Source organism: Bacillus sp. FSL W7-1085, from assembly GCF_038595035.1.
Classification (GTDB): Bacteria; Bacillota; Bacilli; order Bacillales; family Bacillaceae; genus Bacillus; species Bacillus altitudinis.
This window is the reverse complement of record NZ_CP152000.1, coordinates 3,118,711-3,176,381: the sequence shown is the minus strand read 5'-3', so window position 1 is coordinate 3,176,381 and position 57,671 is coordinate 3,118,711. Positions and strand designations below refer to the sequence as shown.

General features: G+C 42.8%; 60 protein-coding genes (1 of these 60 running past the window's edge). 50 read left to right on the top strand and 10 right to left on the bottom strand.

Going from position 1 to position 57,671, the window contains the following annotated elements; genetic code table 11:
• Positions 1-1,125 carry the 3' portion of an ABC-F type ribosomal protection protein gene (gene abc-f / locus MKY11_RS16585; protein ID WP_342501619.1) on the top strand. Its footprint begins 435 nt before the window's first position, so 1,125 of the gene's 1,560 nt are visible here — the last part of the coding sequence; its start codon lies beyond the left edge, outside the window; it ends in the stop codon at positions 1,123-1,125.
• A gap of 17 nt (positions 1,126-1,142) precedes the next feature.
• Here abc-f and MKY11_RS16580 read toward each other — a convergent pair whose 3' ends face one another.
• Entirely contained in the window at positions 1,143-2,552 is a 1,410-nt protein-coding gene (locus tag MKY11_RS16580) for a polysaccharide deacetylase family protein (RefSeq protein WP_327854960.1), read from the bottom strand.
• A 334-nt stretch (positions 2,553-2,886) separates the two neighbouring features.
• On the opposite strand from MKY11_RS16580, the gene MKY11_RS16575 reads away from it, so the two are divergent.
• The 4 genes from MKY11_RS16575 (at position 2,887) to MKY11_RS16560 (ending at position 6,196) form a co-directional block, all read left to right on the top strand.
• Positions 2,887-3,915 (top strand): iron ABC transporter permease, encoded by a 1,029-nt coding sequence (locus tag MKY11_RS16575; RefSeq protein ID WP_025208011.1) that lies wholly within the window; start codon positions 2,887-2,889, stop codon positions 3,913-3,915.
• Positions 3,912-4,913, top strand: coding sequence for an iron ABC transporter permease (locus MKY11_RS16570; RefSeq protein ID WP_025208010.1), 1,002 nt, complete (start codon positions 3,912-3,914; stop codon positions 4,911-4,913). Before MKY11_RS16575 ends, MKY11_RS16570 begins: the two co-directional genes overlap by 4 nt.
• A 16-nt stretch (positions 4,914-4,929) precedes the next feature.
• Entirely contained in the window at positions 4,930-5,826 is an 897-nt protein-coding gene (locus MKY11_RS16565; RefSeq protein ID WP_007500130.1) for an iron-hydroxamate ABC transporter substrate-binding protein, read from the top strand.
• 145 nt (positions 5,827-5,971) lie between these two features.
• Complete coding sequence (locus MKY11_RS16560) at positions 5,972-6,196, top strand: phage holin (protein WP_008347764.1); 225 nt, start codon at positions 5,972-5,974, stop codon at positions 6,194-6,196.
• A gap of 259 nt (positions 6,197-6,455) precedes the next feature.
• On the opposite strand, the gene MKY11_RS16555 is transcribed toward MKY11_RS16560, so the two are convergent.
• Positions 6,456-6,926, bottom strand: coding sequence for a helix-turn-helix domain-containing protein (locus MKY11_RS16555; protein ID WP_007500131.1), 471 nt, complete (start codon positions 6,924-6,926; stop codon positions 6,456-6,458).
• 257 nt (positions 6,927-7,183) lie between these two features.
• Between MKY11_RS16555 and MKY11_RS16550 the strand changes: the two genes are divergently transcribed.
• The 19 genes from MKY11_RS16550 to MKY11_RS16460 all read left to right on the top strand — a co-directional run bounded on the left by MKY11_RS16550 (position 7,184) and on the right by MKY11_RS16460 (position 27,499).
• Positions 7,184-7,915, top strand: coding sequence for a Wzz/FepE/Etk N-terminal domain-containing protein (locus tag MKY11_RS16550; RefSeq protein ID WP_024719858.1), 732 nt, complete (start codon positions 7,184-7,186; stop codon positions 7,913-7,915).
• Positions 7,905-8,588 (top strand): CpsD/CapB family tyrosine-protein kinase, encoded by a 684-nt coding sequence (locus MKY11_RS16545; RefSeq protein WP_008347761.1) that lies wholly within the window; start codon positions 7,905-7,907, stop codon positions 8,586-8,588. Before MKY11_RS16550 ends, MKY11_RS16545 begins: the two co-directional genes overlap by 11 nt.
• 165 nt (positions 8,589-8,753) lie before the next feature.
• Positions 8,754-10,628, top strand: coding sequence for a nucleoside-diphosphate sugar epimerase/dehydratase (locus tag MKY11_RS16540; protein ID WP_342501618.1), 1,875 nt, complete (start codon positions 8,754-8,756; stop codon positions 10,626-10,628).
• On the top strand, positions 10,594-11,733 hold the full coding sequence (locus tag MKY11_RS16535; RefSeq protein WP_342501617.1) for a glycosyltransferase family 4 protein: 1,140 nt from the start codon (positions 10,594-10,596) through the stop codon (positions 11,731-11,733). Before MKY11_RS16540 ends, MKY11_RS16535 begins: the two co-directional genes overlap by 35 nt.
• A 2-nt stretch (positions 11,734-11,735) precedes the next feature.
• A complete protein-coding gene (locus MKY11_RS16530) occupies positions 11,736-12,575 on the top strand; it encodes a glycosyltransferase (RefSeq protein WP_178897340.1) in 840 nt (279 codons plus the stop codon).
• Positions 12,568-13,698 carry a glycosyltransferase family 1 protein gene (locus tag MKY11_RS16525; protein ID WP_116306245.1) on the top strand — a complete coding sequence of 377 codons (1,131 nt, stop codon included), beginning with the start codon at positions 12,568-12,570 and terminating at the stop codon, positions 13,696-13,698. Before MKY11_RS16530 ends, MKY11_RS16525 begins: the two co-directional genes overlap by 8 nt.
• A 14-nt stretch (positions 13,699-13,712) precedes the next feature.
• Positions 13,713-14,816: an EpsG family protein gene (locus MKY11_RS16520; RefSeq protein WP_024719852.1), complete on the top strand. Its 1,104-nt coding sequence runs from the start codon at positions 13,713-13,715 to the stop codon at positions 14,814-14,816.
• A gap of 27 nt (positions 14,817-14,843) precedes the next feature.
• Positions 14,844-15,872 (top strand): glycosyltransferase, encoded by a 1,029-nt coding sequence (locus MKY11_RS16515; RefSeq protein WP_025208004.1) that lies wholly within the window; start codon positions 14,844-14,846, stop codon positions 15,870-15,872.
• Positions 15,872-16,900, top strand: coding sequence for a polysaccharide pyruvyl transferase family protein (locus MKY11_RS16510; protein ID WP_342501616.1), 1,029 nt, complete (start codon positions 15,872-15,874; stop codon positions 16,898-16,900). The genes MKY11_RS16515 and MKY11_RS16510 overlap by 1 nt, the downstream gene beginning before the upstream one ends.
• A gap of 28 nt (positions 16,901-16,928) precedes the next feature.
• Positions 16,929-18,458 carry an MATE family efflux transporter gene (locus MKY11_RS16505; protein ID WP_342501615.1) on the top strand — a complete coding sequence of 510 codons (1,530 nt, stop codon included), beginning with the start codon at positions 16,929-16,931 and terminating at the stop codon, positions 18,456-18,458.
• A gap of 20 nt (positions 18,459-18,478) precedes the next feature.
• Positions 18,479-19,072, top strand: coding sequence for a sugar transferase (locus MKY11_RS16500; RefSeq protein ID WP_017359198.1), 594 nt, complete (start codon positions 18,479-18,481; stop codon positions 19,070-19,072).
• Entirely contained in the window at positions 19,035-19,724 is a 690-nt protein-coding gene (locus tag MKY11_RS16495) for an acetyltransferase (RefSeq protein ID WP_096881875.1), read from the top strand. The genes MKY11_RS16500 and MKY11_RS16495 overlap by 38 nt, the downstream gene beginning before the upstream one ends.
• Entirely contained in the window at positions 19,721-20,884 is a 1,164-nt protein-coding gene (locus tag MKY11_RS16490; RefSeq protein WP_342501614.1) for a DegT/DnrJ/EryC1/StrS family aminotransferase, read from the top strand. The genes MKY11_RS16495 and MKY11_RS16490 overlap by 4 nt, the downstream gene beginning before the upstream one ends.
• A 164-nt stretch (positions 20,885-21,048) precedes the next feature.
• A complete protein-coding gene (gene nikA, locus MKY11_RS16485; RefSeq protein ID WP_144666089.1) occupies positions 21,049-22,668 on the top strand; it encodes a nickel ABC transporter substrate-binding protein in 1,620 nt (539 codons plus the stop codon).
• A gap of 18 nt (positions 22,669-22,686) precedes the next feature.
• On the top strand, positions 22,687-23,631 hold the full coding sequence (gene nikB, locus MKY11_RS16480; protein ID WP_045034029.1) for a nickel ABC transporter permease subunit NikB: 945 nt from the start codon (positions 22,687-22,689) through the stop codon (positions 23,629-23,631).
• A complete protein-coding gene (gene nikC / locus MKY11_RS16475; RefSeq protein WP_039169186.1) occupies positions 23,628-24,461 on the top strand; it encodes a nickel ABC transporter permease subunit NikC in 834 nt (277 codons plus the stop codon). The genes nikB and nikC overlap by 4 nt, the downstream gene beginning before the upstream one ends.
• Positions 24,462-24,465: 4 nt before the next feature.
• Positions 24,466-25,281 carry a nickel import ATP-binding protein NikD gene (nikD, locus tag MKY11_RS16470; RefSeq protein WP_178929878.1) on the top strand — a complete coding sequence of 272 codons (816 nt, stop codon included), beginning with the start codon at positions 24,466-24,468 and terminating at the stop codon, positions 25,279-25,281.
• Positions 25,282-25,294: 13 nt separating this feature from the next.
• Positions 25,295-26,110, top strand: a complete 816-nt coding sequence (locus tag MKY11_RS16465) for a dipeptide/oligopeptide/nickel ABC transporter ATP-binding protein (RefSeq protein WP_178897333.1) — start codon at positions 25,295-25,297, stop codon at positions 26,108-26,110.
• Positions 26,111-26,173: 63 nt separating this feature from the next.
• Positions 26,174-27,499: an MATE family efflux transporter gene (locus MKY11_RS16460; RefSeq protein WP_342501613.1), complete on the top strand. Its 1,326-nt coding sequence runs from the start codon at positions 26,174-26,176 to the stop codon at positions 27,497-27,499.
• A gap of 24 nt (positions 27,500-27,523) precedes the next feature.
• Here MKY11_RS16460 and yvfG read toward each other — a convergent pair whose 3' ends face one another.
• Complete coding sequence (gene yvfG / locus MKY11_RS16455) at positions 27,524-27,739, bottom strand: protein YvfG (protein ID WP_017359206.1); 216 nt, start codon at positions 27,737-27,739, stop codon at positions 27,524-27,526.
• Between the two features lie 70 nt (positions 27,740-27,809).
• On the opposite strand from yvfG, the gene rpoN reads away from it, so the two are divergent.
• Positions 27,810-29,108, top strand: a complete 1,299-nt coding sequence (rpoN, locus tag MKY11_RS16450) for an RNA polymerase factor sigma-54 (protein ID WP_024719845.1) — start codon at positions 27,810-27,812, stop codon at positions 29,106-29,108.
• A 173-nt stretch (positions 29,109-29,281) separates the two neighbouring features.
• On the top strand, positions 29,282-30,019 hold the full coding sequence (locus MKY11_RS16445; RefSeq protein ID WP_274660561.1) for a FadR/GntR family transcriptional regulator: 738 nt from the start codon (positions 29,282-29,284) through the stop codon (positions 30,017-30,019).
• Between the two features lie 27 nt (positions 30,020-30,046).
• Here MKY11_RS16445 and MKY11_RS16440 read toward each other — a convergent pair whose 3' ends face one another.
• Entirely contained in the window at positions 30,047-31,489 is a 1,443-nt protein-coding gene (locus MKY11_RS16440; RefSeq protein WP_082136021.1) for a sigma 54-interacting transcriptional regulator, read from the bottom strand.
• A gap of 209 nt (positions 31,490-31,698) precedes the next feature.
• On the opposite strand from MKY11_RS16440, the gene MKY11_RS16435 reads away from it, so the two are divergent.
• From MKY11_RS16435 to MKY11_RS16375, 13 genes are all read left to right on the top strand, one after another.
• Positions 31,699-32,892, top strand: a complete 1,194-nt coding sequence (locus tag MKY11_RS16435; RefSeq protein ID WP_342501612.1) for an ornithine--oxo-acid transaminase — start codon at positions 31,699-31,701, stop codon at positions 32,890-32,892.
• 101 nt (positions 32,893-32,993) lie between these two features.
• Positions 32,994-34,415: an amino acid permease gene (locus MKY11_RS16430; RefSeq protein ID WP_024719841.1), complete on the top strand. Its 1,422-nt coding sequence runs from the start codon at positions 32,994-32,996 to the stop codon at positions 34,413-34,415.
• Between the two features lie 289 nt (positions 34,416-34,704).
• Complete coding sequence (locus tag MKY11_RS16425; protein WP_008347711.1) at positions 34,705-35,742, top strand: sugar-binding transcriptional regulator; 1,038 nt, start codon at positions 34,705-34,707, stop codon at positions 35,740-35,742.
• A gap of 31 nt (positions 35,743-35,773) precedes the next feature.
• Positions 35,774-36,781 (top strand): type I glyceraldehyde-3-phosphate dehydrogenase, encoded by a 1,008-nt coding sequence (gap, locus tag MKY11_RS16420; protein ID WP_007500174.1) that lies wholly within the window; start codon positions 35,774-35,776, stop codon positions 36,779-36,781.
• Between the two features lie 213 nt (positions 36,782-36,994).
• Positions 36,995-38,179, top strand: a complete 1,185-nt coding sequence (locus MKY11_RS16415) for a phosphoglycerate kinase (protein ID WP_024719840.1) — start codon at positions 36,995-36,997, stop codon at positions 38,177-38,179.
• 30 nt (positions 38,180-38,209) lie between these two features.
• Positions 38,210-38,971: a triose-phosphate isomerase gene (gene tpiA / locus MKY11_RS16410; protein ID WP_017359213.1), complete on the top strand. Its 762-nt coding sequence runs from the start codon at positions 38,210-38,212 to the stop codon at positions 38,969-38,971.
• Positions 38,964-40,499, top strand: coding sequence for a 2,3-bisphosphoglycerate-independent phosphoglycerate mutase (gene gpmI / locus MKY11_RS16405; protein WP_017359214.1), 1,536 nt, complete (start codon positions 38,964-38,966; stop codon positions 40,497-40,499). The genes tpiA and gpmI overlap by 8 nt, the downstream gene beginning before the upstream one ends.
• Positions 40,500-40,529: 30 nt before the next feature.
• Positions 40,530-41,822, top strand: coding sequence for a phosphopyruvate hydratase (gene eno, locus MKY11_RS16400; RefSeq protein ID WP_003212752.1), 1,293 nt, complete (start codon positions 40,530-40,532; stop codon positions 41,820-41,822).
• A gap of 280 nt (positions 41,823-42,102) precedes the next feature.
• Positions 42,103-42,372 (top strand): hypothetical protein, encoded by a 270-nt coding sequence (locus MKY11_RS16395; protein ID WP_039169204.1) that lies wholly within the window; start codon positions 42,103-42,105, stop codon positions 42,370-42,372.
• A 59-nt stretch (positions 42,373-42,431) separates the two neighbouring features.
• Positions 42,432-43,199 carry an ABC transporter ATP-binding protein gene (locus tag MKY11_RS16390; RefSeq protein ID WP_024719839.1) on the top strand — a complete coding sequence of 256 codons (768 nt, stop codon included), beginning with the start codon at positions 42,432-42,434 and terminating at the stop codon, positions 43,197-43,199.
• Positions 43,171-44,568 carry a hypothetical protein gene (locus MKY11_RS16385; RefSeq protein ID WP_342501611.1) on the top strand — a complete coding sequence of 466 codons (1,398 nt, stop codon included), beginning with the start codon at positions 43,171-43,173 and terminating at the stop codon, positions 44,566-44,568. Before MKY11_RS16390 ends, MKY11_RS16385 begins: the two co-directional genes overlap by 29 nt.
• Positions 44,565-44,930 (top strand): hypothetical protein, encoded by a 366-nt coding sequence (locus tag MKY11_RS16380; protein WP_039169208.1) that lies wholly within the window; start codon positions 44,565-44,567, stop codon positions 44,928-44,930. Before MKY11_RS16385 ends, MKY11_RS16380 begins: the two co-directional genes overlap by 4 nt.
• Positions 44,931-45,212, top strand: coding sequence for a hypothetical protein (locus MKY11_RS16375; RefSeq protein WP_008347692.1), 282 nt, complete (start codon positions 44,931-44,933; stop codon positions 45,210-45,212). It abuts the gene before it with no gap.
• A gap of 20 nt (positions 45,213-45,232) precedes the next feature.
• Here MKY11_RS16375 and MKY11_RS16370 read toward each other — a convergent pair whose 3' ends face one another.
• Both MKY11_RS16370 and MKY11_RS16365 read right to left on the bottom strand, forming a co-directional pair.
• A complete protein-coding gene (locus tag MKY11_RS16370; protein WP_017359218.1) occupies positions 45,233-45,697 on the bottom strand; it encodes a GNAT family N-acetyltransferase in 465 nt (154 codons plus the stop codon).
• 15 nt (positions 45,698-45,712) lie between these two features.
• Positions 45,713-46,177 (bottom strand): hypothetical protein, encoded by a 465-nt coding sequence (locus tag MKY11_RS16365; protein WP_096881867.1) that lies wholly within the window; start codon positions 46,175-46,177, stop codon positions 45,713-45,715.
• Between the two features lie 118 nt (positions 46,178-46,295).
• Here MKY11_RS16365 and MKY11_RS16360 point away from each other — a divergent pair, with 118 nt between their 5' ends.
• Positions 46,296-46,931, top strand: coding sequence for an NAAT family transporter (locus tag MKY11_RS16360; RefSeq protein ID WP_135009679.1), 636 nt, complete (start codon positions 46,296-46,298; stop codon positions 46,929-46,931).
• 55 nt (positions 46,932-46,986) lie between these two features.
• Here the strand turns inward: MKY11_RS16360 and MKY11_RS16355 are convergent, their stop codons facing one another.
• Positions 46,987-47,523 carry a GbsR/MarR family transcriptional regulator gene (locus MKY11_RS16355; RefSeq protein WP_017359221.1) on the bottom strand — a complete coding sequence of 179 codons (537 nt, stop codon included), beginning with the start codon at positions 47,521-47,523 and terminating at the stop codon, positions 46,987-46,989.
• Positions 47,524-47,792: 269 nt separating this feature from the next.
• Here MKY11_RS16355 and MKY11_RS16350 point away from each other — a divergent pair, with 269 nt between their 5' ends.
• Genes MKY11_RS16350 through MKY11_RS16335 form a run of 4 tightly spaced genes read left to right on the top strand, consistent with a single transcriptional unit; the run spans position 47,793 to position 51,250 of the window.
• The gene (locus tag MKY11_RS16350; RefSeq protein WP_025207985.1) at positions 47,793-48,941 is read left to right on the top strand and encodes a betaine/proline/choline family ABC transporter ATP-binding protein; all 1,149 of its coding nucleotides are present in this window, start codon (positions 47,793-47,795) and stop codon (positions 48,939-48,941) included.
• Positions 48,942-48,954: 13 nt separating this feature from the next.
• Positions 48,955-49,608, top strand: coding sequence for an ABC transporter permease (locus MKY11_RS16345; protein WP_024719832.1), 654 nt, complete (start codon positions 48,955-48,957; stop codon positions 49,606-49,608).
• A 13-nt stretch (positions 49,609-49,621) separates the two neighbouring features.
• On the top strand, positions 49,622-50,539 hold the full coding sequence (locus tag MKY11_RS16340) for an osmoprotectant ABC transporter substrate-binding protein (protein ID WP_008347678.1): 918 nt from the start codon (positions 49,622-49,624) through the stop codon (positions 50,537-50,539).
• Positions 50,540-50,560: 21 nt separating this feature from the next.
• Positions 50,561-51,250 carry an ABC transporter permease gene (locus MKY11_RS16335; RefSeq protein ID WP_008347676.1) on the top strand — a complete coding sequence of 230 codons (690 nt, stop codon included), beginning with the start codon at positions 50,561-50,563 and terminating at the stop codon, positions 51,248-51,250.
• Positions 51,251-51,331: 81 nt separating this feature from the next.
• On the opposite strand, the gene MKY11_RS16330 is transcribed toward MKY11_RS16335, so the two are convergent.
• The 3 genes from MKY11_RS16330 to MKY11_RS16320 all read right to left on the bottom strand — a co-directional run bounded on the left by MKY11_RS16330 (position 51,332) and on the right by MKY11_RS16320 (position 52,671).
• Positions 51,332-51,652 carry a helix-turn-helix domain-containing protein gene (locus tag MKY11_RS16330; RefSeq protein WP_007500199.1) on the bottom strand — a complete coding sequence of 107 codons (321 nt, stop codon included), beginning with the start codon at positions 51,650-51,652 and terminating at the stop codon, positions 51,332-51,334.
• Positions 51,653-51,734: 82 nt separating this feature from the next.
• A complete protein-coding gene (locus MKY11_RS16325) occupies positions 51,735-52,136 on the bottom strand; it encodes a transcriptional regulator (RefSeq protein WP_024719831.1) in 402 nt (133 codons plus the stop codon).
• Between the two features lie 130 nt (positions 52,137-52,266).
• Complete coding sequence (locus MKY11_RS16320) at positions 52,267-52,671, bottom strand: helix-turn-helix transcriptional regulator (protein ID WP_007500204.1); 405 nt, start codon at positions 52,669-52,671, stop codon at positions 52,267-52,269.
• A gap of 154 nt (positions 52,672-52,825) precedes the next feature.
• Between MKY11_RS16320 and MKY11_RS16315 the strand changes: the two genes are divergently transcribed.
• The 6 genes from MKY11_RS16315 (at position 52,826) to smpB (ending at position 57,646) form a co-directional block, all read left to right on the top strand.
• Entirely contained in the window at positions 52,826-53,059 is a 234-nt protein-coding gene (locus MKY11_RS16315) for a helix-turn-helix transcriptional regulator (protein WP_008347669.1), read from the top strand.
• A gap of 37 nt (positions 53,060-53,096) precedes the next feature.
• Positions 53,097-53,387 carry an AbrB/MazE/SpoVT family DNA-binding domain-containing protein gene (locus MKY11_RS16310; protein ID WP_008347666.1) on the top strand — a complete coding sequence of 97 codons (291 nt, stop codon included), beginning with the start codon at positions 53,097-53,099 and terminating at the stop codon, positions 53,385-53,387.
• Positions 53,388-53,573: 186 nt separating this feature from the next.
• A complete protein-coding gene (gene secG, locus MKY11_RS16305) occupies positions 53,574-53,807 on the top strand; it encodes a preprotein translocase subunit SecG (RefSeq protein WP_003212746.1) in 234 nt (77 codons plus the stop codon).
• A 123-nt stretch (positions 53,808-53,930) separates the two neighbouring features.
• Positions 53,931-54,677, top strand: coding sequence for a carboxylesterase (locus tag MKY11_RS16300; protein WP_008347663.1), 747 nt, complete (start codon positions 53,931-53,933; stop codon positions 54,675-54,677).
• Positions 54,678-54,696: 19 nt separating this feature from the next.
• Entirely contained in the window at positions 54,697-57,036 is a 2,340-nt protein-coding gene (gene rnr / locus MKY11_RS16295; RefSeq protein ID WP_017359227.1) for a ribonuclease R, read from the top strand.
• A gap of 139 nt (positions 57,037-57,175) precedes the next feature.
• Complete coding sequence (gene smpB / locus MKY11_RS16290) at positions 57,176-57,646, top strand: SsrA-binding protein SmpB (RefSeq protein WP_008347658.1); 471 nt, start codon at positions 57,176-57,178, stop codon at positions 57,644-57,646.
• Positions 57,647-57,671: the final 25 nt, after the last annotated feature.

The window sequence follows — 57,671 nt, the reverse complement described above, 5'->3', positions numbered from 1 at the left end:
GAATTGGAAGATGGGAAGCTCAAACTATACAAAGGCAACTACAGCGATTTTGCCCGGCAAAAAGAACTCGAACATCGCCAGCACGTGGAGGCGTACGAGGTGTATACCCAAAAGAAAAAACAGTTAGAACATGCACTGCAAAAGAAAATGAAAAAAGCCGACAAAGCGACAAAGCCATCTCCAAAGCTGAAATCCTCGGGGCCTAAAATTGCGAAGCCTTATTATGCAAACAAGCAAAAAAAGCTTCAAAAAACAGCCAAATCTATTGAAACAAGAATGGAGAAATTAGAAAAGGTGGAGAAGGTAAAGGAAGTCCAGCCTCTTCAAATGACGCAGCACACCATGAAGGAAGTGGCAAGCCGCTCCATTTTTCGTGTCGAACATGTAGATGGCATGGCAGGAGATAAAGTCCTTTGGAAAAAGGCGAATGTTGAAGTGAGAGGCGGAGACAAAGTCGCGATCATTGGGAAGAATGGGAGCGGTAAAACGACATTTCTCCGAATGCTTGTAAACGGACATCCTGGGATTTTTCGTTCAGAAGCCGTGAAGATTGGTTATTTCAGCCAAGATCTTTCAGGACTGAATCTAGATGAATCGATCTTACAAAATGCACTGGAACAGGCGATTCAAGATGAGACGATCGTTCGCACCGTTTTAGCGAGACTTGGGTTTCGGGGAGACGATGTGTATAAGCTGACGAACGTATTAAGCGGCGGGGAACGGGTGAAGACGATGCTTGCAAAGTTGCTCGTCAGTGATGCCAATGTTCTGATGCTTGATGAACCGACGAACTTTTTAGACCTTGCGGCAGTAGAAGCGCTTGAAGGACTTTTAAAAGATTACCCGGGCACGATTGTGTTTGTCTCCCACGACAGGAGGCTCATTGAGCAGGTGGCTACTCGTATTCTTCATGTGCACGAGGGTACCATTGAACGCTTTGATGGCACCTATGAAGAATATAAACAAAAGGAAGAAAAGCCAGCTGCTACAAAGAAAGAAGAAGAGCTCTTGCTGATTGATATGCAGCTGTCTGAAGTGCTCAGTCGTTTAAGCATCGAGCCTTCTCATGAGCTTGAAGAGACGTTTCAAGCATTGTTAAAAAGAAAGAAGTTGTTAGAGTCATAAAAAAAAAGCCCCTGTGTTTACTGCACAGGGGTCTGTTCGTTTCGTTCTTTTTTCAATTGTTCAAGTTCGCTGACTGTGACAAGCTGGTAGCCTTGTTTGGTGAGTTCATGTATGATCTTCACTGCTGCTCGAGCAGAGCTGTCATAAATATCGTGCATGAGTACGGTTTTGCCATCTGCTGCATGTGAGAGAACATGGTTTGTGATCTGCTGGCTGTTGCGAATTTTCCAGTCTTCAGGATCGACATCCCACAATGAAACGTTCATGCCAACCGCTTGATTGATGTCAGGATTTGTTCCTCCATATGGCGGTCTAAAGTGCGTAGGAGTATAACCGCTGGCCTTTTCAATCAGCTTCTGCGTGTCTTTTACTTGTTTGACCGCTTCTTTTAGAGGGAGTCTCGTTAATAAAGGATGGTTATATGAATGGTTTCCGATCTCATTTCCGCCCTTTAAAATGTCGGCAAGCATTCCAGGATAATACTGAACCCTGCTTCCTAATACGAAAAAGGTGGCGTGTCCTTTATTTTCCTTCAGCGCTGCTAAAATGGTTGACGTTGTGGCTGGGTTTGGACCATCATCAAATGTGAGTGCGATGGCTTTTTTATTCGGATCAAGCTTTGGCTTTTGCGGCAGCTTGACCGCTTTTCTTTTTGGATTCGGTTCTTTGATTTCATTCTGATTTTTGGTCTTATTCATATATTCCGGCTTCAAGATATCTTTTAGCAACGTCTTTTTGATCGCCAGCGTTTGCGGACCTAAGTCCTTTGCGGCTACTTGAGAAGCTGGGAAATAGAACTCTATATATTTCTCTTTTAAGGCGAATTGACTGAAGTTTTGATCAGTAGGGGCTGTTCCTTTTTGAAGGAGTGATAGATCCTTAGATAAGGTTTTATCTTTTTTAAGCTCCGTGTATGTAATATAGGATAATTTTTTCAAATAGTCCTTTTTTGGTTGAAATAAATCTTTTGTGTCAAGAAAGTCTTTTTTCTGAAAATCGAAATTGATTGTGACGTGATGAGTGGTCCCATTTTGCTGACCTGTATACGTGTAGGTCGTAAAATAAATGGCCGCAGATTGTTTTGCATAGTGCACCATGTCATAGTCAATATTCAGTTCAAACCGTTTGTTTTCATCAATGTCCTTTGCTTCACTAAATGTCTTTTTGAAATGCTCTAATGCTGAATTCGCAAAGCTTTGAATCTTGTCATCTAGCTTTTTTTGATGAAAAAGTGGATAGTTCACCGCATATCTCATAAACTTCCCGTCATTTACAAGAGTGACAATTTCAACATTTTTATAATTCGTATCCTGCTTCACATTTTTCTTCTCTGTACCGCTTGCTTGCTGATTTTGAAAGAATGCAACTGCTCCAATGACGATGGCAAGCGCAAATAGGATGATACTCCATTTTCCCTTTACTGACACAACTTTCAATTCTCCTCTCATGACGGGTCATTCTTTATTCCTTTGACATCTGTTTGTAATATTTTTATAACATTTGACTTACTTTTGTAATTTTAGGGGATTTTCATGCGGAATGTCAACTATTTTCCTATTAAAATACTGTAAAAATTGATAGGTCTTTCAGAACGAGAAAAAGCAGAAGAAAAGAATTCTCTTATTTGCCGTCTACACATACCTTCAATAATTAAAAAAATGAGCCGTACATTGATTTTTCAGAGGCTGACGGCTATAATTTTGATGATTATGATTCTCATTTTCAAACTGACTTTTAATGAAGAAAAGGATGACACCGATTTTGCCGGATAAGCGAACATCTCAACAAAAACGATCATCACCTATTTTGTTCTTTTTATTGTTTTTTCTCGCTGTCATTGGTTTATTGGCAGCTATGTTTTTGGCTGTTTCATACGGTGCAAAGTCATTGTCTTTGCAAACGGTCTGGACAGCTGTGTTTGACTATCAGTCGCATGTGACAGAGCAGCAGATCATTCATGAATTAAGGCTTCCTCGTGTGCTAGGAGCTGCGCTTGTTGGAGCGGCGTTTGCTGTGGCAGGTGCGCTCATGCAAGGCATTACAAGAAATCCGCTGGCAGATGCGGGGATATTAGGCATTAACGGCGGTGCGATGTTTGTAGTCGCTCTCTGTTTTGCTTTTTTTCCAGGAATGCCTTATTCGGCATTGATGTTATTTTCTTTTTTTGGTGCCGTTCTCAGTACACTGCTGATCTTTGCCATTGGGGCGGCTGGCGGCGTGCTGACTCCACTTCGGCTCACTGTAGCTGGAGCTGTTGTTGCCGCATTGCTGCATGCGCTAAGCTCAGGTATCGCCATTTACTTTGATCTCAGTCAGGATCTGGCTTTTTGGTATGCAGGGGGTGTGGCAGGTGTCAAATGGCCGCAGCTGATGATCCTTGCTCCAGTCATTCTCATTGTCATCGTTTGGGCGATGTTATTAGGACGATCCCTCTCGTTATTATCACTTGGTGAAGATGTAGCTGCGAATTTAGGGGTGAAAACCCGGCAAGTGCGAATACTAGGTATGGCAGCTGCGGTTCTGTTGGCAGGCGTTTCTGTATCGGCGGTTGGGTCTATTGGGTTTGTCGGGCTTGTCATTCCGCATATTGCACGAAAGCTGGTTGGGGTCAATTATCGTTTCGTCATTCCGATGTCAGCGATTTTAGGCGCAATGCTTCTCGTCTTCGCTGATCTTGCCAGCCGGACAGTAAATCCGCCAAGAGAGCTTGCCATTGGCGTCATGGTGGCACTTGTTGGTGTTCCTTTCTTCTTATATATTGCCAGAAAAGAAGGGAGGAACCTGTCATGAAAGAGAAACGGCGTGCTCTTGTCGTGACAGCCGTTTTGCTTTGTCTGAGTGCGGCTGTCGTGCTGTATAGTTTAAATACCGGCACGCTGAAACTCAGTCCTCTCGTTGTCGTCAAAACGTTATTTGGCTTTGGAGATTTCCAAAGTGAGACGGTGCTGTTTGATTATCGTCTGCCTCGAATCGTCGTGACGATACTAGCTGGAATAGGTCTAGGTATCGCAGGTGGCATTTTGCAGAGTTTATCCCGCAATCCACTGGCTGACCCTGGGATTATTGGTCTGAATGCAGGAGCCGCATTCGGCTTAATCATCTTTGTGACGTATTTTCACGTACTAGAAGGAAATCCATCTTTACTCATTCCGCTCTTTACGTTTGGTGGAGGTCTACTTGCGGCGGCAGTCATCGTTCTTCTTGCGTACGACAGGCATGAAGGGCTTGTGCCTATCCGGCTGATCCTTGTTGGAATTGCCGTAGCTGCGGGGTTTAGTGCATTGACGTTATATTTGTCATTGAAACTGGATGAAGATACATACACCTTCGCTTCAAGGTGGCTTGTGGGAAATGTATGGGGAAGAGACTGGATTCATGTGCTTGCGCTCCTACCTTGGATCGTATGTCTTGTCCCGCTTACGCTCATGCAGTCCAGCACACTCAATGCGTTAACGTTAGGTGATGCCGTCGCCTCAAGTGTAGGAGTACGTGTAGAGCGCAAACGACTTTTTCTTCTCACCTTAGCTGTTGGTCTAGCGAGTGCAAGTGTATCGATGACAGGCGGAATTGGTTTTATTGGCCTTGTTGCACCTCATTTGGCGAGGCGTCTTGTCGGCTCACTGCACCAATATTTTTTACCAGTGAGCGCTTTGCTTGGATTGTTGATTTTGGTCAGTGCTGATACACTCGGACGTTCCATATTTGCCCCAAATGCCATCCCAGCAGGTGTGGTTGTGGCTTTTATCGGAGCACCTTATTTTCTCTATTTACTAACAAAAACAAAATAAGAAAGAGGAACTCATCATGAAAAAAGTACTTGTGTTTGGTTTAACGCTCTGTTTCTTGATTCTGGCCGCTTGTGGTCAACAGGAAACAAAGAAGACAACAAATCAAGATGAAAACGGAACACCTAAGATTGCGTCCTTGTCGATTCATTTAACAAATGACTTATTAGCACTCGGGATAAAACCTGCTGGCTCTGTTGTAGGGGGAGACTTAAAAGATTTCCTTCCACATGCGAAAAAGCAGCTTAGCCAAACGAAAAAGCTGGGCATCGCAGCAGATCCTGATATGGAGTCATTGCTTGCTTTAAAACCAGATGTCATTTACGTCGATGAAGAACTGGCTGGACAAGACTTATCAAAATACAAGAAAATCGCCAAAACCGAAGTGTTTAATTTAAATGATGGCACATGGCGTGATCATTTGAAAAAAATCGGCAAGCTCGTCAATAAAGAAAAAGAAGCCGATCAATATATTAAGGACTACAATCAAGAAGCAAAAGAAGTCAAATCACTCATCCAGAAAAAGATTGGAAATGGAAAAGTGATGGCGATTCGTGTAACAGCAAAAGAGCTTCGAGTATTTAGTATGAAACGTCCGATGGGGCCAATTTTATACGATGATTTAGGACTGACACCTGTAGATGGTGTGAAAAAACTGGACAGCAAACGTCCATTTGAAGTCATTTCTCAAGAAGTGCTTCCTGACTTTGATGCAGATGCTATTTTTGTCGTCGTGAACCGTGATGATAAGGCGCAGCAGGCATTCAAACAGTTAGAGCAGACGCCGATTTGGAAAGGCCTAAAAGCCGTGAAGAAAAACCAAGTGTATCCGATTGCCGATCAGCCATGGTTAGATTATTCAGCTCTAGGCAACAAAATGGCAATGGATGAAGCAAAAAAGATGTTCTCTAAATAAACAGCACATAAATCAAGGCATCATTCCGCATCTAGGAATGATGTCTCTTTTTTTGATTCGTTCTTCTATTCATTCGCTTTTTGCATACATATGAGAGGGAACGAGCAGTATCGCCCGTATGAAAGGATAAGGGGAGGGGTTACAGTTGAAGGTTCAAAAAATTAGTGCAGGCACTATTGCGAGGCTTGTGCTGCTTTTATTGGCACTTGTGAACAGCGCTCTCACTGCTGCAGGAAAAAGCCCAATTCCAATTGATGAAGAAGGTGTGCAGCAATTCATTACGTTAGCCTTTCTTGGCATCACATCACTATGGGCCTATTGGAAGAACAATGATATTACGAAAAAAGCACGAACCAAAAAAGAAGAATAACAGAAAACAGAGCCTTTTCATGCAAAAAGGCTCTCAGCATGTAGACAAACCCTCGCATTCGGTGTCAGTCCTGCGCGCTGGTGCTCGTCCTTCCTAGACTGCAAAGGTTTTCTATCACGCTGAAAAGAAGACAAAGGGCTAAAATAAGTTCATTTTAGCCCTTTGTCCATAAACTGAAAAGAGCCTTTTCATATAAAAAGGCTCTATTTCATCGAAGCGACAAGCGCCTCTCCCCGCAAATTGGTTTGATCTCAGTGGCTTACGCCCGGTGTTCTCCCATATTGGTAAGAAACGCTTTCACTTCCTCGATGGTTAAGCCAATGGCCTTTGCTTCACTCATGAGACGCTTCCATTCTGACATATTTGAGTCGGTCAGCTTTCTATGATGGACATGTAACGTCTTTCCTTCCTGCTCCTTTCTGTAGGTTTGGAGCAGCTGATACAGTTCTTCTTTAGGCATGCCGGATTGGACGGCATGAACGATATGATCCCGCCACTCCTGTTCACCGCCCTCAGCGTAATGAAACATCATCGTTTCTGCATCAAACAGCTCTTGTAAATCAATGTCTAGTGATGAGGATACCTTTTTTAAAAACTGGACAGATGGATTACGATGGACACCACGCTCAATTTTACTCAAATACGATTTAGAGACATGGGCATCTTCAGCCAGCTGCTGGATTGAGTATCCTTTCCTCTTTCGGTAAATGCGTATCACCTTTCCTATCATTCGATATATGATCTCCCTTCTCCCCGGCGAATCGTTCTGCGACCTTTTCGTTCATTATAAGAAATAAATTGTTCTTTATAAAATTCAAAAACGTAAGAAACAGGAAGTAAACAAAAGAAAACGAACGATTTCGTTCTTTAAAAAGAACTATAAGACCTATTATGACATTTTTCTTTGCGGGTATTATCTTTTATAATCCAATCATTAACAAAAAGAAACCATATATAACCTTTTTATGATGAAATCGGGAGGTATCTATGAATGAGAATATAGGTTTTAAGCAGCTGTTTTCTGTCATAAAAGAGAAAATGGCCCTTCTGATCCTGATTGTCCTGATCGTAACGGGCATTTCAGCCTACTATCAGTTCTATGTCTCGACTCCTGTATATCAGGCAACCACTCAAATTCTTGTTCATAAACGAAGCAGTGATGCACAAGCGAATTTAAACGATATTCAGATGAACCTTCAATATACACGTACCTTTCAAGTCCTATTAAAAAGTCCAATCGTTATTGAAAAAGTAAAAGAAACACTCAATCTTACAGAATCGGCGGAAGGATTAAAACACAAAATTGCCACAAGTACAGAAAATGAGTCAGAGGTCATAAATATTTCTGTACAAGATGAGGACCGAGCGAAGGCAGTAGCCATTGCGAATACAGCCACAGAGGTGCTACAAGAAGAAATCAAAAAAACCATGAATATGGATCGCATTAATGTTTTGTCTGAAGCCAAGCTGTCCAACACGATACTGATGAACTCACGTAAATTCGTTCACATCGTTCTGGCACTAGGCGCCTCTGTATTAGGGGGAATGACACTCATTTTCTTAATGAATTTACTCGATGATACGGTGAAACGAACACATCAAATAAGAGAAGAGATCGGATTGCCATCGCTCGGCAGTGTCTATCAGATGCAGGCAGACAGGAGGGCAAAAAAAGACAAGCAGTCCGTCATAACGGGAGGACAGAACATTGATTTTTAAGAGGAAAAAACGAGAAAAAAGAGATTTATCCTGTATTTCTGTATTAAATCCTCACTCTGTCATTGCGGAACAATTCCGAACGATCCGAACGAACATCGAATTCACATCGATTCAAACGAGGTTGAAGTCGATATTGGTCACATCCTCCTTGCCGAAGGAAGGAAAATCATTTACGGCTGCAAACTTGGCAGCTGTTTTTGCACAGCAGAAAAAACGGGTTTTGCTCATGGATGCTGATTTACGTAAACCAGCCATTCATGAATATTTTGATCTGAGTCCGCACACCGGATTGACCAATGTGCTATTAAATAATTGCAGTTTGGAAGAAGCCATTTTGCCTACACCGATTGAGCATTTAGAGCTGCTTCCGAGTGGGACCATTCCGCCAAATCCCGCTGAGCTGCTTTCCTCCTCTGTGATGAAGCAGCTATTTTACGAGATTGAGCAGCAGTATGACATGGTGATTGTTGATTCCACACCGCTTCTGCCTGTAGCCGATGCCAAAATATTAGCGAACCGGACGGATGGAAGCATTCTTGTGGTTTTAAGCGGTAAAACGAAGATTGCCGCTGTGAAGAAATCAAAAGAAGTATTAGAGGGTACGACAGGGAAACTGCTTGGGGCGATGCTAAATGGCAAGAAAGTGAAAAAGGGAAGGCACTATATGTATTAAAGAGATTGATAGGTGATGTCTCCTAATCTTTAACAACGGAGGCACTCGATCCTGCTGTGGGCATGACATATGCCTTAGATGCTCGTCATCGGTAGTGGGATGTGAGGACGGGTTTGATGCCCATTTTACGTAAGAATAGTGATGTTTTAAAAAGGGGGAGGAGCGTTGACTTACGCCCAAAGATTATCAATCATCGTGGCATTAGATTCATATCTCATCTTAGTTGCCGTCTTTTTTGGCTTTCAATTTGTCCAAGAGGCGGCGTTAACCGTATATACATTTGAAATGCTCGTCATTTCTTCGCTCAGTCTGCTTATCGGGCACCATTTGTTTTCGTATGTTTTTCACGTGTACAAGCAAGTATGGGCCTATACAGGGGTTAGAGAGCTATTTTCTTTAATGAAGACCTTTGCGTGTTCATTTTTATTTTCCATGACGATACTGTACATTTTTGTGCAGACATGGCCATTTCGCTTTTTATTTATTGTCTGGCTTTTCCATGTGTTATTCATCGGTGCATCACGTATGGCATCCAGGCTGTTTCATGATGGTGCCAAGCGGTTTCAAGTTGAAAAGGAGCGGGCACTAATCATTGGCGCTGGATCAGCCGGGACCATTATCGTTCGTCAGCTTCAGCAGTCGAGTGATGTACATATTGAGCCGGTCGCTTTCATTGATGATGACAAAACAAAGCATAAGCTTGAAATTATGGGGCTGCCTGTTCTTGGGGGAAAAGAACATATTCAAACGGCTGTTGCGATGATGGATATTCAAAAAATCATTATCGCTATTCCATCCAAAAGCAGTCACACATTAAAAGGACTATATAAGGAATGTGTAGCGACTGGAATCAAAACACAGATTATGCCGGAAATGGAACAGATTTTAAAAGGAACCCATGCGCTGAATCAATTGCGGGATGTACAGCCAGAGGATTTGCTTGGAAGAGAGCCGATCCAATTAGATACAAGCCGTCTATCCGTTCACCTAAAAGGAAAAACGATTATGGTGACAGGAGCTGGCGGGTCTATCGGGTCAGAAATCTGTCGTCAAATTTGTGTATTTTCCCCTCGGGCGATTGTGCTTGTGGGACATGGAGAATTTAGCATTCATTCTATTTTACTAGAGCTGAAAGAATTGTATGGAGACAGCATTAGCCTATATCCACAAATTGCGGATATTCAAGATAAACAAAAAATGAGTGAAATCGTTGGTCATTTTCAGCCGGATATGATTTATCATGCCGCCGCGCATAAACATGTCCCGCTCATGGAAATCAGCCCGAAAGAAGCGGTGAAAAACAATATTATCGGGACAAAAAATGTGGCAGAAGCTGCACATGAGCACGGAGTTGAAACATTTGTCCTCATCTCATCTGACAAAGCGGTCAACCCTGCCAATGTGATGGGAGCGACAAAGCGGTTTGCTGAAATGGTGATTATGCAAATGGGGGCAAGCAGTGAAACGAAATTTGTCGCCGTCCGGTTTGGGAATGTACTCGGAAGCAGGGGGAGCGTCATTCCGATCTTTAAAAAACAAATTGAAAAAGGCGGGCCAGTGACCGTCACGCACCCAGCCATGACAAGGTATTTTATGACGATACCAGAAGCATCAAGGCTTGTCATTCAAGCAGGTGCACTAGCAGAAGGAAGACAGATTTTTGTTTTAGATATGGGGGAGCCAGTCAAAATTGTCGACCTCGCAGAAAACCTCATTCACCTCTCAGGCTACACCACAGATCAGATTCCAATCACATTTACGGGGATTCGTCCCGGAGAGAAAATGTACGAGGAGCTACTCAACCAGCATGAAAAAGCACAGGAGCAAATTTTCCCGAAAATCCATATTGGGCATGCCTTGGATGGAGATCCGTATGTGCTGAACCGCTTTATTCACGAATTTAATATGATGAGTGACGATCAATTAAGACAGGCCTTGTTTGCCGCCATTGAGTCGCATGATGTATTGCCTGAACCGATGCAACGAGAGGAGGAGCCACTTGCTAATGAAGAAAAAAGTCTTGTTTTGCGCAACGGTTGATTATCATTTTAAGGCGTTCCATCTCCCGTATTTCAGATGGTTTCAGGAACAAGGATGGGAAGTGCATACAGCGGCAAATGGCCAGCTGGAGCTACCGTATGTGGATCAAGCGCATTCCATTCCGATTCAGCGTTCCCCTTTTCATTTGCACAACCGGCTCGCTTATGTGGAGCTGAAAAAGCTGTTAGAAAAAGAGCATTATCAGTTCATCCATTGTCACACACCGATGGGGAGTGTCATTGGCAGGCTAGCGGCCAAAGGGACGCGCAAAAAAGGGACGAAAGTTCTTTACACAGCGCATGGGTTTCACTTTTGGAAGGGGGCACCGCTTCAAAATTGGCTGCTTTATTATCCAGTTGAGAGATGGCTCGTTCAATATACGGATGCACTCATCACCATTAATGGAGAAGACTATGAAAGAGCCGATCGTCTGTCAAAAGAGAAGGCGGCTGTGCATTATGTTCCAGGTATGGGTGTCGATATGAAGCGATTTGCACCAGTTGATGACAAAGAAAAAGACCGCCTTCGTAAAGCATATGGTTTTACCACGCAAGATTTTATCGTGCTGTGTGCTGGTGAATTAAATGACAATAAAAATCAAGGAATGCTCATCAAAGCTTGCGCGCAGGTGTATCGGAATATACCACATGTAAAAATTGTATTTGCTGGAGAAGGGACAAGTCGGTCGTCCTATGAAAAGCTGGTCTGTCAGCTGAATCTTGAGGAACATGTACAGTTTGCGGGATTTTGCAAACACATCGAAGATTGGATGCATATGAGCGATGTATGTGTATCAACCAGCTTGAGAGAAGGACTTGGGATGAATCTTCTTGAAGCGATGTCTGCTGAAAAGCCGGTGATTGCAACAGAAAATAGAGGACATTGTGAGCTTGTCAAACATGGAGTGAACGGCTTTTTAATCAAACCGAATGATGTGAATGATTTAGCCGTTTATTTACAACAGCTCTACCATAAAAAGGACCAGCTTCACCTAATGGGGAAAGCGGGACGTTCTATGGCTCACGCATTTGCACAGGAGCAGACGGTAAGTGCAATGGAGGAAATTTACACAACGTATATGGACCAAAAAGAGAAGGTGATGTGAGCATGCGTCAGCCGAAAGTATCGATTATCATGGGTGTTTACAATTGCCAAGAGACAGTAGAAGAAAGCATTGAATCGATTCTCCGTCAAACCTATGAAAACTGGGAGCTCATCATATGTGATGATGCATCAACAGATGGCACCTATGAAAAAGTGCTGAACTATACCATGCGTGATCCCGATAGAATTCGCCTCATTCAAAACGAACACAATCAAAGACTTGCCGCCAGTTTAAATCGTTGTCTCACTGAAGCGAATGGAGAACTGATTGCAAGACAGGATGGCGACGATATATCAGTGTCTACACGATTAGAAAAACAGGTTCATTTCCTTGAAGCACATCCAGAATATGATGTGGTTGGTACGGCGATGACGGTGTTTGATGAGTCAGGGGCGAAGGGCGTTCGAGCCCTTGTCTCAGAGCCTGATCGAAGGGTGCTAGCAAGAGGAACGCCTTTTTGTCATGGGACGATTATGATGAGAGCGTCTGCCTACAAGGCTTTAAATGGCTATCGTTCTGTAAAAACAACTAGACGGATGGAAGATATCGATCTTTGGATTCGTTTTTTTGCTGCGGGGAGAAAAGGCTTTAACCTGCAAGAGCCCTTATACCTTGTAAGGGAGGATGAAGCGGCCTTTCAGCGCCGGAAATTCCGATATTCAATGGACAATGCCTGGCTTGTGTTACAAGCATGCAAGCAATTAAAATTGTCGCCGTTTGATTATCTCTTTGCGCTTAAACCGGTCATCCGTGCCTGTATGTCACCAAAGATCATGAGGTTTTATCATCAGCGGAAACTTGGAGGATCTATGGTGAAAAGGAGGACGATTCGGGATGAGTGAGCCAAAGCGTGTACTTCATGTTGTGGGCGGAATGAACAGAGGCGGAGCAGAAACGATGATCATGAATATCTATCGTGCAATCGACCGGAATGTTCTTCAATTTGATTTCATTACCCACCGGGAGGATGTCTGTGATTACGATGAGGAAATTCGTCAGCTTGGCGGGCGGATTTTTTATGTCCCAAGTATTGGAGCGTCCTCTCCATGGACGTTTGTCAAAACGTTGACGAAGACGATCAAGCAAACGGGACCTTATCAGGCGGTGCATGCACATACAGATTTTCAAACGGGCTTTTCTGCCCTTGCTGCGAAACTGGCAGGTGTGAAGATACGCATTTGCCATTCACATAATACGGCTTGGAAACAGTCTCCTAGCCGGGTTGATCATTTGTTGCTCAAAGGATTTCGTCAGCTGATCTTTGCCTTTTCTACGCAGCTCGTTGCATGCGGTGAAGATGCCGGTGTCTTTTTATTTGGACAAAAAAGAATGCACGATGGACGAGTGAACATTTTACCAAATGGGATTGATTTGGACCTTTTTTTTCAGTTGGAGCCAGAAGCGAAGGTGAAGATGAAAAAAGACCTCCATCTTCACGAGAGAAAACTGATCATTGGACATATTGGCCGATTTCATGAGCAGAAAAACCATGTTTTTTTCATCGAATTAGCGCAGACACTGAAAAAACAAGGGGTCTCCTTTCAGCTAGTTCTCATCGGAGATGGGCCGCTCCGGCCAGTGGTTGAATCGTATGCAGTGAAAGCGGGATTAATGGAAGACATTGTGTTTACGGGCGTTGTCTCAGAGGTTCCGCAGTATATGAAAGCATTTGATGTGTTTGTGATGCCTTCTTTGTTTGAAGGTCTTCCTCTCGTATTAGTGGAAGCGCAGGCATCTGGACTCCCATGTGTGATTTCAGATCATATCACAAAGGAAGTCGATTTAGGTTGTGGGCTTGTGAAACGGAAATCCTTGCAAGATTCAGCACATGAGTGGATGAAAGCCATACTAGAAGCCTACCATGCAGACCCTCCTCTTCAGGAGACGATTATTTCTCAGCTTGGCCTAAGAGGATTTGATGTAAAACAGAACATCACCCGTGTGATGAATGTGTATGGATTGTAAGGAAGGATTGGCAGATGGCGGTTTATTTGGTGAACATGATCATGGTCTATTTATGGTCGAGCTTTGCTGCATTTTATGGCAGACGTGATGATACCATACAAAGCGGCTGGCGGCCGAACAAGCTTCTGGTGTTTTTTCCATTTTTATTTCTTTGTATTGTGGCGGGCATACGCTACAAAGTAGGAACTGATTTTGTAACCTATGGACAAATGTATGAGTTCTCCGTCAACTATGACAAGCCTTGGCATATTTTCGGATTCGGTGTAGACAAGGCCGCCACTGATCCGGGCTTTACATTGATCTTATGGATGCTCAATCAACTGTCACATGAGCCGCAAATCATGTATATCACAGTTGGGATCATCACCTATTTTTTTATTATCAAAACACTTGTGCGATATGGACGGCCATTTGAGCTTAGTATGCTACTATTTCTCGGCACATTTCATTATTACGCTTCGTTTAATGGCATGCGGCAGTATATGGTGGCAGCGATTCTTTTTTATGCCATCCAGTTTGTCATCAAAGGTCAGTGGAAATGGTATTTTCCGCTCGTGCTTGTATGCGCGCTATTTCATTCCTCGGCACTCATTATGATTCCAGTCTATTTCATTGTCAGAACAAAGGCATGGTCTTGGATGATGCTTGTGTTATGTATGATTTTTCTAGGCTTAACCGCTCTGTATGACCGCTTTGTCTCCGTGTTTGTGGTGATGCTGCAAGGGAGTTCTTATGGTCATTACGAGGAGTGGCTGACAACGAATACGAATGGAATGAATGTGACGAAAATTGGTGTCTTGATTTTACCGTTATTGCTTGCGTTCTTTTGTCGAAAACGACTTCGTGAGCTGACGCCAGAGAGTGATTATATTGTGAATTTTTGCTTGCTTGGATTTTTGTTTGGCATCCTTGCAACGAAGGATGTCATTTATGCAAGATTTCATATTTACTTTGGTCTGTATCAGCTCATTTTACTGCCTTATTTCACACGGATTTTTGATCAGCGAACCAATTTCTTTATGTATATCGGAATTGCGGTTTGCTATATTTTGTACAGCATCATGCTGATGCCGTTTGATTCTTCTGTTTTACCGTACCGAACGATTTTTACAAAGTAGATTTGAAGAAAGGTGGGGCTTGCTGTCATGCCAGCTATCAGTCTATTGGTCGCAGTCTATAACACTAGTCAATATGTGGAGCAGTGTCTTCAATCGATTGCAGACCAAAGCTTTTCAGATATAGAGGTCATCCTCATTAACGATGGATCTACCGATCACAGTGGAGACATCCTTGAAGCGTTTGCTGCGCGTGATGAGCGATTTCGGGTGATTCACCAAACCAATCAAGGGCTGGGAGCGGTGAGGAACAGGGGCATAGAAGAAGCAACAGGAACGTATCTTGCCTTTGTTGATTCAGACGATGTTCTCGCTCCTCAATACTGTGAGGCTTTATATCAAGAAGCCGAAAACACCGGTGCCGATCTTGTTGTCAGTGAATATTGGATTCAGTTTGAACAGTCAAAACGGATCATACCGACGACGCTGTTAGCTCAGCAGGAAGCCGATAAGACAAGTTTAATAGAATCGTTATTACATGGTGAGATCACGGGATTCTCATGGAATAAGCTGTATCGGCGGGCGTTTATCGAAAAGCATCATATTCGTTTTCCGTTGAGAGGTGAGCTTGAGAATATTGAAGATCAATATGTCACGCTGCGCTGTTTTTCTTTATCACGTGTCATTGCCTTTGTTCATGAGCCGCTTTATTATTACCGGGTTCATTTGTCATCCATTGTCCAGCGATATCAAAAGCAGTATTTTCAGCATGGACTGGCGTTTTATGACGCGCAGCGTTTGTTTTTAAAAGAGCATGATGAGCTGACACCATATGAGAAGGCTTTTTATTTTTTTATCGTGAATCATACGCTGCATTGTATGCTCAATGAATGGAAGAGTCAAAATTCCCTTTCCTTTCAAAAAAAGCTTGGTCATATGCGTGAAATGGTGACACATGAAGCTTTTCAGAAGGCTGTGAAACAAGTGGAACCATCGAAGCTGACTGTGCGAAAGCGAATGATCTTATTCCTTGCTAGGATGCAGTGGGTGTATCCGCTCTCTGCCGCAGCTTCAAGCTATCAAAAATGGATTGAATATCAAACGAGAAAATCGGGGTGATGAGTGTGACATTGCAGCAATTAAAAGCACATGCCGCAGAGTGGCTGCTCTTAAAGGTCAAGTATCCACTTCAATATAGGTTGAGCCGCCAAAGATTTCCAGAGCTGCGTCATCAGAAGAAAATCATTCTCACGCTGCTGCCGGCACATGACAACTTAGGTGATCATGCGATTGCCTATGCTAGCTTCTGTTTTTTACAAAAGCACTTTCCAGACTATCAAATCATAGAAGTAGACATGCAGGAGATGTATCGTCTAGCACGTCCGCTGAAGCACGCACGGCACCCAGAGGACATTGTCTTTATTATCGGCGGGGGCAACATGGGCGATTTATATCGATATGAAGAATGGACAAGACAATTTATCATGAACGCCTTTAAGTCCTATCCCGTTATTCAGCTGCCCGCTACTGCTCATTTTACAGAAACAAAGAGAGGGAAAAGAGAAGAACGCCGCGCTATTCAAGCATATCAGCAACACCCGAGGCTTCTCTTGATGGCAAGAGATCAAACCACCTATCAATGGATGAAGAAGCATTTTCCTAATAAAGAGGTGTGGAAACAGCCTGATATGGTCCTGACATTAGACGAAACATCAAAGAATCAAACCCGTAAAGGAGTGCTGCTTTGTCTGCGTGAGGATAAGGAGGCATATCTCACGAAAGAGAAACGAGAACAACTGCAGGAGCATATCAAAGAAACGTATGATCAAGTTGGTTTTATCACAACGACCATTGGTAAGCGAGTGAATCGAACGACTCGTTTAGAGGAATTATCCACGTTATGGACGCAGTTGAGTCAGGCACAAGTCGTCGTGACAGATCGACTGCATGGCATGATCTTTTGTGCGATCACACATACACCGTGTGTTGTCATCAGGTCGTTTGATCATAAAGTCATGGAAGGATATGAATGGGTAGCGCACTTGCCGTTTATGACCCTTTTGAAGGAACCAACGGAGGAAGCGGTGAAAAAGGCCATTCATCAGCATATGAAAACAAGCGGACAAAAGGGAGAGGAAGTTGGATGAAGGCCCTTAAACACTGCGTGAAATCACCATGAACCGTGCGTTTCTTTACAATGTCAGTGCAAATGTGATGACGTTTTTCTTGATGATGCTGATGTCTGTTTGTTTAACGCCTTACATTGTTCATACACTTGGAGTGGAAGCGTTTGGTCTGATTCATCTGACGCAAAATATGATCAATTATTTATCGGTCATTACGGCTTCATTAAGTGCTGTGGTGGTGCGTTTTTTTTCTGTTGCGGCTCATAAAGGAGAGATGGAACAAGCGCAGCGCTATCTCGCTTCCTATTTTGTCAGTTCTCTTTTTTTATCCATCTGTCTTTTTTTACTTTGTCTATTCATGTCTCAGCAGTTGGTTGACTGGCTCCATGTGCCTGCTCGTCTTGCAAAAGATACACAGATCGCCTTTGTGTTAGGGGGTCTTTTATTTATGCTCAATTTCGTCATGTCTGGTATTGGGGCGGCACCGTTTTATGCGAACAAATTATATGTGTCGAGTGTTGGACAGGCCATTCAGATGTTTGGCAGGGCGCTTGTGATTGTGCTGTTATTTACTGTGACGACACCAGCCATTTGGCATATTCCGCTTGCAGCCGTTATGGGGAGTTTCGCCGCTTTGGGAATGGGTCTCTATTATTTTAAGAAACTCATTCCTTGGTTTTCGTTTAAGTGGCGGTACGTTTCTTTATCTTCAAGTCTCACGCTGGTTCGATCAGGGGTGTGGCATTCATTTGAGCAAATGGGCATTTTGTTGTTTTTACAAATCGATTTATTGATGACCAACTTACTGATTGGGGCAGAAGCGACTGGACAGTATGCCGCCATTTTACAATTTCCATTATTATTGCGCACCCTTGCAGGGACACTTGCGGTTGTGTTTGCGCCAACGATCACAAAATTATATTCAAATCAAGACGAGCAGGGGCTCATTCAATACGCCGCCAATGCCATGAAATGGAGTGGTTTATTTGTGGCATTCCCCGCGGCTCTGTTAGGAGGTCTTGCCGGTCCGCTCATGCTGTTATGGCTTGGACCAGCCTTTGAGGAGCTAAAATGGCTGCTGATGATTCATGCGGCTTATTTGTGTTTCACGTTGATGTTTTTACCGCTGACCTATGTACCGACTGCCTTTAACCGATTTAAAGTGCCGGCGGTTGTGACACTCATATTAGGCGGTTCCAATGTCCTGTTAGCCTATGGACTGACTCACCTACTTCAGCTTGGGTTATATGGCATTGCATCAGCAGGGGCCGTTGTTTTATTGATGAAAAATATCGTCTTTCTCCCATTGTATACAGCCAAGATCACGAAACAGAAAAGTACCATCTTTTACAAACATACAGCCGTTCCGCTGTTTGGGGCTCTATTTATATGGGGGATCTGTGCCGGCATTCAGGCTGTGTATGATGTGACGAGATGGTGGGAGCTATTTTGTATTGGCGGAATATGTTTCGTTCTCTACTTAGGCTATTTGTATCAATTTGCAGGAACAAAACAAGAGCGGATACAGCTCATGCGTAAGGTGAAACAAGCTGCTATTGAACGCTCTGTCTCTCGCTAGTGTGGAAAGGAGAAGCAATGATGAAAAGAATAATAGATGTGGTCGTGGCTTTGACCCTGCTCATCGCAGGCAGCCCCCTTTTCCTTCTCATCTATGGACTCATTCGGTGGAAAATCGGAGCGCCTGTGGTGTTTCGACAAGAACGGCCTGGTCTGTACGGACAGCCGTTTATGCTTTATAAATTTCGGACGATGACCGAGGAACGCGATGAACATGGCGTACTGCTTCCAGACCATCTTCGATTAACAAAAACCGGCGCCTTTATTCGTAAGCTCAGTCTTGATGAATTGCCGCAGCTTGTCAATGTACTCAAAGGGGAAATCAGTCTCGTTGGACCAAGACCGCTTTTAATGGAGTATTTACAAATGTACACAGAGGAGCAAGCGAAGCGTCATCTTGTGAAGCCTGGTATCACTGGATGGGCCCAGGTGAATGGGAGGAATACTCTCTCTTGGGAGGAGAAATTCACCTATGACCTCTGGTATGTAGAGCACCAATCGTTTTGGCTCGATATGAAAATCTTATGGATGACCTTGCTGAAAGTCATCAAAACAGAAGGGGTGCAGCAGCCAAATCATGCAACAGCTGAAAAATTCAAAGGAACCGATACGTAAAGAGCAGCCCATTGGCTTAATAGGGGCTGGCGGACACAGCAAGGTCATTCAGGAGTTGATTTTTTTGCATCCTGATTACTCATTGTGTGCTGTATTAGACGATCGATTTGAGGAGGCTGACACTCAAACCGGTACTCTTTATGGTCCAATTTCTATGAGTCAAAAGGTAAGAGAGGAAAAACCTGATATGCAATGGCTGATTGCCATTGGGCAAAACGAAATCAGACAGAGGATCAAAGAACGTCTCGCATTTGAAGAGAGGGCATTTGCCACACTGATTCATCCAGAGGCAGTTGTGAGCTCGTCAACGAAGATTGGCCGAGGAACGGTTGTGATGGCAAGGGCTGTTGTGCAAGCAGATGCAGTGATTGGTGAGCATGCCATTATCAACACCGGTTCTATCGTGGAGCATGACTGCTTTCTCGAATCCTTTACGCACCTATCCCCGGGAGCCGTGCTCACCGGCTGTGTCTCTGTGCGAGAGGGTGCTCATATTGGAGCTGGGGCTGCTGTCATACCTGGCAGAACCATTGGAAGCTGGGCAGTGATCGGCGCAGGAGCGGCAGTGACCCGAGATATACATGATCAGAAAGTCGCCGTAGGCGTTCCTGCAATTGAGATCAAAGATCGAAGAGAAGGTGGGAAATCATGAGAGACAGGAAACGAATCTACTTATCTCCTCCTCATATGAGTGGAAAAGAACAGATGAAAATAGAGGAGGCATTTAAGAGCAATTGGATTGCACCATTAGGACCGCTTGTAAATGAATTTGAGCAAGTGGTCGCGGATTATGCAGGCGTGAAGAGTGGAGCGGCATTGTCTTCAGGTACAGCAGCCATTCACCTTGCCTTAAAACTCATTGGCGTTCAAAAGGGAGATATGGTCTTTTGTTCCACTCTCACATTTGTTGCCAGTGCAAATCCTATTTTATATGAACAAGCGACGCCTGTTTTTATTGATTCAGAAAAAGAGACATGGAATATGTGTCCGCTGGCGTTAGAGAAAGCCTTCGCTGAAACAAAACGACTTGGGAAAAGACCCCGTGCGGTTATTGTCGTTCATTTATACGGACAAAGTGCGAAAATGGATGAAATCATAGCGGTGTGTGAGGCATATGATGTGCCAATCATTGAAGATGCGGCTGAATCGTTAGGCAGTATATATAAAGGAAGAAAAAGCGGTTCAATGGGCAAGTTCGGTGTGTACTCTTTTAACGGAAATAAAATCATTACAACATCAGGAGGCGGAATGCTTGTCAGTAATGATGAAGCAGCCATCGACCGCTGCCGATTTCTCGCGTCACAGGCAAGAGAACATGCCCTACACTATGAACATCAAGAGGAGGGATATAACTATCGGATGAGCAACCTACTCGCAGGTGTAGGAATTGCACAAATGGAAGTGTTAGAGGAGCGTGTTCAGCAAAAACGCCGCATTTTCGAGCGTTATCAAGATGCTTTAGCCGATATTGAGGGCCTTCAATTTATGCCAGAATATCAAGAAACCACATCAAACCGCTGGCTGACCACATTCACCATTGATCATCATGTACAGATGTCTCCAGTAGAGATGATAGATGCTTTAGAACAAAAGCAGATCGAAGCAAGGCGTGTATGGAAGCCACTGCATCAGCAGCCGCTCTTTCATGGTTGTCCTTTTTATACAACAGCCGATGAAGTCCCTGCATCTGAGTTGTTATTTGAGACAGGTCTTTGCCTGCCATCTGGTACAAGCATGACAGACGCAGAACAGGAGCTTGTCATTGATACACTGTACAACGCCCTGCAAAAGAAAGCATTACCCTCCTCATAGGCTGCTCGTTCATCAGCAGCCTGCCTCTCTTTTTAACAAATCCCTTAATTTGTGGAATAATAAGGAATGTATATTGTCATTTCGTATCAAATATGATATTGACAACAGAGTCCTTCCTCCTTAAAATGAAAATGATTATCAGCATCAATTAGGGGGAGCAACTTATGTTTATTTGGAATAAATTTCTGAAAATTAAAATAAATACAATATTACCTATCCTACTGATCTTCTTACTAGTAGGCTGTTCTCAAGCAAATAATGGAGCAGGTGGAGACAAGGATCATCCCGATATGATCACCATGGCATGGCCAAGAGATATTGGCGAAATGAATCCGCACATATACAATCCATCACAATTGTTTGCCCAATCCATGATTTACGAACCATTGGTGAGCTATCAAAAAAATGGAAAGCTTAAACCTGAATTAGCAAAATCATGGGATGTTTCCAAGGATGGCAAGGTGTATACGTTCCATCTTAGAGACAATGTCACGTTCTCAGATGGATCTAAATTTAATGCGAATATTGTGAAAAAGAATTTTGATACGATTTTAAAAAACAAAGAAGTACATAGCTGGTTAGGTGTCATAAAGAAAATCAAAAAGACAGAAGCAGTGGACAAGCAAACGTTTAAACTCACATTAACTGAGCCTTATTATCCAACTGTTCAAGAGTTAGCTGTTGTGCGCCCCGTTCGTTTCCTAGGCGAAGCAGGTTTTCCGAAAAACGGAGATACATCAAAAGGAATCGAAAAACCAGTGGGGACAGGTCCTTGGGTATTAAAGACGTACAAAAAAGATGATTACGCGATTTTTGAACGAAATGACCACTACTGGGGAGAGAAACCAAAAGTCAAAGAAATCAAAGTGAAGGTCATTCCAGATGCCGAAACAAGAGTGATGGCATTTGAAAAAGGCGATGTAGATTTACTTTATGGAGAAGGAACGATTAGCCTCGATGCTTTTAAACAATTAGAGGCGAGCGGCAAGTATGAAACGAAGATGTCAGAGCCCATAGCCACTAGACAGCTTGTCATGAACACAAAAGTCGATCAGCTGTCAGATGAGAAAGTGCGTCACGCGCTTCAGTATGCGATCAATAAAACATCATTGGTGGAAGGTGTGACATCTGGCTTAGAGGATGTAGCGGATCACATCTTGCCGACAAACATGCCATATACGTCAGGCATCCGGGTGAAATCTTTCCAATATGATGTGGACAAAGCGAAGGCTTTACTGGATGAAGCAGGCTGGACGCTTCCAAAAGGAAAAACCATACGCGAAAAAGACGGAAAAACGCTTGAGTTTAGTATGATGTATGACTCAGCAGAATCGATTCAAAAAACAATGGCTGAAACACTGCAGGCAGAATGGGCAGCCATTGGGGTCGGCGTCAAACTTGAAGGTGTCGAGCTGGCGACGCAGGTTCAGCGGTTTAAAGCGAATAAATTTGATATGAACTTCTTTAGCAATTATGGAGCGCCGTATGATCCGCATACATTTATGAACGTTGTCTCATCAGATGGTTTTGGATTCAAAGAGGCGATCTCAGCGTATCCGAATAAAGATAAGCTGATCAAAGAAATGACAGAGATTCCATCAACAACTAATGAAAACAAACGCAAAGCACTTTATTCGTCCGTCTTATCTTCCTTGCAAGATCAAGGGGCGATTGTGCCAATCTCTTATTTTAAAAAGACAGCTGTTTATCAAAAAGATGTGAAGGACTTTGATTTCCCTGCGAATCGAGATGAACATCCTTTCACAGGCATCAAGCTGAAGTAACAGAAGGAAGGTAAGCAAATGAGCCGCTATATCATCAAACGAATGTTATCCATCATTCCTGTATTTCTACTAGCCACACTGTTCACAACTGGCATGATTCATCTGTCACCAGTTGATCCAGCGGAGGCATATTTAGCAGCGGCTCATATTCAGCCTACTGATGAGGTATTAGCCCAAAAACGAAGTGAATTTGGTTTAGATGAACCTTTTTACATGCAGTACCTTCATACGATTGGAAAAGTCGTCCGTCTTGATTTTGGGCGGTCGTATATGACCAATCAGCCTGTGCTTGATGAGGTGATCTATCGAATACCTGCGACGATTCAATTGGCGTTCACTAGTCTGCTGATCGCAATTTGTGTCAGTATTCCACTGGGCTTTTTCAGCGGGTTGAGAAAAAATGGCGTTGTAGATCATGTGAGCCGGATGATTTCCTTCCTAGGAGCATCTATCCCGACCTTTGTTTTGGGATATTTGCTCATCTTCTTTTTTTCAGTGAAACTCGATCTTTTACCTGTTGAAGGTGTTGGTACATGGGAACATCTTGTACTGCCATCCATTACACTGGCTGTGCCGTTAATTGCGATGTATACGAGATTATTGCGAGCGAGTGTGAGTGAGACGCTTCACGAGCCTTTTGTTCAATATGCGAGAATGAGAGGGCTAAAGGAACAATCGATTATGTTCAAACATGTCTTCAGAATGGCGATATCACCAATGCTGACAGGACTTGGCGTGAATCTTGGCAAGCTGCTCACAGGGACTATTATTGTAGAGGCTGTTTTTTCATGGCCTGGATTTGGACGATTTTTTATAGAAGCGATCTTTAACCGTGATCTGCCGGTCATTCAATTTTATGTGTTGATGGCGGCGTGTATCTTTATCTTAAGTAGCTTGATGGTTGATCTCCTTCAGCTGCTCATTGACCCCCGTATTTCTAGAAAGGAAGGCCGCCAGCCATGATGACAAAAGTAAAACACCTCTTCTATCATCAAAAGATGATCTCGATCTGTGTGGTGCTGCTCGGTCTCCTGCTCATTGTGACGGTATGTGCACCATGGATCGCTCCGCATGACCCGGCGACTGTTAATCTTGCAATGAAACTAAAGGGATCTTCATGGGAGTATCCTCTAGGCACCGACCAATTGGGAAGATGCAATTTATCTCGTATTCTATATGGTGCTCGTATTTCACTAGGCTGTGCGTTGTTAATCTTTGTTTCCTCTCTATCTATCGGTTTAATCGTAGGGCTGATATCTGGATATAAAGGCGGCTGGATCGATCACGTCTTGATGAGATTGTGCGACGGGGTCATGGCATTTCCGAATTTGGTACTGATCCTTGGATTAGTCGGTATTTTTGGACCGGGGCTTTCTCAAGTGGTGCTGGCTTTGATGCTTGTGCAGTGGGTGTATTATGCTCGCGTCTTTCGAGGGATGGTGCTTAGTTTAAAAGAACAAAACTTTATTGCAGCTGCGAAGATTAGCGGTACTTCCCATTGGAATATCATGAGAAAGCATATGATTCCGAATGTACTGCCGCCACTCGCAGTTGTGGGCACACTTGAAATGGGCTGGGCGATTATGGACATTTCCGCCATGTCTTTTCTAGGCTTAGGGGTTCAGCCACCTACGCCTGAATGGGGAGCGATGATCCATGAAGGAAAATCTTATATTCAAACAAATCCTCAGCTGATGCTTTATCCGGGCCTTGTGATTATGGCTGTGGTCATTCTATTCAACTTACTGGGAGAAGCCCTTTCAGAGAAATATGGCATCAAACGTCGTGTGTAAAGGAATGAGTCAGTTGGAAGAGTCTATTTTAAACATAGAGAACCTGCATGTGCATACGAAAACACCGCAAGGAACCATTTCTCTCGTTCAGGAAGTAGCATTTGAGGTAAAGCGCGGTCAAATTGTTGGATTAATTGGTGAGAGCGGATGCGGAAAAACGGTGACAAGTATGTCGATCTTAAACATGCTTGATCGAAAAACAACGGAAGTGACTGGCAGTATCACTCTACAAGGTCGAGAATTGATCGGTTTGAGTGAACAGCATATGCGGTCTATTCGTGGCAAAGATCTCTCATATATTATGCAAAATCCAATGAATAGCTTTACGCCTGTATGGACGATTGGACATCAATTGATTGAAACAATCCGCCGGCATACAGCTGTCAGTAAAAGGCAGGCACGGGTCCAGGCAATGAAAGCCTTAGAGAAAATGAACCTGCCGCATCCAGATCAATTACTGAGTAAGTACCCTTTTGAATTAAGCGGGGGGATGCTCCAGCGTGTCATGATTGCGATGGCTGCCTGTATGCATCCGCCTCTGATCATCGCAGATGAACCGACAACCGCATTAGATGTACACAATCAAAAGCTGGTGCTTGAGCACTTGAATCAAATTCGTCATGAATACGGAACGGCGATTTTGCTCATTACCCACGATCTTAGTGTGATTGCAGAAATGGCAGACGAGGTCGTGGTGATGAAACAAGGAAAAATCGTTGAAAAGGCTGAAGTTCTTGAGCTTTTTGAACACCCCAAGCATGATTATACAAAGAAACTTTTAGCAGCTCGTCCATCCATGCCAGCTGTTTGCACGATTTGAGGTGAGAAGACCGTTGCATTTAATAGAAGTGAAAGCAGTTAGTCATTCATATGGCAACCGATCGTTTCTGATGAGGACAAAAGGGAGAGCCCCTGTCCTGAAAAACGTTCATTTGACCATTGAAGAAGGCACTTGTCTAGGGTTATTAGGTCAAAGTGGTGCAGGGAAAAGTACACTCGGCCGCATCATCCTTGGACTAGAGAAGCCGAGGGCCGGACAAGTTCTGTTTGAAGGTCAGGATATCATTCGTGCAGATCAGCGGACACATCAGCATTTCCGCCGACATGTACAAGCGGTATTTCAAGATTCATATTCAGCGGTGAATCCAAGGTGGACAGTGGAACAAATTCTATCTGAGCCGCTTGAAAACTATGAACCAATGACCCGTAAAAAACGTCAGCATATACTCATTCACTGGTTAGAAAGAGTAGGGCTCAGTGAGCAGGATTTGTCCAAGTACCCATACCAATTTAGCGGCGGCCAGCTACAGCGGATCAACATCGCCAGAGCACTGGTGCTTCAGCCAAAGCTCATTGTGCTGGATGAATCAGTCAGTAGCTTAGATATGGTTACGCAGGCAGTCATTTTAGATTTGTTAGTCGAATTAAAGAAAGAGCTGAAGCTTGCATACTTATTTATCACACATGATTTGACAGCGGCCTATCATTTAAGTGATCAATTAGCGATTCTTGATCAGGGTGAACTTGTGGCTCAGTTTCAATCGAAGGATGATTTCTTTCTATCAGAGCACGAAGCTGTGCTGAAAATGAAGGAGGCAACGCTCGCCAGCCACCCTTTGTCTCGAACGATTGGCAGGCCGGTTCGTTAACTTTTTCATTCCCTCAATGCCTCTTTTAAGAGAGGCTATTTTTCATGAAAGGCAGGTGGCATCGTGAACCATCGAGCATATTTAGCTTTGGCGATCCCTTTAACCATTTCAACGATGACCACGCCATTACTTGGAGCTGTCGATACAGCAGTTGTTGGCCAGCTTGCCAACCCCGCTTATATAGGAGGCGTCGCAGTCGGCAGTCTCATTTTTAGTACATTGTACTGGCTGTTTGGCTTTTTACGGGTAAGTACATCTGCTTTTGCCGCCCAAGCAAACGGAGCGCAGAACGAGGAGCAGGGTGTTCTTGCTTTTCTAAGGCCTTTTTTGCTGGCTATTATCGTCGGGCTTTGTTTTATTGCTCTTCAATGGCCCATTATTCAATCCGCATTATGGATCATCTCTCCTGCTGCTGATGTGCGCGAATATGCAGCGGCCTATTTTCATATTCGGATCTGGGGAGCGCCATTTACCTTGATGAATTACGTCATACTCGGCTGGCTGATGGGGATGGCAAAAATGAAAGAAGCCCTTTCTTTACAAATTTTGATCAATGTCATGAATATGATCTTGGCATTGATCTTAGTTCATGCGTTTTCTTTTGCCGTCAAAGGTGTGGCAGCGGCGACTTTGATTTCTGAACTCACTGCTTTTGTGTTAGGGGCCTGGATCATCTTGAAGCATACGTCAAACGGTTTTCGGATGCCGTCTATCCAGCAGGTGATTGACACACGTGCAGTAAAGAAAATGTTTCATGTGAATAAAGACTTATTTATCCGAACGATCTGTCTGCTTGTTGTGATCAACATGTTTACAGCAAAGGGAGCTTCTTTCGGAACGGAGCAATTGGCGGCGAATGCCATTTTATTTCAAATTCACTACATCATGGCCTATTTGTTCGATGGATTTGCCAATGCGTCCAGCATCCTTGTCGGTAGATCAGTAGGTGCGAACGACCGAGCGCTTTATGATAAAACTTTAACCCTTTCGAGACAATGGGCAGTTGTGATGGCATGTGTCATTGCGGCAGGTTACTTTTTCTTTAAAGTACCGATTTTGAGCCTGTTTACAAATTTGCCTCAGCTTCTTGATGTGACACTGCAATATGCCGATTGGCTCGTTCTTTATCCGTTTGCTGCTTGCTTTGGCTTGGTGATATATGGTGTATTCACAGGTGCGACAGAAATTGCTCCTGTTAGGAATTCAATGCTGTTTGCGATGATTTTGTTTGTGGCTGTTCAGGCGGCAGTCATTCCGATATGGCACAATCACGGACTATGGTTTGCCTTTATCATTTATACTGTAGGGCGGTCCGGTTTTTTGATGATGTACAAATCGAAGCTGGATCAAAAGCTTTTCCTGCATGAAAAACACCCTTTGCAATCATGAGAAAGGGTGTTGTTTTTCGTCCATTTATTCGCTTTCTTTTTTCACCTTTTGGTACGCTTCATCGAGATGCTGAATTCGCTTCAAGACAACAGCATTTTTCGTCAATTGGTCCTGCACAAGTGTAGAAACCACCGACCGATAATAAGCGTTCATGGCATGAATCTTGTCTTCATGTTGATTCATGGCAATGTGCTGTTTTAAATTGTCGATAAAGTATGGAACGGAAAAAAGTTCAGACATGGGAATCACTCCTATTTCGTATATACGGTCCGTCAATCTTCATGTAAAATGATGAGAGGGAGGGGAGACAATGAGCCTTAAACTGCAACAAGAACTAGTATTAAAGCAGGTACTCACGCAAGAACTCAGGCAGGCGATTACGCTGCTGCAATTGAATTGTGCAGAGCTGGGTGAGTATCTTGATCAGTTAGCGCTTGAGAACCCTCTGATTGAGCGGAAAGACACGGACAGCTATCAACCAGTTTATCATAAAAGAACGCAAGATCGAATGACAGAGCCGTATCGTACGCATCAAAAAGAAAGCCTGCAAATGTATTTAAAGAGACAGGCCATTGATTTGAATTTAAGTGAAAAGAATCAAAGGATTTTTCAATTCATGATTGAGTCCATTGATTCCAATGGCTATTTAAATGAACCGGTTGACCAAATGGCCGCTGTGTTACAGGCTTCGGCAGAAGAAGTAGAGGCCGTTCTTCATCAGCTTCAATCATTAGAGCCTGCCGGTATTGGCGCTAGATCATTGCAAGAATGCATCCTGCTCCAGCTTAGACGAAAAAAGGATCGCTGGTATGAAGCAGAGCTGATCATCGAAGGGCATTTCTTTCTTTTCGCAAGGAAGGCTTGGAAGGAAATCGCAGCTAAAACAGGTATGCCGTTGAAAACCCTGCAAGCCATACAAGATGAGGTGTCGCTTCTCGAACCAAGACCAGGCCTTCATTTCTCTTATGAAGACCAGGATGTGTATATAGAACCAGATGTGTTGATTACAGCTGCGGGAGGTCACATCACATTCGAGCTGAACCAGCGTGCTTTTCCGGACATTGAAATGAATGAAGGGTATTTCGCCATGATTCAAGATCAAAAGCGGCATGAAGCATATGCATATTTAAAGGAAAAGCATCAGCAGTACAATTGGCTTGTTCAAGCGCTGAAGCAGAGAAAACAAACGATGACAAATGTCGTTCGTGAGATTATCTTACAACAGACTGATTTTTTCCTGACCGGGAAGCATAAAATGAAACCGCTTACGATGAAGCGGGTTGCAGATATATTACAAGTGCATGAGTCGACAGTGAGTCGAACAGTCAAAGGGAAAATGGTGCAGACCCCTTATGGGTTAATGGAAATGAAACAGTTTTTCCAAGCGAAACTAGAAGGGCATTCGCTTGAAGAAGCATCCAGCTACACAGTGAAGACCCACATTGCAGAGCTGATTCAATCAGAAAATAAGAAAAAACCGTATTCGGATCAGCAAATCATGACGCAGCTTCAGCAAACCTTTGGTATCCGTGTCTCTCGCAGAACCATTGCCAAATATCGTGAACAAATGAACCTTCCGTCTTCCACGCTGCGGAAGCGATATGATTAAAAAGAAGCACATGCCAGAAACAATGGCACGTGCTTCTTTTTTGATGATTGGAAGAGCGGTGGCAGATTTCTTGAGAATTGAGAAAAGGGAAGACGTGTGATCGGAATTTTGGGGTAAAGTATAAGATAGGGCATGAGCCGATAGGATAGACAACAGTGATGAGGTGAGACCAATTGAAATATAAACAAATCAAAACGAAAAAAATATATGAAGAAATTGCGGATGCATTAATCGAATCCATTCGGACGGGAGATCTACTTCCGGGGGAAAAATTAGACTCGGTTCAAGCACTTTCTGAAAACTTTCAAGTCAGCCGTTCCGCTGTGAGAGAGGCGCTGTCCGCTTTGAAAGCGATCGGATTAATAGAGATGAAGCAAGGAGAAGGCACATATGTGAAGCAGTTCGATCCTGAGCAGCTCACATTTTGTTTATCTCCTGCTTTTTTGATGAAGCAGCAGGATATCGTGCAGCTTCTTGAAGTGAGATCAATCATTGAATCAGGTGCTGTCAAAAAGGCAGCATTGCTGCGGACAGACGAGGACCTCCATCGACTGCATGAGGCACTAGAACAAATGAAGCGTGCAGAAGCGCATAAAGAAATTGGTGAAGAGGCAGACCTTACATTTCATCTTGCCATCGCTAAAGCCTCAAAGAATCATTTACTGGCGGCGTTAATGAATCAGGTCTCATCCTTATTAATTGAAACGATGCGGGAAACGAGAAAAATCGTGTTATTTTCAAGAAAAGCGTCCATACGTCAGCTTTACAAAGACCATGAACGTATTTATCAAGCTGTCATGGACAAGCAGCCAGAAGAAGCGGAGAGGGCGATGCTTACACATTTGGAAAAAGTAGAACAACTTCTTGGTGATGTGCTGCAAGAACAGGAAGGAAAGCCAGATATTCAATAAGCTGTGCCGAAAAACGGCACAGCTCTATTATTGAAGAGAAATATGCAATTTTTTCATTCGATATTGCAGACTTTGCCTGCTCATGCCCAATATCTTTGCAGTCTGTGAAATATTGTCGTCCATTTTATTTAAGTAATGGACGATGTATTGTTTTTCAAATCGTTCCATTTGGGTTTGGAAGTCAGTTGTATGATCTGAGCTCGTGTAGACAAACGTATCAGTTGCAGCTGATAGATTAAGCGGACTCATCTGCATGTGTTCACTAGGACGTCCTTCTCCTTGCTTGAAACGGAAATGGTAAGGAAGGTGATGCATGCTTAAGTATGTTTCGTCCATCATCATATTCATCCCAGCTTCAATCACATGCTCCAGTTCTCTTACATTGCCCGGCCAATGATACGTTTGGAACAGGGCAAGTACCTCTTCATCAGCCGCCTTCACATTCATTTGAAACAGTTCATTATATTTTTGAATAAAATGCATGACAAATGTGGGGATGTCTTCTTTTCGCTCAGAGAGTGGCGGGATAAACAAGGTGACAATGCCAAGCCGGTAAAATAAATCCTTTCGCATTCGTCCACCTGCGATCGCATCCACAGGGTCCTCATTCATATTAGCAATCACTCTCACATCAATGGCGATTTCCTTTGTACTGCCTAACCTTCTCACACGTTTCTCTTGCAAGACGCGCAATAGTTTTGCTTGAAGAGCTGGGTGTAATGAGTTGATCTCATCTAAAAGCAGTGTACCTCCTTGTGCTTGTTCGAATAGACCGGGCTGATCTGTTGCCCCTGTAAAAGCCCCTTTTTGTGTTCCAAAAAGCAGACTTTCAATGAGGTTATCAGGCAGTGCTGCGCAATTCTGCGTAATAAATGGTCCAGATGAACGGCTGCTGCCATTATGAATGCTTTGTGCAAATAGCTCTTTCCCCGTCCCTGTCTCACCAACAATCAGCACATAAGAAGAGGTACGTGTGGCTCGTTTCGCATGTTCAATCACTTCTAAAAAGGCAGGACTCTCCCCAATGATTGAATCAAATGTAAAGCGTGTGTTTCCTTTTTTCTTCATATTGTGATGAATGAGCCGTTCCAGTTTCGTGACATCATTCGAAATTTCAACCGCCCCTTGAATCAAACCGTCTCGAACGAGCGGGTATGTATGGTTAATCGTTGTGATTTCTTTTCCATTGTAGTTGTGATACGTCTGCTTTGCATGAACCGTCTGTTTCCCGGTTCGCAGCGCTTGGACAAGTGTACTGTGCATCTCATCCTGAAACACAAAGAGGTCTAAGACATTTTTATAAAGGACATCAGAACGTTTTAAAGATTCGATCTCCATCATTTTTTTGTTATAAACAATGGTATTACCATTTTCATCAATGGCGTGAACCCCAACATCAATTAAATCGAGCATTTGTTTATATAGATCAATCTCATTTTCAAGCTTTGCGGTATGCTGATCTTTTTTCACTTGCGCCACCTCCAGACATTACCTCTATTTTACATGAAAAATTTTGCGGTTTCCTCTAAAAAAATTTGCATATGCAAAATTATTTTGCGTTAAAGATGAGAACAATCCTAGGCACAGAGCGATCACTAAGTTGGCATGATCCTTGCATAACATAAGAGTGAAGATGAACCCAATCAAAAGAGGCAAGCTTATAGAAGGAGGAATACACGATGACACAGACAAAAGCATTGATTCATCAAACAGAACAATACGGTGCGGCGAACTATCATCCGTTGCCAATTGTGATTTCAGAGGCTGAGGGAGTGTGGGTGACTGATCCTGAGGGCAACCGCTACATGGATATGCTCAGTGCATATTCTGCAGTGAACCAAGGACATCGCCATCCCCGCATTATTGAAGCGCTTAAAACACAAGCTGACCGCGTGACACTTACATCAAGGGCCTTCCATAATGATCAGCTTGGCCCATGGTATGAGAAGATTTGCAAATTAACGAATAAAGAGATGGCATTGCCGATGAATACGGGTGCTGAGGCTGTGGAAACGGCTGTAAAGGCAGCGAGACGATGGGGCTATGATGTCAAGGGGATCGAAGAGAATCGCGCAGAAATCATTGCATGTACCGGGAATTTTCATGGTCGTACAATGACGGCTGTGTCACTTTCTTCGGAAGCAGAATATCAAAGAGGTTTCGGTCCGATGCTTCCAGGCATAAAGCTCATCCCTTATGGAAATATTGAGGCGTTACGCGAAGCGATCACTCCGCAAACAGCGGCTTTTCTCTTTGAACCGATTCAAGGAGAAGCGGGCATTGTCATGCCGCCTGAGGGCTTTATAAAAGAGGCAAAAGCGATCTGTGAGAAGGAACATGTGTTATTGATCGCAGATGAAATTCAAGTGGGATTAGCGCGGACCGGCAAGATGTTTGCATGCGACTGGGAAGACATTGAGCCGGATATGCTGATTCTTGGTAAAGCACTTGGCGGTGGGGTATTCCCGATCTCATGTGTTGTCGCAAACCGTGATATTTTAGGTGTATTTAATCCAGGGTCTCACGGGTCTACCTTCGGCGGGAATCCTCTTGCGTGCGCAGTATCACTTGCTGCACTAGATGTTTTAATCGACGAGAAGCTTGCCGAGCGCTCACTGGAGCTTGGGCAATATTTCAAAGACAAACTATCACGCATTCAAAGTCCTGTGATTAAGGAAGTACGCGGGCGTGGACTATTTATTGGGATGGAACTGACTGAGGCAGCTAGACCTTATTGTGAGAAGCTCAAGCAAGCAGGGCTGTTATGCAAAGAAACCCATGAGACAGTGATTCGATTTGCACCGCCGCTTACCATTTCAAAAGAAGACTTGGATTGGGCAATTGCTCATATCCAAGCGTTATTTCAAGCATAAATGATCAAGGGAGAAGCCTTCAAATTCTCCCTTTCTCTTTCAATGAACGGCGAATTTTGTCAAAGGTTGATGAATAGAAGAGTGAAAGTGGGGAAGCGGATTTGAAGCCAGAACAGCATAATGAACTAGAGCGTTCCATGAAAAGCAGACATCTTTTTATGATTGCCTTAGGCGGGGTTATCGGAACAGGCCTTTTCCTTGGGTCAGGACTCATTATTCATCAAGCAGGCCCAGGGGGAGCCATTCTTTCGTTTATCATTGGCGGGTTGCTCATGTATTTGGTGATGCTCTGTCTTGGTGAATTAGCAGTGGCGATGCCGACAGCTGGTTCCTTTCAGGAGTATGCAACCAAATATATAGGTCCGTCCACAGGCTTTATGATCGGCTGGCTTTATTGGTTTAGCTGGGCATGTACAATTGGACTGGAGTTTACGTCAGCAGGCATTTTGCTCCAAAGGTGGTTTCCTGATATCCCAGTTTGGCTTTGGTGTCTTGCCTTTAGCGTCATCTTATTTGCCATCAATGCCATCTCAGCTCGCAGCTTTGCTGAAACCGAGTTTTGGTTTTCAGCCATCAAGGTTGCTGCGATCTTATTGTTTATTATCATTGGAATTGGCGCAATTTTCGGAATGATTCATTTGAAAGGTGGGGAACCTGCCCCCCTATTTCGCCATTTGACGGATCATGGCGGACTTTTTCCTAATGGTGTTTTTGCGATTTTATTAACCATGGTCACAGTCAATTTCTCCTTTCAAGGAACAGAGCTTGTAGGGATTGCAGCAGGGGAGAGTGAAAATCCAGAAAAAACACTCCCACGCTCTATTCGGAATATTATTTGGCGGACGATGGTCTTTTTTGTTTTATCGATTGCGGTTCTTGCAGCGCTTCTGCCATGGCAGACCGCCGGCGCGGTGGACAGTCCGTTTGTTGTGGTGTTGGACAAGGTCGGCATACCATACGCTGCAGATATCATGAATTTTATTATCATTACAGCCGTCTTATCTGTAGCGAACTCTGGATTATATGCATCATCACGTATGCTTTGGGCGCTTTCAAAAGACGGGAAAGGACCTGTTTTCACGAAAAAATTATCCAAACGTAAAATCCCGATCAATGCCTTATTGGTGACAATGGGTGTATCCGCTCTATCACTGCTCACGAGTGTTGTAGCACCAAAAACGGTATATGTCTGGCTCATATCCATTTCGGGTATGGTGCTTGTCGTGGTTTGGATGTCGATTTGTTTATCCCAATACTTCTTTAGGAGACAATTCATAAAAGAGGGCGGAGATGTAAAGGATCTTGTCTTCCGAACGCCTTTTTATCCATTTGTGCCATTAGCAGGCTTTATCGCATTTGGCATTGTTCTTATCAGTTTATTCTTTATTGAGGATCAGCGGATTGGTCTTTATTGCGGAGTTCCATTTATGGCCGCCTGCTATATCATTTACTACCTCAAGATTAAACCGAAGGAAGATGCGAAACGATTTAATGAAGAGAAAGAAACGATACCGAAAACATAAGCAGGCGGCTTTTGACCGCCTGCACCTTTTCAAAGACAAATGCATTCAATATAGAAGAAAATAAATAGTTTGAAAAAAATAAAATAGCGGAAAGCTAGATGACAAGCAGGTTATCGGTCAAAATGTGTCTATTTTTTGTCTAAATGTGTTTGTAAGAGTTGAAAATGCAAGATTATCCTGTTAAAATAATTAAAGAAAGCAGGGATTGATTTTTTTTTGGCTGTGGCGGGACGTTTTTTGTCACAGTGGGACTTTTTTAGTCCAACGTGAAAAGAAAGGGTCGTTAGCCATGAATCGTTTATTGGAAGCTCAAAAAAAATTATTACCAGATCTTCTCACAGTTATGCAAAAGCGCTACGACATTTTGCAGTACATCAGATTAGCTGAACCAATTGGTCGCAGAAGTCTTGCGACAAGTCTTGGTCTGAGTGAACGTATCTTAAGAGCTGAAGTTCAGTTCTTAAAGGAACAAAATCTGCTGGATGTTAAAACGAGCGGTATGATGCTGACGACTGAAGGTCATGCTTTGCTTGAAATGCTTGAAGGAATGATGAAGGACGTTTTAGGTTTAACCTTTTTGGAAAATACATTAAAGAGGAAATTAGGCCTGGAAGAAGTCATCATTGTTTCTGGTGACAGCGATGAATCCCCGTGGGTGAAGCAAGAAATGGGAAGAGCTGCTGTCCAATGTATGAAAAAAAGGTTTACTGGAAATAATATCGTCGCCGTCACTGGCGGAACGACGATGGAAGCTGTTGCCGAAATGATGACCCCTGATGCCAAAAATCGCGACATGATGTTTGTCCCTGCGAGAGGCGGTCTTGGGGAGAATGTAAAAAATCAGGCAAACACCATTTGTGCCCACATGGCTGAAAAAGCTTCCGGTACTTACAAACTGCTGTTTGTTCCAGGACAGCTGTCAGAAGGTGCTTACTCTTCCATTATTGAAGAGCCGTCCGTCAAAGAAGTGCTTCAAACAATTAAATCATCCACGATGCTTATTCATGGAATCGGTGAAGCAAAAACAATGGCGATGAGACGAAACACACCTGCTGAAGATTTAAAAAAGATTGATGAGCATGACGCAGTGACAGAGGCTTTTGGCTATTACTTTAATCGTGATGGCGAGGTCGTCCACAAAGTGCACTCCGTCGGCATGCAGCTAGATGATTTAGAAAGCATTCCACACATCATTGCTGTTGCAGGTGGATCATCAAAGGCTGGGGCCATTGAAGCTTATTTCAAAAAACCCCGCCGAACGGTTCTCGTCACAGACGAAGGAGCCGCAAAAGAGTTATTAAGGGAGTCAATAGATCCCTCAATATAAAACATTGTGACCTATAAAAGGAGGAAACATCATGGCAGTAAAAGTCGGTATTAACGGATTTGGACGTATTGGACGTAACGTATTTCGTGCAGCATTAAACAATCCTGAAGTTGAGGTAGTAGCGGTTAACGATCTAACAGACGCTAACATGCTTGCACACCTTTTACAATATGACTCTGTTCACGGAAAACTAGATGCAGAGGTTTCTGTAGACGGTACGAACTTAGTAGTGAACGGTAAAACAATCGAAGTATCAGCTGAGCGTGACCCTGCGAAATTAAGCTGGGGTAAACAAGGCGTAGAAATCGTTGTTGAATCTACTGGATTCTTCACAAAACGTGCAGACGCTGCTAAACACTTAGAAGCTGGCGCTAAAAAAGTCATCATCTCTGCTCCTGCTAACGAAGAAGATATCACAATCGTTATGGGTGTAAACGAAGACAAATACGATGCAGCTAGCCACGATGTCATCTCTAATGCATCTTGTACAACAAACTGCTTAGCTCCATTTGCAAAAGTACTTAACGATAAATTTGGTATCAAACGCGGTATGATGACAACTGTTCACTCATACACAAATGACCAACAAATTCTTGATCTTCCGCACAAAGACTACCGTCGTGCTCGTGCAGCTGCGGAAAACATCATCCCAACTTCTACAGGTGCTGCTAAAGCTGTTTCACTTGTATTGCCTGAACTTAAAGGTAAATTAAACGGTGGCGCTATGCGTGTTCCAACACCTAACGTTTCTTTAGTTGATCTTGTTGCTGAATTAAATCAAGATGTGACAGCTGAAGACGTAAATGCAGCACTTAAAGAAGCGGCTGAAGGAGAACTTAAAGGAATCCTTGGCTACAGCGAAGAGCCATTAGTATCTGGTGACTACAATGGTAATGCAAACTCTTCAACAATCGATGCTCTTTCTACAATGGTAATGGAAGGCAGCATGGTGAAAGTCATTTCTTGGTACGATAACGAGAGTGGATATTCTCACCGCGTTGTTGACCTTGCAGCTTACATTGCAAAACAAGGTCTTTAATTTCTCACACTGAAGGAACTCACTTGGTTCTTTCCTAGAGACACGATATAATGAAGACGGACAAGGGAAGGGGAAGCATCCCTTTCCCTTTTTCTCTGTATTTATCCGTTCTGCACGATTTCTCGTTTTGATGAGGGCAAAATGGGAAAAGGATAAAGAGAGACTTGTCCAATGCGTAAGGAAACCAGAATAAAGGAGGATCTCCTGACGAGCATGAATAAGAAATCAGTAAAAGACATTGACGTAAAAGGTAAAGTTGTGTTCTGCCGCGTAGATTTTAACGTTCCAATGAAGGACGGAAAAGTGACGGATGATACTCGTATTCGCGCAGCATTACCAACGATTGAGTATTTAACAGGACAAGGCGCAAAGGTACTACTAGCTAGTCATTTGGGTCGTCCTAAAGGTCAAGTTACTGAAGAACTGCGTCTGACACCTGTAGCAAAACGTCTGCAAGAGCTTCTTGGACAAGAAGTGAAAAAAGCAGATGAAGCTTACGGCGACAACGTGAAAAAGCAAATCTCTGACTTAAAAGAAGGAGATGTGCTAGTGCTTGAAAACGTTCGTTTCTATCCTGGTGAAGAAAAGAACGATCCTGAATTATCAAAAGCGTTTGCTGATTTAGCCGATGTGTATGTCAATGATGCGTTCGGTGCTGCACACCGTGCACATGCATCCACAGCTGGTATTGCAGCGTATCTTCCGGCTGTTTCAGGCTTCCTCATGCAAAAAGAGCTTGAGGTTCTAGGAAAAGCCATTTCAAACCCTGATCGCCCATTTACAGCGATTATCGGTGGCGCAAAAGTAAAGGATAAAATCGGTGTGATTGAAAGTCTTCTTGATAAAGTGGACAACCTGATCATCGGCGGCGGACTTGCTTATACATTTGTCAAAGCACTTGGCCACGAAGTAGGGAAATCTCTATTAGAAGAAGACAAAGTAGATTTAGCGAAATCCTTTATGGACCGTGCAAAAGAAAAAGGCGTGAACTTCCTGATTCCAACAGATGTTCTGGTAGCCGACGACTTTTCAAATGATGCGAATACAAGCATTGTGCCAATCTCTGAAATTCCAAGTGATCTAGAAGCACTTGATATTGGAATAGAGACAAGAGAGAAGTATGCTGATGTCATTAAAAACAGCAAACTTGTTGTCTGGAACGGACCAATGGGTGTATTTGAAATCGATGCATTCGCTAAAGGAACAAAAGCAATCGCAGAAGCACTGGCAGAAGCAAAAGATACATATTCTGTCATTGGCGGTGGAGATTCAGCAGCAGCTGTTGAGAAATTTGGTCTTGCCGATCAGATGAGCCATATTTCTACAGGCGGCGGCGCTTCACTTGAATTTATGGAAGGCAAAGAACTTCCAGGTGTGACTGCATTAAACGATAAATAAGACCAAAACTGCTATAAGGAAGTGTCAATCATGAGAAAACCAATTATAGCTGGGAACTGGAAGATGAACAAAACTCTTGGTGAAGCTGTAAGCTTCGTTGAAGAAGTCAAGTCATCTATTCCATCTCCTGACAAAGTGGAATCTATTGTCTGTGCACCAGCCCTTTTCCTTGAAAAGCTGAACAGCCTTTCTAACGGAACAGACCTTAAAATTGGTGCGCAAAACATGCACTTTGAAGAAAACGGTGCATTCACTGGTGAAATCAGCCCTGCTGCGCTTAAAGATCTTGGCATCGGCTACTCAGTGATCGGTCATTCAGAGCGCCGCGAATTCTTCGCTGAAACAGATGAAACAGTGAACAAAAAAGCACATGCTGCATTCAAGCATGGCATCGTTCCAATCATCTGTGTAGGTGAAACGCTTGAAGAGCGTGAAGCAGGCAAAACAAACGAACTTGTCGCTGATCAAGTGAAAAAAGCACTAGCTGGTTTAACGAAGCAGCAAGTCGCTGAATCTGTGATTGCCTATGAGCCAATCTGGGCGATCGGTACAGGTAAATCTTCTACAGCAAAAGATGCAAACGATGTTTGTGCGCACATTCGCCAAACGGTTGCAAGCGAATTTGGTCAAGAAGCGGCAGACAGCCTTCGCATTCAATATGGCGGAAGCGTGAAACCTGCGAATATTAAAGAATATATGGCAGAATCCGATATTGACGGTGCTTTGGTAGGCGGCGCAAGCTTAGAACCTCAGTCTTTCGTTCAATTATTGGAGGAAGGTCAATATGAGTAAGAAACCAGCTGCATTAATCATCTTAGATGGATTCGGTTTAAGAGGCGAAACAGTCGGTAACGCTGTTGCCCAAGCAAAGAAACCGAACTTCGACCGCTACTGGAACGAATTCCCGCATCAAACCTTAACGGCTTCAGGTGAGGCAGTGGGCCTCCCAGAAGGTCAAATGGGGAACTCTGAAGTTGGGCATTTGAACATCGGTGCAGGACGCATCGTGTACCAAAGCTTAACAAGAGTGAATGTTGCCATTCGTGATGGGGAATTTGAGAAAAACGAAACGTTCCTAGATGCAATGACTTATGCAAAAGAAAATGACAAGGCCCTTCATCTATTCGGTCTCTTGTCAGACGGCGGTGTGCATAGCCACATCCAGCATCTTTTTGCCTTGCTGAAACTAGCGAAAAAAGAAGGCTTAACAAAAGTATACATTCACGGTTTCTTAGACGGACGTGATGTTGGTCAGAAGACAGCGAAAGTGTACTTAAAACAGCTTGAAGAACAAATCAAAGAAATTGGTGTCGGAGAAGTCGCAACACTTTCTGGACGCTATTACTCAATGGACCGTGACAAGCGCTGGGATCGTGTGGAGAAAGCATATCGCGCGATGGCGTATGGTGAAGGCCCAAGTTATCAAAACATCTATGATGTCGTTGATGACTCCTATGAAAATGGAATCTACGATGAGTTCGTTATTCCATCTGTCATTACGAGAGAAAATGGTGAGCCGGTAGCAAAAGTAAACGACGGCGACTCTGTGATTTTCTATAACTTCCGTCCAGACCGTGCGATTCAAATTTCAAACACATTCACAAATGAAGATTTCCGCTCGTTTGACCGCGGGGAAGCACATCCGAAGGATTTACACTTCGTCTGCTTCACACACTTCAGTGAAACGGTAGATGGCTATGTGGCTTTCAAACCAGTGAATTTGGATAACACAGTAGGAGAAGTACTTTCTCAAAATGGATTGAAGCAGCTGCGGATTGCTGAAACAGAGAAATATCCTCACGTGACGTTCTTTATGAGCGGTGGGCGTGAAGAAGAATTTCCTGGAGAAGACCGCATCTTAATCAATTCACCAGATGTCGCAACCTATGACCTCAAGCCAGAAATGAGCGCTTATGAGGTAAAGGATGCACTTGTTGCAGACATCAATGCGGACAAGCATGATGCGATCATTCTGAACTTTGCTAACCCAGATATGGTGGGTCATTCAGGTATGCTTGAGCCAACAATCAAAGCCATTGAAGCAGTAGATGAGTGCTTAGGAGCTGTAGTCGACGCAATCCTAGCAAAAGGCGGACATGCCATCATCACGGCAGACCACGGTAACGCAGACGTGCTCATTACCGAAGAAGGAAAGCCGCATACTGCACATACGACAAACCCTGTTCCAGTCATCGTAACGAAAAAAGGAGCGACGCTTAGAGAAGGCGGCATTTTAGCCGATCTATCTCCAACGCTTTTAGACTTACTTGGTCTTGAAAAACCAAAAGAGATGACAGGAACATCATTGATTCAAAAATAACAAATTGATTCAAAAGGAGAGAAATTAAACATGCCATACATTGTTGACGTATATGCACGCGAAGTATTAGACTCTCGCGGTAACCCAACAGTTGAAGTAGAAGTTTACACAGAATCTGGCGGCTTTGGCCGTGCGCTTGTTCCAAGTGGTGCGTCTACTGGTGAATATGAAGCAGTAGAACTACGTGACGGAGACAAAGACCGTTACCTTGGAAAAGGTGTTCTGACAGCTGTAAACAACGTAAACGAAATCATTGCACCAGAGCTTTTAGGCTTTGATGTCACTGAACAAGTAGCAATTGACAAAATGTTAATCGAGCTTGACGGAACTGAAAACAAAGGGAAATTAGGCGCAAACGCAATCCTTGGCGTATCTATCGCTGTAGCACGTGCGGCTGCTGATTTCTTACAAATTCCACTTTACCAATACCTTGGTGGATTCAACTCCAAAACGCTTCCAGTACCGATGATGAACATCGTCAACGGCGGAGAGCATGCGGATAACAACGTAGACATTCAAGAATTCATGATTATGCCTGTAGGTGCACCGAACTTCCGTGAAGCACTTCGCATGGGCGCTCAAATCTTCCATAGCCTGAAATCTGTATTAAGCGCGAAAGGCTTAAACACAGCTGTAGGTGACGAAGGTGGATTCGCTCCAAACCTTGGTTCTAACGAAGAAGCACTTCAAACAATCGTAGAAGCGATTGAAAAAGCTGGTTTCAAACCAGGTGAAGAAGTCAAACTTGCGATGGATGCTGCATCTTCTGAGTTCTATAACAAAGAAGACGGTAAATATCATTTATCAGGCGAAGGTGTTGTGAAAACATCTGCTGAAATGGTTGACTGGTATGAAGATATGGTATCGAAATACCCAATCATCTCGATCGAAGACGGCCTTGATGAAAACGACTGGGAAGGTCACAAACTATTAACTGAGCGCCTTGGCAGCAAGGTTCAGCTAGTAGGAGACGACTTGTTCGTAACAAATACGAAGAAGCTTTCTGAAGGAATCAAAAACGGCGTTGGTAACTCAATCCTCATCAAAGTAAACCAAATCGGTACATTAACTGAAACATTTGATGCAATCGAAATGGCGAAACGTGCAGGCTATACAGCTGTTATCTCTCACCGTTCTGGTGAAACAGAAGACAGCACAATTGCAGACATTGCAGTTGCAACAAACGCTGGACAAATCAAAACAGGTGCTCCGTCTCGTACGGACCGTGTGGCGAAATACAACCAATTACTTCGCATCGAAGATCAATTGGCTGAAACAGCTCAATACCACGGCATTGCTACATTCTACAACTTGAATAAGTAATGTAAAGCAACGCGCTGCGTGTGCTCTTTTGAAAAGAGCGTATCGCAGCGCTTTTTTTATGTTGAAATAAAGATGCAAAGCTGGCTCAAGCGAATTAGCTCTGCTTCCTTTGTCATATCCTATTTTTGTAAAAAATCATCCTTCAGTCAGAGGAGAAACGATGAGCTTGACGATTTATAAGCAATAAATCATGAAAACTCTACTAAAAATATGATCTGAATTGAACTTATGCAATTTGCATGGGGGTGGTATCATTTTACATATATTAGGGGGTGATGAGATGCTGAATCCTTTTAGCCTTCGTTTTCCAGTAGGCGTGTACATGTATGTCCTTCACCTACTGGCGGCATATGATGAAAGGAAGCAACGAATTCTAACTTCTAAGAACGTACAGAAAAATGCATTTTGGATTTATGTCCTTGCCGCTATCTTAGGCATTGTGACAGTTGCCGCTTTGATTTGGGCATGCAAAACATTTGGAAAAGGCTCGAAATTTTTAGGAGAGTTCAAGTTTTTAGGCCTGTATATTAAAATCAAATGCGGCTTCTAACAAATGGTGAGAACAGATGCGGGGTCATCTGTTCTATCTGAAATAAATGGAGGGACATGATGCTGACATTACACTTAACAGAAAAAACGTATAGCCGCACCTTTTCTCTCCGCGATATTCAGTTAAATGTGGAGAAAGGACGTATGCTTCTGCTTTTGGGGCATAATGGTGCAGGAAAGACCACGATGATTCAGTCTATGTTTGGCCTGACACCATTTACGGGTTTTGTCTCTTTGCATGGTAAACAGCTGAATTTTCAATCCTCAGCACATATCTCCTTTTTGAAAGAACATGTTTCCTATATTCCTGATGATCATGCTTTGTTTGATTATTTAACGCCGAGAGAATATTTTCATTTACTCCAGCTTCCAGACAAACGAAATGGACCTCGAGAAGAGGCCTTCGTCGATCTTTTTGAGCTGAAACCTTATATGGATCAGCCAATTGCCCAGTTGTCTCATGGCAATCAAAAGAAAACTCAAATCATTTCACAGCTCCTTAGGCCTTGTGATTATTATGTATTCGACGAGCCTACAAATGGACTTGATCCAGATATGATGATCATCTTAAAAAAGGTGCTCATGAAGCTGAGAGATCAAGGTGCAGGCATTCTCATTTCTACCCATCATTTGGGCTTTGGTGAGACATTGTATGATCACCTCATGATCTTAAGAAACGGTGATATCAAGCTGGATATGTCACGTCAAGAAACAAACAAGACATTCCCTCATCAAGCACTTGAGGATATTTATAAAGAAGTGAATCAAGATTACTATATGCAGGTGGAGAGGTTGCTCAATGACTTGGACACGACACGTTCTTCATAAAATAGAATGGGGCATGCTCACAACGAAAATCAAGCAGCTCGGCAAAAAATATCCTTTGCAGCTTCTCGCCGCAGCCGTTTTTATGTTGCTGATCTACTCCATATACGTTGTCATGAGCCTGCGTTTTTTTATGCAAGTAGGGGAGAACGAACCAGTTGCTTTATACCTTCAATTTGTGAAAATGACCCTGCTGCTTTTGGGAGCAGGTATTGTCTTTTCCCGTCATAAAATGAAGCGTCAAGAGTATCAGTTCTTCTTTTTGAATAGTGCGATGCAAAGTGTCTCATTTGTCCTTTGTGTGTATTTCTTTCCGGTGCTATTTTGTTTCATCATGCTTGGTCTGCTTTTTTTACCCATCCTATTAGGGCTGATCATTAGCGGCGTTACACTATCTTTGTATTGGATCATTGTGGTAGGGATCACTTGCTGTGGATTGGTGCTCTATACGCTTGCTTCTTGGATGCTGATACGCATTGGTGTGAGCCATTTTATATCAAAAACAAAAGAGCATTTACTGCTGCAAACGCTCGGATTTGTGACGCTTGGTGCTTTCGTGTTTCTCCTTTTTCAAAAAGCGGTTGAGATGATTCACGTATGGCCGTCTATCTATCTTGTATTTCTGATGATCTTTCTATGTGCAGGGTGGTTTTGGCTGAAGGGCTTGGCGGCTTGTTATGTCAATCGGATGTTTTTGCAGCTAAAGGTAGAGGTGAAGTCGTTTTCTTATCAAAAAATCAGATCGGATTCTTCATTTTTCACACATCTGCGGCAGGAGCTTGTTTATTTTAGCCGATCAGCTGTGTTTAAAGAACAAGGTATTTTGTTCCTGTTTCTTGTCTGTTTCACGATAGGTCTCCCATGGATCTTTACTCCGGCAGAGACTGGCTGGCTGTATGCTTTTATTGTGCAGTTTGCCTTAAAGGAGATCCTTATTATGCTTCCTCTGATGATTGGCAGGGAATATCATCTCCATCAGCGAGCCATTTTTATGTTAAATACATCAAAGGGTGCCTATTTATTATCAAGAATTTTATTTTATTACACAATGAATGTATTGATTTATTTTGTCTATATCGGGCTTGCTTATTTCATGATAGGGGTCGAAAGTGAAGGGCACGGTTTGGCGAGTTTGTCCATTTTATTGATCACTGTCATGGCGGCATGTGTCGGGTTTGTCGTGAAGATTAGTGAATTTAATAAACTGTTTGTGATCGTGATGATGATTGCTGTGTTCAGTATGTTGGATATGCTTTTAGTCCAGTGGCTTTCAGCAAATATCCAGCTGCTCTCAACTGCCTATATGGCTTGTTCAGCCGCATTCTTCATCTTCATATATGCTGCCATGCTAAAGAGGCCGATTGTGCGATGATGACGCTTTTATTTTGCTTAATAGCAGTTGTGCTCATTCATGAACTCGGTCATATCCTGATGGTGATGGTGTGCAACAAAATCGAAAAAAAACCCATCTTTGATTATGTGGTGATGATCGATTGGAAGCACGTGTCGATTGTCCATGAGAAATTTTCACGGCCGGGTTTTAATGTGATGGTGGCACTTGCAGGTCCTGTGTTTCCAGTGATCTGCTCGGGTGTGCTTTTCTTCATGTGGGGGCATCCATTGACGCATCCATTGCTGCTTTTTTCTTTATTAAATACAGTGATGCTGCATCCAGCTTGCCCAGACGGGAAAAATATCATCACCAGTTTAAAAGAGATGAAAGGAGAGAACTAAATGGTTAAAGTATTTCATTCGTTTTCTAGCGGCTTAACGCTTGCGATGCTTTATGTGTTTGCTGTGTTTATGACACCAGTATTTTTAATGCTGCTAGAGGTTCATCATGTTGAATCAAGTCCAACTCTATTTGGTATGCCATTTTATATCATGAAAATTGAACAGTATCAATTCAGCTCAGAGGCAACGCTCTTTGGGTGCGTGGTCTGTTTTTTAGCGGGTGCCGCTCTCTACTTCTTGATTCAATATGTGATTCATGCAGTGAAAAAGAGCAGAACATAAAAAAAGCAGGCTGAATGAAGTCAGTCTGCTTGAAGAACGAGTGACAACCGCACCATATCCATACACTGAATACCGTTCTCATAAATCGGTTCATCATAGTGCTTCAGAAAGAAATCGTGATCGATAGACGCCATGCGAAAACCACATTTTTGATAAAGGGCGAGCTGCTGAATACTAGAGTTGCCTGTGCCAATTTCAATTGTATGAAAGCCAGCTGCCTTGGCTTCTGAAATAGCATGGCGGATCAGCTGCTTCCCAATTCCTCTACCTTGCCATGACTCCTTCACGGCGACATTCATGATTTCCACTGTCTGCTGAGACAGAGGCGTCAGAACATACACACCAATCATGTCCTGTTTATGAAAAGCCACATAACAAGAACCAGATTGTACATAGGCAAGGACTTTTTCAGTTGAAGGGTCAGCTAATAGTAAAAGATCCATAGGAACAGATTGATCATGAGACAATGGCCGAATCTGTATCAAATCATTTCATCCTCTCTATTCTTTGATATACCCTTGTTTAACACCCCAATCATATTGATCCTGCACCCATTGAGAAGGAGGATGATGGGTGACATTTGGGTCCTTTTTGACAGTTGCTTTCCTAGTCGTTTGTGCTGCCTGCTTATTCGCTTGAGCCGTTGCTTTCGCTGATGCCAGTTCTTTTTGAAGCTGGTCTATTTTCAATTCAAGTGCTTTACGCTGTTTGATTTCTTTTTGATGCGCCTTCTTTTCTTTCTTCAGCTTGTTTGTGACGGTGGACAATTCCTTTTTTTGACCATCCATTTCATCTTTCATATCTGTTCCTTCTGACTTTAATTGTGTCAGCTGCTCATCATTCTTTCTCATTTCTTGTTGGTGTTTATTCTCTGATGCGGTGAGCGACTGCTGCTGCCACACAATCCAGCCAGTTGCACCTAGGATGATCACAGACAAGACAATGATCGTGATGTTTTTTTTCATGTTCTATTCCCCTTTCGTTAAACCTCTATTATCATCGGTTAAAACAAACCAGGTTTTAACAGAACAAGGGAATATTCGCATCAGATTAGCAGACACTATGAAAAAAGGAGGGTGTCTGTTGATTTCCTTTATGATTCATGTCATTGTGTCACTATTTGCTGTCTCAAACCCCATTGGAAACGTGCCTCTTTTTATCACTTTAACAGAAGGCTACTCAGAAAAAGAACGATCCCAGACGGCCAAAAAAGCGATTGTTGTGTCTTTTATGATTTTGATTGCCTTTCTTTTGGCAGGCAGGCTCATTTTCAAATTGTTTGGCATTGATATCCATGCACTCCGTATCGCCGGAGGTATTTTTATTTTTGGTATCGCTTACAATTTGCTAAATGCAAAAGAATCACATGTTCAAAACCCTCATTCGGATGAAAAGGCAGAGAGCAAAGAGAAGTCTGATGTTTCGGTGACCCCACTCGCCATTCCGATCATTGCAGGACCTGGTACAATTGCGACCGTCATGAGCTTAACGCCAGGAAGCCACCAAGTAACGCTTCATCTGCTTGCGATTCTTATTGGCATTGTGGTCGTACTTGCCATGACCTATTATGCATTTCATTATTCGAGTTTCATTATGCGAAAAATGGGGAAAACAGAGATGAATGTCGTGACACGATTAATGGGATTGATTCTAGCTGTTGTGGCAGTTGAGATGATAGGCGCAGGCATCAAAGGGATGTTCCCAATGCTGATGTCATAAGTGTATATAAAAAAGCTGTTTTTTTCTACAAAATTGTAAAATAAAACAGCTTTTTTTAAGGTTTTGGCACATGTTGAAATACTTCTTCACTTTCAAAGAACTCAATTAAACGGCTAATCCAGTCATAATAATCGAGACTTTCCTTGATTTCTGAAAGAAGAAGATTGATTTTATCTACTGTTTCTTCTGGCAGGTCATCTTGTTCAAGCAGCTCCAGCAATTCCTTGCATGTCTTCTTATGTGCCTTGCGATTTTTGCTGACAACACGTGACCAATTGGCTGCAAACAGTGAAATAAAGGTTTGATATTGATCTTGCTCAACGTCATATAAATCTTTTCGTATTCCTTTTTCATAAACCTTTTCAGCAATATTCAAATCAAGCATTTCTCGAACGACTTGACTCATTCTTGTTTTGCTCATGCCGGTCGCCTCTGAGAGCTCACCGAGCGTCATTGGTTTACGGTTCATATGAATGATACCAAGCACTCTACCCACTGTGGCAGAAAGACCAAAGGCATTCATGTTCTCGGCAGCTTTTTCAATATAATGATCCTGTGCTTTTTGAATGGCGCCTAACGCTTGCTTGTCCATTCCCCGCTTCATCCCTTCACGACTGACAATTTGTAACACAATATATCATATACCTGTTTGTTGATGAAAACAATAAATATTGAGTATTTGCTCGTAAGTTGGAGGAAAAAGGAGGGATCGGTACATATCAGGCCGTTAACTGAAAATTTTAAATAAATCTTATGCAATACAAACACATCGTAAACTTTTTATTTTATAAAGTTTGCACTATAATAAATAAGGTGTAAATTTTCTGAAAATATATATCCGACTAATTGGAGGTGCCTCATTTGCTGAAACTAGAGAATGTATCTAAGACGTATAAAGGCGGAAAAAAAGCTGTCAAAAATATTGATTTAGAAATAGCAAAAGGAGAATTTATTTGTTTTATTGGACCGAGTGGCTGTGGTAAAACGACAACCATGAAGATGATTAACCGACTGATTGAACCTTCCTCAGGAAACATATTCATCGAGGGAGAAAACATTATGAAAAAAGATCCAGTCCAATTAAGAAGAGAAATTGGTTATGTGATTCAGCAAATTGGACTTTTCCCTCATATGACCATCGCACAAAACATTTCCCTTGTGCCGAAGCTGCTGAAGTGGCCGGAAGAAAAACGAAAAGAACGAGCGCGTGAATTGCTCAAACTCGTCGACATGGGGCCGGAATACTTAGAGCGTTACCCTCATGAACTCAGTGGAGGACAGCAGCAGCGTATCGGCGTTCTTCGCGCACTCGCAGCAGAACCCCCTTTAATCCTGATGGATGAACCATTTGGAGCACTTGACCCAATTACAAGAGATTCATTGCAGGAAGAATTTAAGAAACTGCAAAAAACGTTAAATAAAACAATCGTTTTCGTCACACATGACATGGATGAAGCGATTAAACTTGCAGACCGCATTGTCATTTTAAAAGATGGAGAGATTGTCCAAGTGGGCACGCCAGATGATATTTTACGTAACCCTGTGAACGAATTCGTAGAAGAATTCATCGGGAAAGAACGTCTACTTCAGTCAAACCCGAATATGGAACGTGTGGAACAAATGATGAACACGTCCCCAGTCACAATTACCGTCGAAAAAACATTGACAGATGCCATCTTTATTATGAGAGAAAAGCGGGTTGATTCTCTGCTTGTCGTTGATGAAAATCATGTGCTGAAAGGCTATATCGACATTGAAACCATCGATGCAAACCGCAGAAAAGCAGCCTTCGTTGGCGATATTTTAAATACAGAATTTTATACAGTACAAGAAGGTGCACTTCTTAGAGATACTGTCCGAAAGATCTTAATACGCGGCATTAAATATGTACCGGTTGTCGATGCAAAAGGGCACTTAAAAGGCATCGTCACACGTGCAAGTCTTGTAGATGTCGTATATGACTCTATTTGGGGAGAAGATACCCCGGAGGCTGTCACTGAAATGAACTAAGGGAGGTGTACACATGGATCAAATCATCGATTTTCTTGAGAAAAATGGTGGGGAACTCCTCACAAAAATGTGGGAGCATTTATACATTTCTTTAATTGCCGTTGTGTTAGGCATTATCGTGGCCGTTCCTTTAGGCGTCATTCTTACACGAATGAAAAGAGGCGCCGGTTTTGTCATCGGCATCGTGAATATCTTTCAAACACTCCCTAGTTTAGCGATTCTTGCATTTTTTATTCCTATTTTGGGAGTTGGAAAAATACCTGCGATCGTTGCGCTATTTTTCTATTCCGTTTTGCCTATTTTAAGAAATACGTATGCCGGTGTTCAAGGTGTGAACAAAAACTTGCTTGAATCTGGAAAAGGAATTGGCATGACGACATGGGAACAAATTCGTCTTGTGGAACTGCCGCTTGCTGTTCCGGTCATTATGGCAGGTGTCAGAACCTCAACGATTTATTTAATTGGGTGGACAACACTTGCTGCTTTTATCGGTGGAGGCGGTCTTGGTGACTACATTTTAATTGGGCTTCAGCTTTACCAGCCGGAATACATTATTGCGGGTGCAATCCCTGTCACTATTTTAGCGGTCATCATTGACCTTACATTGATGAAGCTTGAGAAAAAAGTAACACCAGAAGGCTTAAAAGGATTGAAGGAAGTTTCATAAGGAGTTGGCTCATGTGAAGAATCGAAAAACAAAATGGATCAGTGCACTGCTTGCCGGATGCTTGCTATTCATAAGTGGCTGTTCACTTCCTGGACTAGCCGGCTCTTCAGGGAGCACGCTGCGAATCGGTGCACAAAACTTTACAGAATCAGAAATTATGGCCTATATGGTGGGAGACATCATTGAGCATTACACAGATAAAAAGACAACCATTGTGAAGAATTTAGGCTCAAATACGGTCCAGCAGAAAGCAATGGAAAACGGTGATGTCGACATTTCAGCAACACGATATACAGGCACGGATTTAACAAGTACGCTAGGAATGGATGCAGAAAAAGATCCAAAGCGTGCAATGGAAATCGTCCAGAAAGAATTCAAAAAACGCTATGATTACAAATGGTTTGATTCCTATGGGTTTGATAATACGTATGCCTTTGCTGTGACGCAGAAGATGGCGAAGGAAAACAACCTAGAAACAGTCTCTGATTTAAAAAAGAATGCCAAAAATTATCGCTTCGGTGTGGATAATATTTGGCTGAAAAAGAAAGGTGACGGTTACGAAGGGTTTGTGAAAACATACGGAATTGAATTTGGAAGCACTTTTCCGATGCAGATCGGGCTAGTCTATGACGCATTGAAAAATGAAAAAATGGATATTGTGCTTGCCTATTCAACAGATGGCCGGATCAAAGCGTATAATCTCAAAATCTTAAAAGATGATAAACGATTCTTCCCACCATACGATGCATCACCAGTTGTCCCTGAGAAGGTATTAAAAGAAAATCCAGGACTGGACAAGGTGATCAACAGGTTGATTGGAAAAATCGATACCGAACAAATGCAAGAGCTCAATTATCAAGTCGATGGAGAACTAAAAGAACCAGCGACTGTTGCGAGAGATTTTCTAAAGAAACACAATTACTTTGAGTAAGATTGGGAGGTGTCAGAGCTGATGGACACACTGCAGCAATTATGGGCGTATTATCAACAGAACGGTTCATATGTGTTAGAAGAATTTTACCGGCATTTCCTCATGTCAGCGTATGGGGTATTGTTTGCGGCAATTGTCGGAATACCAGTCGGCATCTTTGTGGCGCATTACCGCAAACTGAGCAATTGGGTGTTCGCGATAACCAATGTCATTCAAACCATTCCAGCGTTAGCGATGCTTTCTGTGTTGATGCTTGTATTAGGACTTGGTGCAAATACAGTTATCTTATCACTCTTTTTATATTCGCTTCTGCCGATTATCCGTAACACGTACACAGGTATTGTCAGCATTGAGCATGCCTATTTAGAATCGGGGAAAGCGATGGGCATGACGAAATGGCAAGTGCTGAGAATGGTTGAATTACCGCTTGCTTTATCTGTCATTATGGCTGGTTTAAGAACCGCACTTGTGATCGCAATCGGTATTACAGCGATTGGTACATTTGTTGGTGCTGGAGGACTTGGTGATATTATCATCAGAGGATCAAACGCGACAAACGGAACAGCCATTATTTTAGCAGGTGCTATTCCAACTGCGCTCATGGCCATTATTGCCGACCTTGTCATGGGCTGGCTTGAACGCTATTTAAGCCCAACCAACAAGAAAAAAGAAAGCAAGGCGTTAGCTGAAAAAAACATGACGTCCGCATAAATGCTTGAAAAGACAAAACCTCCTCTACATCTGTAGGGGAGGTTTTTTTATCATGATTAGGCGGCTCACATCAGGAGACATTTATGATTCAAGTGTGATCCATTCAGAGGACCACTTCGCAATTTCCTCAAAAACGGGTGCAAGTGAGCGCCCCATATCAGTTAATGAATACTCAATACGCACGGGTGTTTCAGCAAAAACCTCCCGTTTTACAATGCCTGCTGCTTCCAGCTCTTTTAATCTCTCAGATAAAACCCTTCCGCTTAAATTGGTCAGAGCTGCTTCGATTTCACTAAAGCGCTGTGAACCTGAGAGAAGCTGAAAAACAATCAGTGCCACCCAGCGTTTACTTAATAACTCAACTGCTTTTTCAAACCGCGGGCACATATCAGATTGATTCATCTTTCTTCACTCCAATCTGAACCCATTATACCGTAATTCTGTCAAAAATCGGCGCAAAAAGCTTGTCAATGATCAAAACATTTTACGATGACGAACGGCTGTTTAGTAGAAATAATAAATAGCGGTTTAAATCCTCTATTTCATGTTTAGAAAGGGTGGACCATATGTCCCCATTAAATATTTCAAGATCATCAAGTTCATAGTGCTCTGCTGCTTCTTTTATTTGGGTAAAAGCCGTTTCTTCTTCCTTTATGACATAGGCAGAAGATGCTTCTTCAATATACCCTGCAGCCTGCATCATGTCCTCATAAGGTACTTTTAATGCACCTGCTAGTTTTTTAATTGTAGGAGGTTTCGGAATGCCACGTTTCCCGTTTTCAATCCGAGAAATACCAGCAGCGCTGACCTCTGAATACATCGCTAATTGGTTCACCGATAGTTTCCTTTTCTCACGTAATGCTCTTAAATATGCACCGAAGTTCATCAACTCAAAACCTCACATGGTTAAAGATTAGTTATCTCTAGTGTACTCGATTTGTTGACTATTGGCAATAAGTATACCATGAAAATATTGACATTAGTTAATGGTGGATGTATCTTATGTTTATGCCCCGCTATTTGTTCGCCTTTTTTTGGTTAATGAGCGTGAGAAAGTATTGATTCAGCTGGCTGATGTCTTGTGCGGTGAGTGTTTCCCATTGGTCTCCATCGAAAATAGGGAGATGTTCTACATCCTTTTGAAGCGCCGTTTGATAGATTTTTAATATGGATTCATATTTCGGTTTCATTTCATGCACTTTTTCCTGTTCAATATAACCGGCAAGCAGCATTAAATCCTCATAAGGCACCTTCAAAGCGCGTGCTAATTTTTTTATGGTTAAAGGCTTTGGCACACCACGCTTTCCATTCTCAATCCGAGAAATACCGGCAGCGCTTACGCCTGAATACATGGCGAGTTGATTGACAGACATCTTTCTATTCTCTCTTAAAATGCGTAATTGTTCACCAAAGTGATTCATGTCATCGAACCTCACATTTCAGTATATGACTTATTTTAGTATGATCATTGACCAAAGGAAATAGAAAGGGCGTAAAAGTGTTGACATAAGTTAATGAATCCGGGAGATGTGAGAATCCTACATGTTGTACATATTGATCCTATAGGAGGTTGTAATGATGGTCGAAAAGATTCAGATCAGGCGGGCTTTTGTGATGCAGTATATGATCGAAAACGATATGTCTTTAAATCAGCTCGCAGATGAAATTGGCATCTCTCCTGCCACACTCAGCAGGGTATTGAATGGTCACCGGAAGCCAGGACAGCTTGTCATTGGTAAAATGATTCATTACTTTGATAAAAAATTTGAAGATTTATTTTACTATGAAGATGTTGACAAAAGTCAATGAATGAAATCATTGTATGATCATTAAGGAGGCGGCTTCATTGAAAAGAACTGGAATGGTAAGACACATCGATTCGCTTGGCAGAATTGTTCTGCCTTCAGAAATGCGAAAGGTACTCAATATAAAAGAAGAGCAGCTGTTAGAAATTTTCATCGAAGATCAAACCATTATGCTGAAAAAATATGATGCAGATAAGAGCTGCTTATTAACTGGCCAAATAACGAAATACAACAAAAGCTATGGAAATGGTAACGTCGTGCTGAGTCCTGAAGGAGCTGAACGGTTGTTAGTAGAATTAAAACAGCTCTTAAAAGAAGAAGCAACTCGCTAAAAACGCTTTTTAACCTCAAAAATTGCATATAAAAATGCTGCATACAATCCATTGGAGCGAAATTGAATCAAAATGACAAATAAAGTCGACAATATATAGGAAATCTTTATTTTGATGTTTCGTGACATGCACCTTGTTTTCATGTAAAATAAAGTTATGTGTACCAGTTTGTCTGGAGGTGTTTTCATGCACGCATTTGTTATCACATTACTCGTAATTGTCAGTATCGCACTTATCATCGTTGTATTATTACAATCAAGTAAAAGTGCAGGACTGTCAGGCGCTATTTCAGGTGGAGCCGAGCAGCTTTTCGGTAAGCAAAAAGCGAGAGGTCTTGACTTGATTCTTCACCGATTAACTGTCATTTTGTCAGTGCTTTTCTTCATCTTAACACTTGCATTGGCATATTTAGGCGTGTAGGCGCGAGTAACAGAAGGTCTGATCTTTTTTCAGACCTTTTTTTATTATCAGCACTCTTTTGTGTTTGTTTAATACATACAAGTGGAAAATATAAACCATATCAGAAGGAAAGGAAGTCACATCATGAAAGTTGTTACACCAAAACCATTTACGTTTAAAGGTGGAGAAAAGGCGGTGCTTCTTCTTCACGGTTTTACTGGGAATACAGCCGATGTTCGTATGCTTGGACGCTATTTAAATGAAAGAGGCTATACATGCCATGCACCTCAATACAAAGGACACGGTGTACCGCCAGAGGAGCTTGTTCATACAGGTCCTACAGATTGGTGGAAAGATGTAGAAGAAGGCTATCAATTTTTAAAAGACGAAGGTTATGAGGAAATTGCGGTTTGCGGACTATCCCTCGGAGGAGTTTTTTCATTGAAATTAGGTTACACTGTACCTGTAAAGGGAATTGTACCTATGTGTGCACCTATGTACATAAAAAGTGAAGAAGTCATGTACCAGGGTGTACTAGATTATGCCCGTAACTATAAAAAATTCGAGGGTAAGTCAGAGGATCAAATTGAGCAAGAGATGGAAGAGTTCAAGAAAACACCAATGGGTACACTCAAGGCTCTTCAAGAACTCATTGCAGATGTCAGAAACAATGTTGACATGATTTATTCACCTACTTTTGTTGTTCAGGCACGTCATGATCATATGATTAATACAGACAGTGCAAACATTATTTATAACGAAGTAGAGACTGATGAAAAACATTTAAAGTGGTATGAAGAATCGGGCCATGTTATCACGCTTGATAAAGAGCGGGAGAAGGTTCATCAGGATGTATATGCATTCTTAGAATCACTCGATTGGTCAATTTAAATATATAGGGGGTTAGAGTGTGCAAAAAGAAGAATTTATGGATGAATTACTTGCGTTTATGCAAGAAGAGGCGTACAAACCATTAACGGTACAGGAATTAGAAGTCATGATGGAAATTACCAATCCAGATGATTATAAAGAGCTCGTCAAAGCACTTGTGATATTAGAGGATCAGGGACTGATCGTCCGTACCCGCAGCGACCGCTATGGTGTACCGGAAAAAATGAACTTGGTCAAAGGGAAGCTGTCTGCGCATGCAAAAGGATTTGCATTTGTGACACCAGAAGAGTTTGGACAGGATGATATTTTCATTCCGCCAAATGAGCTAGGCACAGCAATGAATGGCGACACCGTCATGGTTCGTGTCAGCCACAAATCAAATGGCACCAAAAAAGAAGGAACGGTCATCCGTATTCTGGAGCGTAATACTCAGACGGTTGTCGGTACCTATACAGAAACGAAAAGCTTTGGTTTTGTCATTCCTGATGATAAAAAAATCACAAACGATATCTTCATTCCGAAATCCGCTAAAAACGGAGCGGTTGAAGGTCATAAAGTCGTTGTCACGCTGACAAGCTATCCAGAAGGAAGAATGAGCGCAGAGGGTGAAGTGACGGAAATTCTCGGTCACAAAAATGACCCTGGCATCGATATTTTATCGATTATTCATAAACACGGTCTACCAGGTGAGTTTCCGGAAGAAGCGCTCCAGCAGGCAGTAGATACACCTGAAACGATTGATGAAAAGGACCTTGAAGGTAGACGTGATCTGCGCAATGAAACGATTGTGACCATTGACGGTGCAGATGCAAAGGACTTGGACGATGCGGTTACTGTGCAAAAGCTGGATGATGGTAAATACAAACTAGGTGTGCATATTGCGGATGTCTCTCATTATGTAACGGAAAACTCTCCAATTGATCAGGAAGCCTATGAGCGCGGAACGAGTGTGTATCTTGTAGACCGCGTTATTCCAATGATTCCTCATCGCCTGTCAAATGGCATTTGCTCATTGAATCCGAAGGTTGATCGTCTCACACTCTCTTGTGAAATGATCATTGATCGTAGTGGGAAAGTCGTCAAACACGAAATTTTCCAAAGTGTGATCAAAACGACGGAAAGAATGACCTATTCCGATGTGAATAAGATTTTAGTTGACCAAGATGAAGAGCTTTTAGACAAATACGAGCCGTTAGTACCAATGTTTCAAGAGATGGAGAAGCTTGCAGAAATTCTGCGTGACAAGCGAATGGAGCGTGGAGCAGTCGATTTTGACTTCAAGGAAGCAAAAGTGCTTGTAGATGATGAAGGCGCAGCAAAAGACGTAGTCATTCGTGAGCGTTCTGTTGCCGAAAAACTAATTGAAGAATTCATGCTGGTGGCAAACGAAACAGTTGCCGAGCATTTCCACTGGATGAATGTTCCGTTCATTTACCGAATTCACGAAGAACCAAATCCTGAGAAGCTTCAGCGCTTTTTAGAGTTCGTGACGACATTTGGTTATATTGTGAAAGGAACGTCAACGAACATTCACCCGCGTGCACTTCAAAGTGTACTTGATGCCGTCCGTGATCAGCCGGAAGAAGTCGTGATTCAAACTGTGATGCTTCGCTCAATGAAACAGGCGAAGTATGATCCAGAAAGCATTGGCCATTTTGGATTATCAACGGAATTCTATACACACTTCACATCACCGATCCGCCGTTACCCGGATTTAATCGTGCATAGGCTGATCAGAACCTATTTAATAGAGAAAAAGACAGACGAAGCGACCCTTGAAAAATGGGGTCAATTGCTGCCAGAAATCGCAGATCATGCATCTACAATGGAGCGCCGCTCTGTTGATGCTGAGCGCGAAACAGATGACCTGAAAAAGGCAGAGTTTATGCTTGATAAAATCGGTGAAGAGTTTGATGGTATGATTAGTTCCGTCACGAATTTCGGACTATTCGTTGAACTGCCGAATACGATAGAAGGTCTTGTCCATGTGAGCTACATGACAGACGATTACTATCGTTTTGATGAACAGCACTTTGCCATGATCGGTGAACGTACAGGGAATGTCTACCGTATCGGTGACGAAATCACTGTCAAAGTGGTGAGTGTGAATAAAGATGAGCATTCCATTGATTTTGAAATCGTCGGGATGAAAGGCACTCGCCGTAAATCACCAAAAGACTTCAAGTTCAAAAAACGGACAGATCCACCAGCCAAAAAAGGACGCGGAGGTCAAAAGGCCTCTGGGGAAAAAGGCAAAGAGGATAAAGGCGGCGACTGGTTCACAGGTCGTAAAAAGAAGAAAAAGAAAAAACGCGTTTTTGATAACGCACCGAAACAAAAGCGCAAAAAGAAAAAGTAACGTGACAAAAAGCAAATAGGGCACCATGCTCTATTTGCTTTTTGACCACGTGGCATCAGCATTGTCGAAAGCTGGATTGTTTGATAAAATAATCCGTACGATTTGGACCGTGTCTGTGTCAAAAGGAGGGTGTACGCCAATGCCAAAGGGAGAGGGAAAGGTTGTTTCCCAAAACAAAAAAGCAAATCATGATTATTTTATAGAAGAAACATACGAAGCCGGCCTTGTATTACAAGGAACTGAAATCAAATCCATTCGAGCAGGAAAAGTGAATTTAAAAGATTCCTTTGCCAAAATCGAACGGGGAGAAGTGTTTCTTCACAATATGCACGTCAGCCCATACGAGCAGGGGAACCGTTATAACCATGATCCACTCAGAACGAGAAAGCTGCTACTCCACCGCAAACAAATCAGTAAATTGATTGGTGCGACAAAGGAAGAGGGCTACTCACTTGTTCCCATTAAACTCTATTTGAAAAATGGCTTTGCCAAAGTGCTAATTGGAGTCGGTAAAGGGAAGAAGAAATATGATAAACGTGAAGATCTGAAGAAAAAAGATGCGAAACGTGAAATCGAGCGTGCTTTCCGTGACCGGCAAAAGCAATTCTAGACGCATGCAGATGGCTTGCTGAGAG

Coding starts and splice junctions, on each gene's coding strand:
- MKY11_RS16550 (WP_024719858.1), top strand. CDS start 7,184: ATGAATGAGAATATAGGTTTTAAGCAGCTGTTTTCTGTCATAAAAGAG.
- MKY11_RS16345 (WP_024719832.1), top strand. CDS start 48,955: ATGGATCAAATCATCGATTTTCTTGAGAAAAATGGTGGGGAACTCCTC.
- MKY11_RS16490 (WP_342501614.1), top strand. CDS start 19,721: ATGAGAGACAGGAAACGAATCTACTTATCTCCTCCTCATATGAGTGGA.
- MKY11_RS16525 (WP_116306245.1), top strand. CDS start 12,568: ATGAGTGAGCCAAAGCGTGTACTTCATGTTGTGGGCGGAATGAACAGA.
- MKY11_RS16380 (WP_039169208.1), top strand. CDS start 44,565: ATGATGACGCTTTTATTTTGCTTAATAGCAGTTGTGCTCATTCATGAA.
- yvfG (WP_017359206.1), bottom strand. CDS start 27,739: ATGTCTGAACTTTTTTCCGTTCCATACTTTATCGACAATTTAAAACAG.
- MKY11_RS16500 (WP_017359198.1), top strand. CDS start 18,479: ATGAAAAGAATAATAGATGTGGTCGTGGCTTTGACCCTGCTCATCGCA.
- nikA (WP_144666089.1), top strand. CDS start 21,049: ATGTTTATTTGGAATAAATTTCTGAAAATTAAAATAAATACAATATTA.
- MKY11_RS16555 (WP_007500131.1), bottom strand. CDS start 6,926: ATGATAGGAAAGGTGATACGCATTTACCGAAAGAGGAAAGGATACTCA.
- MKY11_RS16570 (WP_025208010.1), top strand. CDS start 3,912: ATGAAAGAGAAACGGCGTGCTCTTGTCGTGACAGCCGTTTTGCTTTGT.
- tpiA (WP_017359213.1), top strand. CDS start 38,210: ATGAGAAAACCAATTATAGCTGGGAACTGGAAGATGAACAAAACTCTT.
- MKY11_RS16315 (WP_008347669.1), top strand. CDS start 52,826: ATGATGGTCGAAAAGATTCAGATCAGGCGGGCTTTTGTGATGCAGTAT.
- nikC (WP_039169186.1), top strand. CDS start 23,628: ATGATGACAAAAGTAAAACACCTCTTCTATCATCAAAAGATGATCTCG.
- secG (WP_003212746.1), top strand. CDS start 53,574: ATGCACGCATTTGTTATCACATTACTCGTAATTGTCAGTATCGCACTT.
- MKY11_RS16390 (WP_024719839.1), top strand. CDS start 42,432: ATGCTGACATTACACTTAACAGAAAAAACGTATAGCCGCACCTTTTCT.
- gpmI (WP_017359214.1), top strand. CDS start 38,964: ATGAGTAAGAAACCAGCTGCATTAATCATCTTAGATGGATTCGGTTTA.
- MKY11_RS16510 (WP_342501616.1), top strand. CDS start 15,872: ATGAGTGTGACATTGCAGCAATTAAAAGCACATGCCGCAGAGTGGCTG.
- MKY11_RS16355 (WP_017359221.1), bottom strand. CDS start 47,523: ATGGACAAGCAAGCGTTAGGCGCCATTCAAAAAGCACAGGATCATTAT.
- gap (WP_007500174.1), top strand. CDS start 35,774: ATGGCAGTAAAAGTCGGTATTAACGGATTTGGACGTATTGGACGTAAC.
- MKY11_RS16325 (WP_024719831.1), bottom strand. CDS start 52,136: ATGAACTTCGGTGCATATTTAAGAGCATTACGTGAGAAAAGGAAACTA.
- MKY11_RS16435 (WP_342501612.1), top strand. CDS start 31,699: ATGACACAGACAAAAGCATTGATTCATCAAACAGAACAATACGGTGCG.
- eno (WP_003212752.1), top strand. CDS start 40,530: ATGCCATACATTGTTGACGTATATGCACGCGAAGTATTAGACTCTCGC.
- MKY11_RS16515 (WP_025208004.1), top strand. CDS start 14,844: ATGCCAGCTATCAGTCTATTGGTCGCAGTCTATAACACTAGTCAATAT.
- MKY11_RS16565 (WP_007500130.1), top strand. CDS start 4,930: ATGAAAAAAGTACTTGTGTTTGGTTTAACGCTCTGTTTCTTGATTCTG.
- MKY11_RS16535 (WP_342501617.1), top strand. CDS start 10,594: ATGAAGAAAAAAGTCTTGTTTTGCGCAACGGTTGATTATCATTTTAAG.
- MKY11_RS16330 (WP_007500199.1), bottom strand. CDS start 51,652: ATGAATCAATCTGATATGTGCCCGCGGTTTGAAAAAGCAGTTGAGTTA.
- MKY11_RS16395 (WP_039169204.1), top strand. CDS start 42,103: ATGCTGAATCCTTTTAGCCTTCGTTTTCCAGTAGGCGTGTACATGTAT.
- MKY11_RS16375 (WP_008347692.1), top strand. CDS start 44,931: ATGGTTAAAGTATTTCATTCGTTTTCTAGCGGCTTAACGCTTGCGATG.
- MKY11_RS16425 (WP_008347711.1), top strand. CDS start 34,705: ATGAATCGTTTATTGGAAGCTCAAAAAAAATTATTACCAGATCTTCTC.
- MKY11_RS16530 (WP_178897340.1), top strand. CDS start 11,736: ATGCGTCAGCCGAAAGTATCGATTATCATGGGTGTTTACAATTGCCAA.
- MKY11_RS16415 (WP_024719840.1), top strand. CDS start 36,995: ATGAATAAGAAATCAGTAAAAGACATTGACGTAAAAGGTAAAGTTGTG.
- smpB (WP_008347658.1), top strand. CDS start 57,176: ATGCCAAAGGGAGAGGGAAAGGTTGTTTCCCAAAACAAAAAAGCAAAT.
- MKY11_RS16505 (WP_342501615.1), top strand. CDS start 16,929: ATGAACCGTGCGTTTCTTTACAATGTCAGTGCAAATGTGATGACGTTT.
- MKY11_RS16335 (WP_008347676.1), top strand. CDS start 50,561: ATGGACACACTGCAGCAATTATGGGCGTATTATCAACAGAACGGTTCA.
- nikD (WP_178929878.1), top strand. CDS start 24,466: ATGAGTCAGTTGGAAGAGTCTATTTTAAACATAGAGAACCTGCATGTG.
- nikB (WP_045034029.1), top strand. CDS start 22,687: ATGAGCCGCTATATCATCAAACGAATGTTATCCATCATTCCTGTATTT.
- MKY11_RS16320 (WP_007500204.1), bottom strand. CDS start 52,671: ATGAATCACTTTGGTGAACAATTACGCATTTTAAGAGAGAATAGAAAG.
- rpoN (WP_024719845.1), top strand. CDS start 27,810: ATGAGCCTTAAACTGCAACAAGAACTAGTATTAAAGCAGGTACTCACG.
- MKY11_RS16385 (WP_342501611.1), top strand. CDS start 43,171: ATGACTTGGACACGACACGTTCTTCATAAAATAGAATGGGGCATGCTC.
- MKY11_RS16520 (WP_024719852.1), top strand. CDS start 13,713: ATGGCGGTTTATTTGGTGAACATGATCATGGTCTATTTATGGTCGAGC.
- MKY11_RS16365 (WP_096881867.1), bottom strand. CDS start 46,177: ATGAAAAAAAACATCACGATCATTGTCTTGTCTGTGATCATCCTAGGT.
- MKY11_RS16495 (WP_096881875.1), top strand. CDS start 19,035: ATGCAACAGCTGAAAAATTCAAAGGAACCGATACGTAAAGAGCAGCCC.
- MKY11_RS16300 (WP_008347663.1), top strand. CDS start 53,931: ATGAAAGTTGTTACACCAAAACCATTTACGTTTAAAGGTGGAGAAAAG.